The 57,671-nt window shown below is 53.4% G+C and carries 47 protein-coding genes, 5 tRNA genes, 3 rRNA genes and 1 riboswitch (1 of these 56 cut by a window edge); of the genes, 36 read left to right on the top strand and 19 right to left on the bottom strand.

Annotated features, from left to right (window positions below; all coding sequences use genetic code 11):
- Positions 1-112: 112 nt before the first annotated feature.
- Positions 113-286 (bottom strand): hypothetical protein, encoded by a 174-nt coding sequence (locus K8W53_RS22075; protein WP_001541267.1) that lies wholly within the window; start codon positions 284-286, stop codon positions 113-115.
- A gap of 19 nt (positions 287-305) precedes the next feature.
- On the opposite strand from K8W53_RS22075, the gene K8W53_RS22070 reads away from it, so the two are divergent.
- The 14 genes from K8W53_RS22070 to K8W53_RS22005 all read left to right on the top strand — a co-directional run bounded on the left by K8W53_RS22070 (position 306) and on the right by K8W53_RS22005 (position 14,864).
- Positions 306-381: transfer RNA gene (locus K8W53_RS22070), tRNA-Thr, on the top strand.
- A gap of 8 nt (positions 382-389) precedes the next feature.
- Positions 390-474, top strand: a tRNA-Tyr gene (locus K8W53_RS22065).
- Positions 475-590: 116 nt separating this feature from the next.
- Positions 591-665: transfer RNA gene (locus K8W53_RS22060), tRNA-Gly, on the top strand.
- Positions 666-671: 6 nt separating this feature from the next.
- Positions 672-747 (top strand) — tRNA-Thr (locus tag K8W53_RS22055).
- 115 nt (positions 748-862) lie between these two features.
- Positions 863-2,047, top strand: a complete 1,185-nt coding sequence (gene tuf / locus K8W53_RS22050) for an elongation factor Tu (protein WP_000031748.1) — start codon at positions 863-865, stop codon at positions 2,045-2,047.
- A 229-nt stretch (positions 2,048-2,276) separates the two neighbouring features.
- The gene (gene secE, locus K8W53_RS22045) at positions 2,277-2,660 is read left to right on the top strand and encodes a preprotein translocase subunit SecE (protein WP_001275691.1); all 384 of its coding nucleotides are present in this window, start codon (positions 2,277-2,279) and stop codon (positions 2,658-2,660) included.
- A gap of 1 nt (position 2,661) precedes the next feature.
- Complete coding sequence (gene nusG, locus K8W53_RS22040) at positions 2,662-3,207, top strand: transcription termination/antitermination protein NusG (protein ID WP_001287521.1); 546 nt, start codon at positions 2,662-2,664, stop codon at positions 3,205-3,207.
- 157 nt (positions 3,208-3,364) lie between these two features.
- Positions 3,365-3,793, top strand: a complete 429-nt coding sequence (gene rplK, locus K8W53_RS22035) for a 50S ribosomal protein L11 (protein ID WP_001085926.1) — start codon at positions 3,365-3,367, stop codon at positions 3,791-3,793.
- A 3-nt stretch (positions 3,794-3,796) separates the two neighbouring features.
- Complete coding sequence (rplA, locus tag K8W53_RS22030; protein WP_001096676.1) at positions 3,797-4,501, top strand: 50S ribosomal protein L1; 705 nt, start codon at positions 3,797-3,799, stop codon at positions 4,499-4,501.
- A gap of 419 nt (positions 4,502-4,920) precedes the next feature.
- Positions 4,921-5,418, top strand: coding sequence for a 50S ribosomal protein L10 (gene rplJ / locus K8W53_RS22025; RefSeq protein WP_001207203.1), 498 nt, complete (start codon positions 4,921-4,923; stop codon positions 5,416-5,418).
- Positions 5,419-5,484: 66 nt separating this feature from the next.
- The gene (gene rplL / locus K8W53_RS22020; protein WP_000028882.1) at positions 5,485-5,850 is read left to right on the top strand and encodes a 50S ribosomal protein L7/L12; all 366 of its coding nucleotides are present in this window, start codon (positions 5,485-5,487) and stop codon (positions 5,848-5,850) included.
- A gap of 317 nt (positions 5,851-6,167) precedes the next feature.
- On the top strand, positions 6,168-10,196 hold the full coding sequence (rpoB, locus tag K8W53_RS22015; protein WP_000263105.1) for a DNA-directed RNA polymerase subunit beta: 4,029 nt from the start codon (positions 6,168-6,170) through the stop codon (positions 10,194-10,196).
- Between the two features lie 76 nt (positions 10,197-10,272).
- Positions 10,273-14,496, top strand: a complete 4,224-nt coding sequence (gene rpoC / locus K8W53_RS22010; protein WP_000653965.1) for a DNA-directed RNA polymerase subunit beta' — start codon at positions 10,273-10,275, stop codon at positions 14,494-14,496.
- A gap of 41 nt (positions 14,497-14,537) precedes the next feature.
- The gene (locus K8W53_RS22005) at positions 14,538-14,864 is read left to right on the top strand and encodes a hypothetical protein (protein ID WP_077910706.1); all 327 of its coding nucleotides are present in this window, start codon (positions 14,538-14,540) and stop codon (positions 14,862-14,864) included.
- 1 nt (position 14,865) lies between these two features.
- Here the strand turns inward: K8W53_RS22005 and K8W53_RS22000 are convergent, their stop codons facing one another.
- Positions 14,866-15,186: a hypothetical protein gene (locus K8W53_RS22000; RefSeq protein ID WP_052939539.1), complete on the bottom strand. Its 321-nt coding sequence runs from the start codon at positions 15,184-15,186 to the stop codon at positions 14,866-14,868.
- A gap of 405 nt (positions 15,187-15,591) precedes the next feature.
- On the opposite strand from K8W53_RS22000, the gene K8W53_RS21995 reads away from it, so the two are divergent.
- Entirely contained in the window at positions 15,592-16,620 is a 1,029-nt protein-coding gene (locus K8W53_RS21995) for a type III secretion system effector arginine glycosyltransferase SseK1 (RefSeq protein ID WP_023223915.1), read from the top strand.
- Positions 16,621-16,840: 220 nt separating this feature from the next.
- Here the strand turns inward: K8W53_RS21995 and thiH are convergent, their stop codons facing one another.
- The 7 genes from thiH to rsd all read right to left on the bottom strand — a co-directional run bounded on the left by thiH (position 16,841) and on the right by rsd (position 23,057).
- Positions 16,841-17,974, bottom strand: a complete 1,134-nt coding sequence (thiH, locus tag K8W53_RS21990) for a 2-iminoacetate synthase ThiH (RefSeq protein ID WP_052939540.1) — start codon at positions 17,972-17,974, stop codon at positions 16,841-16,843.
- On the bottom strand, positions 17,971-18,741 hold the full coding sequence (thiG, locus tag K8W53_RS21985) for a thiazole synthase (protein WP_023224366.1): 771 nt from the start codon (positions 18,739-18,741) through the stop codon (positions 17,971-17,973). Before thiG ends, thiH begins: the two co-directional genes overlap by 4 nt.
- Position 18,742: 1 nt before the next feature.
- The gene (gene thiS / locus K8W53_RS21980; protein ID WP_001583973.1) at positions 18,743-18,943 is read right to left on the bottom strand and encodes a sulfur carrier protein ThiS; all 201 of its coding nucleotides are present in this window, start codon (positions 18,941-18,943) and stop codon (positions 18,743-18,745) included.
- Entirely contained in the window at positions 18,924-19,682 is a 759-nt protein-coding gene (locus tag K8W53_RS21975; RefSeq protein ID WP_000999779.1) for a HesA/MoeB/ThiF family protein, read from the bottom strand. The genes thiS and K8W53_RS21975 overlap by 20 nt, the downstream gene beginning before the upstream one ends.
- Positions 19,675-20,310 (bottom strand): thiamine phosphate synthase, encoded by a 636-nt coding sequence (thiE, locus tag K8W53_RS21970; RefSeq protein WP_058654873.1) that lies wholly within the window; start codon positions 20,308-20,310, stop codon positions 19,675-19,677. Before thiE ends, K8W53_RS21975 begins: the two co-directional genes overlap by 8 nt.
- A complete protein-coding gene (thiC, locus tag K8W53_RS21965; RefSeq protein ID WP_023224364.1) occupies positions 20,310-22,205 on the bottom strand; it encodes a phosphomethylpyrimidine synthase ThiC in 1,896 nt (631 codons plus the stop codon). Before thiC ends, thiE begins: the two co-directional genes overlap by 1 nt.
- Positions 22,206-22,291: 86 nt before the next feature.
- Positions 22,292-22,516, bottom strand: a riboswitch (TPP riboswitch).
- A 52-nt stretch (positions 22,517-22,568) separates the two neighbouring features.
- Entirely contained in the window at positions 22,569-23,057 is a 489-nt protein-coding gene (rsd, locus tag K8W53_RS21960; protein WP_000934315.1) for a sigma D regulator, read from the bottom strand.
- Positions 23,058-23,149: 92 nt separating this feature from the next.
- Here rsd and nudC point away from each other — a divergent pair, with 92 nt between their 5' ends.
- From nudC to K8W53_RS21930, 6 genes are all read left to right on the top strand, one after another.
- The gene (nudC, locus tag K8W53_RS21955; RefSeq protein ID WP_023224363.1) at positions 23,150-23,923 is read left to right on the top strand and encodes an NAD(+) diphosphatase; all 774 of its coding nucleotides are present in this window, start codon (positions 23,150-23,152) and stop codon (positions 23,921-23,923) included.
- Between the two features lie 40 nt (positions 23,924-23,963).
- Positions 23,964-25,028: a uroporphyrinogen decarboxylase gene (gene hemE, locus K8W53_RS21950; protein ID WP_000137620.1), complete on the top strand. Its 1,065-nt coding sequence runs from the start codon at positions 23,964-23,966 to the stop codon at positions 25,026-25,028.
- 9 nt (positions 25,029-25,037) lie between these two features.
- Positions 25,038-25,709: a deoxyribonuclease V gene (gene nfi / locus K8W53_RS21945; RefSeq protein WP_000362359.1), complete on the top strand. Its 672-nt coding sequence runs from the start codon at positions 25,038-25,040 to the stop codon at positions 25,707-25,709.
- A 41-nt stretch (positions 25,710-25,750) separates the two neighbouring features.
- Entirely contained in the window at positions 25,751-26,341 is a 591-nt protein-coding gene (locus K8W53_RS21940) for a YjaG family protein (RefSeq protein WP_000940092.1), read from the top strand.
- 186 nt (positions 26,342-26,527) lie between these two features.
- Positions 26,528-26,800, top strand: a complete 273-nt coding sequence (hupA, locus tag K8W53_RS21935) for a nucleoid-associated protein HU-alpha (RefSeq protein ID WP_001044509.1) — start codon at positions 26,528-26,530, stop codon at positions 26,798-26,800.
- Between the two features lie 11 nt (positions 26,801-26,811).
- Positions 26,812-27,504 carry a DUF1481 domain-containing protein gene (locus K8W53_RS21930; protein ID WP_001083940.1) on the top strand — a complete coding sequence of 231 codons (693 nt, stop codon included), beginning with the start codon at positions 26,812-26,814 and terminating at the stop codon, positions 27,502-27,504.
- Between the two features lie 41 nt (positions 27,505-27,545).
- On the opposite strand, the gene zraP is transcribed toward K8W53_RS21930, so the two are convergent.
- Positions 27,546-28,001 carry a zinc resistance sensor/chaperone ZraP gene (gene zraP, locus K8W53_RS21925; RefSeq protein ID WP_000828129.1) on the bottom strand — a complete coding sequence of 152 codons (456 nt, stop codon included), beginning with the start codon at positions 27,999-28,001 and terminating at the stop codon, positions 27,546-27,548.
- A 253-nt stretch (positions 28,002-28,254) separates the two neighbouring features.
- Here zraP and zraS point away from each other — a divergent pair, with 253 nt between their 5' ends.
- On the top strand, positions 28,255-29,652 hold the full coding sequence (gene zraS, locus K8W53_RS21920; RefSeq protein WP_023224362.1) for a two-component system sensor histidine kinase ZraS: 1,398 nt from the start codon (positions 28,255-28,257) through the stop codon (positions 29,650-29,652).
- Between the two features lie 5 nt (positions 29,653-29,657).
- Positions 29,658-30,983 carry a sigma-54-dependent response regulator transcription factor ZraR gene (gene zraR / locus K8W53_RS21915; RefSeq protein WP_023224361.1) on the top strand — a complete coding sequence of 442 codons (1,326 nt, stop codon included), beginning with the start codon at positions 29,658-29,660 and terminating at the stop codon, positions 30,981-30,983.
- On the opposite strand, the gene purD is transcribed toward zraR, so the two are convergent.
- Together purD and purH are read right to left on the bottom strand one after the other, a co-directional pair.
- Complete coding sequence (gene purD, locus K8W53_RS21910; RefSeq protein ID WP_023181687.1) at positions 30,980-32,269, bottom strand: phosphoribosylamine--glycine ligase; 1,290 nt, start codon at positions 32,267-32,269, stop codon at positions 30,980-30,982. The two genes, zraR and purD, sit on opposite strands and share 4 nt — an antisense overlap.
- A gap of 15 nt (positions 32,270-32,284) precedes the next feature.
- Positions 32,285-33,874, bottom strand: coding sequence for a bifunctional phosphoribosylaminoimidazolecarboxamide formyltransferase/IMP cyclohydrolase (purH, locus tag K8W53_RS21905; RefSeq protein ID WP_023224360.1), 1,590 nt, complete (start codon positions 33,872-33,874; stop codon positions 32,285-32,287).
- 625 nt (positions 33,875-34,499) lie between these two features.
- Between purH and K8W53_RS21900 the strand changes: the two genes are divergently transcribed.
- From K8W53_RS21900 to rrf, 4 genes are all read left to right on the top strand, one after another.
- A 16S ribosomal RNA gene (locus K8W53_RS21900) occupies positions 34,500-36,041 on the top strand.
- 170 nt (positions 36,042-36,211) lie between these two features.
- A tRNA-Glu gene (locus K8W53_RS21895) sits at positions 36,212-36,287 on the top strand.
- Between the two features lie 193 nt (positions 36,288-36,480).
- Positions 36,481-39,467 (top strand): 23S ribosomal RNA (locus K8W53_RS21890).
- 95 nt (positions 39,468-39,562) lie between these two features.
- Positions 39,563-39,678 (top strand): 5S ribosomal RNA (gene rrf / locus K8W53_RS21885).
- The 16S, 23S and 5S rRNA genes sit together here with 1 tRNA gene alongside, the layout of an rRNA operon.
- 294 nt (positions 39,679-39,972) lie before the next feature.
- On the opposite strand, the gene K8W53_RS21880 is transcribed toward rrf, so the two are convergent.
- Positions 39,973-40,410, bottom strand: a complete 438-nt coding sequence (locus K8W53_RS21880) for an acetyltransferase (RefSeq protein ID WP_000973248.1) — start codon at positions 40,408-40,410, stop codon at positions 39,973-39,975.
- Between the two features lie 156 nt (positions 40,411-40,566).
- Between K8W53_RS21880 and metA the strand changes: the two genes are divergently transcribed.
- The 4 genes from metA to aceK all read left to right on the top strand — a co-directional run bounded on the left by metA (position 40,567) and on the right by aceK (position 46,555).
- Entirely contained in the window at positions 40,567-41,496 is a 930-nt protein-coding gene (metA, locus tag K8W53_RS21875) for a homoserine O-acetyltransferase MetA (RefSeq protein ID WP_001122767.1), read from the top strand.
- A gap of 268 nt (positions 41,497-41,764) precedes the next feature.
- Positions 41,765-43,366, top strand: a complete 1,602-nt coding sequence (aceB, locus tag K8W53_RS21870) for a malate synthase A (protein ID WP_001069371.1) — start codon at positions 41,765-41,767, stop codon at positions 43,364-43,366.
- A 31-nt stretch (positions 43,367-43,397) separates the two neighbouring features.
- Positions 43,398-44,702 carry an isocitrate lyase gene (gene aceA, locus K8W53_RS21865; RefSeq protein ID WP_000857884.1) on the top strand — a complete coding sequence of 435 codons (1,305 nt, stop codon included), beginning with the start codon at positions 43,398-43,400 and terminating at the stop codon, positions 44,700-44,702.
- Between the two features lie 101 nt (positions 44,703-44,803).
- A complete protein-coding gene (gene aceK, locus K8W53_RS21860; RefSeq protein WP_001137268.1) occupies positions 44,804-46,555 on the top strand; it encodes a bifunctional isocitrate dehydrogenase kinase/phosphatase in 1,752 nt (583 codons plus the stop codon).
- On the opposite strand, the gene K8W53_RS21855 is transcribed toward aceK, so the two are convergent.
- Together K8W53_RS21855 and iclR are read right to left on the bottom strand one after the other, a co-directional pair.
- On the bottom strand, positions 46,519-46,926 hold the full coding sequence (locus K8W53_RS21855; protein WP_077944501.1) for an ASCH domain-containing protein: 408 nt from the start codon (positions 46,924-46,926) through the stop codon (positions 46,519-46,521). The two genes, aceK and K8W53_RS21855, sit on opposite strands and share 37 nt — an antisense overlap.
- 10 nt (positions 46,927-46,936) lie before the next feature.
- On the bottom strand, positions 46,937-47,761 hold the full coding sequence (gene iclR, locus K8W53_RS21850) for a glyoxylate bypass operon transcriptional repressor IclR (RefSeq protein ID WP_000226434.1): 825 nt from the start codon (positions 47,759-47,761) through the stop codon (positions 46,937-46,939).
- Positions 47,762-48,065: 304 nt separating this feature from the next.
- On the opposite strand from iclR, the gene metH reads away from it, so the two are divergent.
- Both metH and K8W53_RS21840 read left to right on the top strand, forming a co-directional pair.
- Positions 48,066-51,749 (top strand): methionine synthase, encoded by a 3,684-nt coding sequence (gene metH / locus K8W53_RS21845; RefSeq protein ID WP_052939514.1) that lies wholly within the window; start codon positions 48,066-48,068, stop codon positions 51,747-51,749.
- A gap of 266 nt (positions 51,750-52,015) precedes the next feature.
- The gene (locus tag K8W53_RS21840; protein ID WP_000956811.1) at positions 52,016-53,647 is read left to right on the top strand and encodes a Na/Pi cotransporter family protein; all 1,632 of its coding nucleotides are present in this window, start codon (positions 52,016-52,018) and stop codon (positions 53,645-53,647) included.
- 75 nt (positions 53,648-53,722) lie between these two features.
- Here the strand turns inward: K8W53_RS21840 and pepE are convergent, their stop codons facing one another.
- Positions 53,723-54,412, bottom strand: a complete 690-nt coding sequence (pepE, locus tag K8W53_RS21835) for a dipeptidase PepE (protein ID WP_000421776.1) — start codon at positions 54,410-54,412, stop codon at positions 53,723-53,725.
- 71 nt (positions 54,413-54,483) lie between these two features.
- Between pepE and K8W53_RS21830 the strand changes: the two genes are divergently transcribed.
- The 3 genes from K8W53_RS21830 to rluF are packed head-to-tail and all read left to right on the top strand — an operon-like array spanning position 54,484 to position 56,075.
- Positions 54,484-54,585 carry a hypothetical protein gene (locus K8W53_RS21830; protein ID WP_031610567.1) on the top strand — a complete coding sequence of 34 codons (102 nt, stop codon included), beginning with the start codon at positions 54,484-54,486 and terminating at the stop codon, positions 54,583-54,585.
- Between the two features lie 34 nt (positions 54,586-54,619).
- Positions 54,620-55,159 (top strand): DUF2058 domain-containing protein, encoded by a 540-nt coding sequence (locus K8W53_RS21825; RefSeq protein WP_001096724.1) that lies wholly within the window; start codon positions 54,620-54,622, stop codon positions 55,157-55,159.
- 46 nt (positions 55,160-55,205) lie between these two features.
- Positions 55,206-56,075 carry a 23S rRNA pseudouridine(2604) synthase RluF gene (gene rluF, locus K8W53_RS21820; RefSeq protein WP_001541283.1) on the top strand — a complete coding sequence of 290 codons (870 nt, stop codon included), beginning with the start codon at positions 55,206-55,208 and terminating at the stop codon, positions 56,073-56,075.
- On the opposite strand, the gene K8W53_RS21815 is transcribed toward rluF, so the two are convergent.
- From K8W53_RS21815 to K8W53_RS21805, 3 genes are all read right to left on the bottom strand, one after another.
- The gene (locus K8W53_RS21815; protein WP_023224730.1) at positions 56,072-56,344 is read right to left on the bottom strand and encodes a DUF3811 domain-containing protein; all 273 of its coding nucleotides are present in this window, start codon (positions 56,342-56,344) and stop codon (positions 56,072-56,074) included. The two genes, rluF and K8W53_RS21815, sit on opposite strands and share 4 nt — an antisense overlap.
- A gap of 97 nt (positions 56,345-56,441) precedes the next feature.
- Positions 56,442-57,383: a ketopantoate/pantoate/pantothenate transporter PanS gene (gene panS, locus K8W53_RS21810; RefSeq protein ID WP_000881647.1), complete on the bottom strand. Its 942-nt coding sequence runs from the start codon at positions 57,381-57,383 to the stop codon at positions 56,442-56,444.
- A gap of 261 nt (positions 57,384-57,644) precedes the next feature.
- Positions 57,645-57,671, bottom strand: partial view of a hypothetical protein gene (locus K8W53_RS21805; protein ID WP_000587738.1) — the 3' end only. Its footprint extends 702 nt past the window's final position; 27 of the gene's 729 nt are visible here — the last part of the coding sequence; its start codon lies off the right edge, out of view — the gene reads right to left on this strand; its stop codon occupies positions 57,645-57,647.

The following is a 57,671-nucleotide window of genomic DNA, read 5'->3' as shown; positions in this document are numbered from 1 at the left end:
AATGGGCAGGAGGGTAACACCAGATGGGGAGGAATAATAAGAAAAAATCTCGCTGTGAAAGCTATCCCTGAGAAGCAATGTGACGAATATACCAGATACAGAAGATTGCTTTCTATCGACGGAGCGTTGAAATGCCGCGTCGTATCCTGGTCAGACGGTCGGTAAAATGCCGAAAATTTATGCTCTCTTGTTTGAAATTAGAGCATTTTTGTCTCTTATAGCGCAAAATGTGAGCGATAGAACATTTTATGCAATTTTTTAGTTGCATGAGCACGCAGGTCTCCATAGAATGCGCGCTACTTGATGCCGACTTAGCTCAGTAGGTAGAGCAACTGACTTGTAATCAGTAGGTCACCAGTTCGATTCCGGTAGTCGGCACCATCAAGTTCGGTGGGGTTCCCGAGCGGCCAAAGGGAGCAGACTGTAAATCTGCCGTCACAGACTTCGAAGGTTCGAATCCTTCCCCCACCACCATTTTCGGCCGCGCGATGGCGCAGCCCGAGACGATAAGTTCGCTTACCGGCTCGAATAAAGAGAGTTTCTCTCGATATTCAGTGCAGAATGAAAATCAGGTAGCCGAGTTCCAGGATGCGGGCATCGTATAATGGCTATTACCTCAGCCTTCCAAGCTGATGATGCGGGTTCGATTCCCGCTGCCCGCTCCAAGATGTGCTGATATAGCTCAGTTGGTAGAGCGCACCCTTGGTAAGGGTGAGGTCGGCAGTTCGAATCTGCCTATCAGCACCACTTCCTTTCTCCTTCCTGTTTTTCTCTTCTGTTTATTAGCATTCAACAAGTCGGGCGTGTTGCCTGGTTGATGTGGTGATATCACCGATTTATCCGTGTCTTAGAGGGACAATCGATGTCTAAAGAAAAGTTTGAACGTACAAAACCGCACGTTAACGTCGGTACTATCGGCCACGTTGACCATGGTAAAACAACGCTGACCGCTGCCATTACTACCGTACTGGCTAAAACCTACGGCGGTGCCGCCCGCGCATTCGACCAGATCGATAACGCGCCGGAAGAAAAAGCGCGTGGTATCACCATCAACACTTCTCACGTTGAATACGATACCCCGACCCGCCACTACGCACACGTAGACTGCCCGGGGCACGCCGACTATGTTAAAAACATGATCACCGGTGCTGCGCAGATGGACGGCGCGATCCTGGTTGTTGCTGCGACTGACGGCCCGATGCCGCAGACCCGTGAGCACATCCTGCTGGGTCGTCAGGTAGGCGTTCCGTACATCATCGTGTTCCTGAACAAATGCGACATGGTTGATGACGAAGAGCTGCTGGAACTGGTTGAAATGGAAGTTCGTGAACTTCTGTCTCAGTACGACTTCCCGGGCGACGACACGCCGATCGTTCGTGGTTCTGCTCTGAAAGCGCTGGAAGGCGACGCAGAGTGGGAAGCGAAAATCATCGAACTGGCTGGCTTCCTGGATTCTTACATTCCGGAACCAGAGCGTGCGATTGACAAGCCGTTCCTGCTGCCGATCGAAGACGTATTCTCCATCTCCGGTCGTGGTACCGTTGTTACCGGTCGTGTAGAACGCGGTATCATCAAAGTGGGCGAAGAAGTTGAAATCGTTGGTATCAAAGAGACTCAGAAGTCTACCTGTACTGGCGTTGAAATGTTCCGCAAACTGCTGGACGAAGGCCGTGCCGGTGAGAACGTAGGTGTTCTGCTGCGTGGTATCAAACGTGAAGAAATCGAACGTGGTCAGGTACTGGCTAAGCCGGGCACCATCAAGCCGCACACCAAGTTCGAATCTGAAGTGTACATTCTGTCCAAAGATGAAGGCGGCCGTCATACTCCGTTCTTCAAAGGCTACCGTCCGCAGTTCTACTTCCGTACTACTGACGTGACTGGTACCATCGAACTGCCGGAAGGCGTAGAGATGGTAATGCCGGGCGACAACATCAAAATGGTTGTTACCCTGATCCACCCGATCGCGATGGACGACGGTCTGCGTTTCGCAATCCGTGAAGGCGGCCGTACCGTTGGCGCGGGCGTTGTTGCTAAAGTTCTCGGCTAATCGCTGATAACATTTGACGCAATGCGCAATAAAAGGGCATCATTTGATGCCCTTTTTGCACGCTTTCACACCAGAACCTGGCTCATCAGTGATTTTATTTGTCATAATCATTGCTGAGACAGGCTCTGTAGAGGGCGTATAATCCGAAAGGCGAATAAGCGTTTCGATTTGGATTGCCTCGCGATTGCGGGGTGAAAATGTTTGTAGAATACTTCTGACAGGTTGGTTTATGAGTGCGAATACCGAAGCTCAAGGGAGCGGGCGCGGCCTGGAAGCGATGAAGTGGATAGTTGTTGCCATATTGCTGATCGTCGCAATCGTCGGCAACTACCTCTATCGCGACATGATGCTGCCGCTGCGTGCGCTGGCCGTAGTAATTCTGATTGCTGCAGCGGGTGGTGTCGCGCTGTTGACGACAAAAGGTAAAGCAACCGTTGCTTTTGCCCGTGAAGCGAGAACCGAAGTCCGTAAGGTCATTTGGCCGACTCGCCAGGAAACGCTGCACACCACGCTGATCGTCGCTGCGGTTACCGCAGTTATGTCACTGATCCTGTGGGGACTGGATGGTATTCTGGTTCGCCTGGTATCCTTTATCACTGGCCTGAGGTTCTGAGATGTCTGAAGCACCTAAAAAGCGCTGGTACGTCGTTCAGGCGTTTTCCGGTTTTGAAGGCCGCGTAGCCACATCGCTGCGCGAGCATATCAAATTACACAATATGGAAGAGCTGTTTGGCGAAGTCATGGTGCCGACTGAAGAAGTCGTTGAGATCCGTGGCGGCCAGCGTCGCAAAAGCGAACGCAAATTCTTCCCGGGTTACGTTCTGGTCCAGATGGTCATGAACGACGCAAGCTGGCACCTGGTGCGTAGCGTGCCGCGTGTGATGGGCTTTATCGGCGGTACCTCTGACCGTCCGGCGCCGATCAGCGACAAAGAAGTCGATGCGATCATGAACCGCCTGCAGCAGGTTGGCGATAAGCCGCGGCCGAAAACTCTGTTTGAACCGGGTGAAATGGTTCGTGTTAACGACGGTCCGTTCGCAGACTTTAACGGCGTTGTCGAAGAAGTCGATTATGAGAAGTCTCGCCTGAAAGTGTCTGTTTCTATCTTCGGTCGTGCGACCCCGGTAGAGCTGGACTTCAGCCAGGTTGAGAAAGCGTAAGGCTGCGATCAAAAAAGCAGCGATCTAATCGTTGCATAGGGCGCGAAATTGACATACAATTTCGCGCCTTTTGTTTTTATGGGCCTTATGCCCATAAAGCGATATTTATCACGGGGAGCTTCTTTGAAGCGATACTACCCAATTCGAGGAATTTAGAATGGCTAAGAAAGTACAAGCCTACGTCAAGCTGCAGGTTGCAGCTGGTATGGCGAACCCGAGTCCGCCGGTTGGTCCAGCACTGGGTCAGCAGGGTGTGAACATCATGGAATTCTGCAAAGCGTTCAACGCAAAAACGGATTCCATCGAAAAAGGTCTGCCGATTCCGGTTGTTATTACCGTTTACGCTGACCGTTCTTTCACCTTCGTTACCAAAACGCCTCCGGCAGCTGTTCTGCTGAAAAAAGCGGCTGGTATCAAGTCTGGTTCCGGCAAGCCGAACAAAGACAAAGTAGGTAAAATTTCCCGCGCTCAGCTGCAGGAAATCGCGCAGACCAAAGCTGCCGACATGACCGGTGCCGACATTGAAGCGATGACTCGCTCCATCGAAGGTACTGCACGTTCCATGGGCCTGGTAGTGGAGGACTAAGAAATGGCTAAACTGACCAAGCGTATGCGCGTGATCCGTGAAAAAGTTGATGCGACCAAACAGTACGACATCAACGAAGCTATTGCCCTGCTGAAAGAGCTGGCCACTGCTAAATTCAACGAAAGCGTTGACGTTGCCGTTAACCTTGGCATCGACGCTCGTAAATCTGACCAGAACGTTCGTGGCGCGACTGTACTGCCGCACGGTACTGGCCGTTCTGTTCGCGTTGCCGTATTTACCCAGGGCCCGAACGCTGAAGCAGCTAAAGCTGCTGGCGCTGAGCTGGTAGGTATGGAAGATCTGGCTGACCAGATCAAGAAAGGCGAAATGAACTTCGACGTTGTTATCGCATCCCCGGATGCAATGCGCGTTGTTGGCCAGCTGGGCCAGGTTCTGGGTCCGCGCGGCCTGATGCCAAACCCGAAAGTCGGTACCGTAACGCCGAACGTTGCTGAAGCGGTTAAGAACGCAAAAGCAGGTCAGGTTCGTTACCGTAACGACAAAAACGGCATCATCCACACCACCATCGGTAAAGTGGACTTTGACGCTGACAAACTGAAAGAAAACCTGGAAGCTCTGCTGGTTGCGCTGAAAAAAGCAAAACCGAGCCAGGCGAAAGGCGTGTACATCAAGAAAGTTAGCATCTCCACCACCATGGGTGCTGGCGTTGCCGTTGATCAGGCTGGTCTGAGCGCATCTGCGAACTAAGATTAGTCTTTACGTGGGCGGTGATTTTGTCTACAATCTTACCCCCACGATTCTGTTGAAATATAACAGAGCACTATGCGAGTCATTTGAATTGCAGCAAGGCAGCAAGTGAGTGAATCGCCAGGAGCATAGTTAACTATGTGACTGGTGTGAACGAGCGCAGCTAACACAGCTGCGGTTCAAAGGACGAAGTCATAGAAAGAATTTGTTCGTTGGAGCCTGGCCTATCCAGGCCTCCGTCGAAGACCGCAGGCGTCTCGCAAGAGGCTTAATCCCCTGCGTAGACGGTGACAGAACGCTAAGATTATTTTTGATACTCTGGCTTGTTTCTGCTCACCGTATTAAGACGCTCTTCTCGTTGAGATGAGTGAAGTGAGTTCCGGAACATGAGTTCCGGCAAACATCCAGGAGCAAAGCTAATGGCTTTAAATCTTCAAGACAAACAAGCGATTGTTGCTGAAGTCAGCGAAGTAGCCAAAGGCGCGCTGTCTGCAGTAGTTGCGGATTCCCGTGGCGTAACTGTAGATAAAATGACTGAACTGCGTAAAGCAGGTCGTGAAGCTGGCGTATACATGCGTGTTGTTCGTAACACCCTGCTGCGTCGCGTCGTTGAAGGTACTCAGTTCGAGTGCCTGAAAGACACGTTTGTTGGTCCGACCCTGATTGCATACTCTATGGAACACCCGGGCGCTGCTGCTCGTCTGTTCAAAGAGTTCGCGAAAGCGAATGCAAAATTTGAGGTCAAAGCTGCAGCCTTTGAAGGTGAGCTGATCCCGGCGTCTCAGATCGACCGCCTGGCAACTCTGCCGACCTACGAAGAAGCAATTGCACGCCTGATGGCAACCATGAAAGAAGCTTCGGCTGGCAAACTGGTTCGCACACTGGCTGCTGTACGCGATGCAAAAGAAGCTGCGTAATCGCAGTTGTCTTTATCAAGCATTTGCTTACGTATAAACTTATTCTGATATTCAGGAACAATTTAAATGTCTATCACTAAAGATCAAATCATTGAAGCAGTATCCGCTATGTCCGTAATGGACGTTGTAGAACTGATTTCTGCAATGGAAGAAAAATTCGGTGTTTCCGCTGCTGCTGCTGTAGCTGTAGCTGCTGGCCCGGCTGAAGCTGCTGAAGAAAAAACTGAATTCGACGTAATTCTGAAAGCTGCTGGCGCTAACAAAGTTGCTGTTATCAAAGCAGTACGTGGCGCAACTGGCCTGGGTCTGAAAGAAGCTAAAGACCTGGTAGAATCTGCTCCGGCCGCTCTGAAAGAAGGCGTGAGCAAAGATGACGCTGAAGCACTGAAAAAATCTCTGGAAGAAGCTGGCGCTGAAGTTGAAGTTAAATAAGCCAACCCTTCCGGTTGCAGCCTGAGAAATCAGGCTGATGGCTGGTGACTTTTTAGTCACCAGCCTTTTTGCGCTGTAAGGCGCCAGTAGCGTTTCACACTGTTTGACTACTGCTGTGCCTTTCAATGCTTGTTTCTATCGACGACTTAATATACTGCGACAGAGCGTACGTTCTGTGTAAATCGCAATGAAATGGTTTAAGCGTGATAGCAACAGGCATTGCGGAAAGTATCCATTTTCCGGTCAACAAAATAGTGTTGCACAAACTGTCCCCCGCAGGACAGATGGGTCGACTTGTCAGCGAGCTGAGGAACCCTATGGTTTACTCCTATACCGAGAAAAAACGTATTCGTAAGGATTTTGGTAAACGTCCACAAGTTCTGGATGTACCTTATCTCCTTTCTATCCAGCTTGACTCGTTTCAGAAGTTTATCGAGCAAGATCCTGAAGGGCAGTACGGCCTGGAAGCAGCCTTCCGTTCCGTGTTCCCGATTCAGAGCTACAGCGGTAATTCCGAGCTGCAGTACGTCAGCTACCGCCTTGGCGAACCGGTGTTTGACGTTCAGGAATGTCAGATCCGTGGCGTGACCTATTCCGCACCGCTGCGCGTAAAACTGCGTCTGGTGATCTACGAGCGCGAAGCGCCGGAAGGCACCGTTAAAGACATTAAAGAACAAGAAGTCTACATGGGCGAAATCCCGCTCATGACCGACAACGGTACCTTTGTTATCAACGGTACTGAGCGTGTTATCGTTTCTCAGCTGCACCGTAGTCCGGGCGTCTTCTTTGACTCCGACAAAGGTAAAACCCACTCTTCGGGTAAAGTGCTGTATAACGCGCGCATCATTCCTTACCGTGGTTCCTGGCTGGACTTCGAATTCGATCCGAAGGACAACCTGTTCGTGCGTATTGACCGTCGCCGTAAACTGCCTGCGACCATCATCCTGCGTGCGCTGAACTACACCACTGAGCAGATCCTTGACCTGTTCTTTGAGAAAGTCGTCTTCGAAATTCGCGACAACAAGCTGCAGATGGAGCTGATTCCAGAACGTCTGCGCGGCGAAACCGCGTCGTTCGATATCGAAGCTAACGGCAAAGTGTACGTTGAAAAAGGCCGTCGCATTACCGCGCGTCACATCCGTCAGCTGGAAAAAGACGATATCAAGCATATCGAAGTTCCGGTTGAGTACATCGCAGGTAAAGTCGTCTCTAAAGACTACGTTGACGAATCCACTGGCGAGCTGATCTGCGCGGCGAACATGGAGCTGAGCCTGGATCTGCTGGCTAAGCTGAGCCAGTCCGGCCACAAACGTATCGAAACGCTGTTTACCAACGATCTGGACCACGGCCCGTACATTTCTGAAACGGTACGCGTCGACCCAACCAACGATCGTCTGAGCGCGCTGGTAGAAATCTACCGCATGATGCGCCCTGGTGAGCCGCCGACACGCGAAGCGGCTGAAAGCCTGTTCGAGAACCTGTTCTTCTCCGAAGACCGCTATGACCTGTCTGCGGTGGGTCGTATGAAGTTCAACCGTTCTCTGCTGCGCGACGAAATCGAAGGTTCCGGTATCCTGAGCAAAGACGACATCATTGATGTCATGAAGAAGCTCATCGATATCCGTAACGGTAAAGGCGAAGTGGATGATATCGACCACCTCGGCAACCGTCGTATCCGTTCCGTCGGCGAAATGGCGGAAAACCAGTTCCGCGTTGGCCTGGTGCGTGTAGAGCGTGCGGTGAAAGAGCGTCTGTCTCTGGGCGATCTGGATACCCTGATGCCTCAGGATATGATCAACGCCAAGCCGATTTCCGCCGCAGTGAAAGAGTTCTTTGGTTCCAGCCAGCTGTCTCAGTTTATGGACCAGAACAACCCGCTGTCTGAGATTACGCACAAACGTCGTATCTCCGCACTCGGCCCAGGTGGTCTGACCCGCGAACGCGCAGGCTTCGAAGTTCGAGACGTACACCCGACGCACTACGGTCGCGTATGTCCTATCGAAACGCCGGAAGGTCCGAACATCGGTCTGATCAACTCCCTGTCCGTGTACGCACAGACTAACGAATATGGTTTCCTTGAGACGCCGTACCGTCGTGTGGTTGATGGCGTGGTCACTGACGAAATTCATTACCTGTCTGCTATCGAAGAAGGCAACTACGTTATCGCTCAGGCGAACTCCAACCTGGATGACGAAGGCCACTTTGTAGAAGATCTGGTGACCTGCCGTAGCAAAGGCGAATCCAGCTTGTTCAGCCGCGACCAGGTTGACTACATGGACGTTTCCACCCAGCAGGTGGTCTCCGTCGGTGCGTCCCTGATCCCGTTCCTGGAACACGATGACGCCAACCGTGCATTGATGGGTGCGAACATGCAACGTCAGGCGGTTCCGACTCTGCGCGCTGACAAGCCGCTGGTGGGTACCGGTATGGAACGTGCTGTCGCCGTCGACTCCGGTGTTACTGCAGTAGCTAAACGTGGCGGTACTGTTCAGTACGTGGATGCGTCCCGTATCGTTATCAAAGTTAACGAAGACGAGATGTACCCGGGCGAAGCGGGTATCGACATCTATAACCTGACCAAATACACCCGCTCTAACCAGAACACCTGTATCAACCAGATGCCATGTGTGTCTCTGGGCGAGCCGGTTGAACGCGGCGACGTGCTGGCAGACGGTCCGTCCACCGACCTCGGTGAACTGGCGCTCGGTCAGAACATGCGCGTGGCGTTCATGCCGTGGAACGGCTACAACTTCGAAGACTCCATCCTCGTTTCCGAGCGTGTTGTCCAGGAAGACCGTTTCACCACCATCCACATTCAGGAACTGGCGTGCGTGTCCCGTGACACCAAGCTGGGGCCGGAAGAGATCACCGCTGACATCCCGAACGTGGGTGAAGCTGCGCTCTCCAAACTGGATGAATCCGGTATCGTTTACATCGGCGCGGAAGTGACCGGCGGCGACATTCTGGTCGGTAAGGTGACGCCGAAAGGTGAAACCCAGCTGACGCCGGAAGAGAAACTGCTGCGTGCGATCTTCGGTGAGAAAGCGTCTGACGTTAAAGACTCTTCTCTGCGCGTACCTAACGGTGTCTCCGGTACGGTTATCGACGTTCAGGTCTTTACTCGCGATGGCGTAGAAAAAGACAAACGTGCTCTGGAAATCGAAGAGATGCAGCTCAAGCAGGCGAAAAAAGACCTGTCTGAAGAATTGCAGATCCTTGAAGCGGGCCTGTTTAGCCGTATCCGTGCGGTACTGGTGTCCGGCGGCGTTGAAGCTGAGAAGCTCGACAAACTGCCGCGCGACCGCTGGCTGGAACTCGGTCTGACCGACGAAGAGAAACAAAATCAGCTGGAACAACTGGCTGAGCAGTATGACGAGCTGAAACACGAGTTCGAGAAAAAACTTGAAGCGAAGCGCCGTAAAATCACCCAGGGCGACGATCTGGCGCCGGGCGTGCTGAAGATCGTGAAGGTCTATCTGGCCGTTAAACGCCGTATCCAGCCGGGTGATAAGATGGCAGGTCGCCACGGTAACAAGGGTGTTATCTCTAAGATCAACCCGATCGAAGACATGCCTTACGATGAAAACGGCACGCCGGTAGACATCGTACTGAACCCGCTGGGCGTACCGTCTCGTATGAACATCGGTCAGATTCTGGAAACCCACCTGGGTATGGCTGCAAAAGGTATTGGCGACAAGATTAACGCCATGCTGAAACAGCAGCAGGAAGTCGCCAAACTGCGCGAATTCATCCAGCGTGCCTACGATCTGGGCGCCGACGTTCGTCAGAAAGTCGACCTGAGCACCTTCAGCGATGATGAAGTGCTGCGTCTGGCAGAAAACCTGCGTAAAGGTATGCCGATTGCCACACCAGTGTTCGACGGTGCGAAAGAAGCGGAAATCAAAGAGCTGCTGAAACTGGGCGACCTGCCGACCTCCGGTCAGATCACCCTGTTCGATGGCCGTACGGGTGAACAGTTCGAACGTCCGGTAACCGTCGGTTACATGTACATGCTGAAACTGAACCACCTGGTTGATGACAAGATGCATGCGCGTTCTACCGGTTCTTACAGCCTGGTTACTCAGCAGCCGCTGGGTGGTAAGGCGCAGTTCGGTGGTCAGCGCTTCGGGGAGATGGAAGTGTGGGCGCTGGAAGCTTACGGCGCCGCCTACACCCTGCAGGAAATGCTCACCGTTAAGTCTGATGACGTGAATGGTCGTACCAAGATGTATAAGAACATCGTGGACGGCAACCATCAGATGGAACCGGGTATGCCGGAATCCTTCAACGTTCTGTTGAAAGAGATCCGCTCGCTGGGCATCAACATCGAACTGGAAGACGAGTAATTCTCGCTCAAACAGGTCACTGGTGTCGGGGTAAAACCCGACACCAGATTGTGCTAACTCCGACGGGAGCAAATCCGTGAAAGATTTATTAAAGTTTCTGAAAGCGCAGACTAAAACCGAAGAGTTTGATGCGATCAAAATTGCTCTGGCTTCGCCAGACATGATCCGTTCATGGTCTTTCGGTGAAGTTAAAAAGCCGGAAACCATTAACTACCGTACGTTCAAACCTGAGCGTGACGGCCTTTTCTGCGCCCGTATCTTTGGGCCGGTAAAAGACTACGAGTGCCTGTGCGGTAAGTACAAGCGCCTGAAACATCGTGGTGTTATTTGTGAGAAGTGCGGCGTTGAAGTGACCCAGACCAAAGTACGCCGTGAGCGTATGGGCCACATCGAGCTGGCGTCCCCGACTGCTCACATCTGGTTCCTGAAATCGCTGCCGTCCCGTATCGGTCTGCTGCTCGATATGCCGCTGCGCGATATCGAACGCGTACTGTACTTCGAATCTTATGTGGTTATCGAAGGCGGTATGACCAACCTGGAACGTCAACAGATCCTGACTGAAGAGCAGTATCTGGACGCGCTGGAAGAGTTCGGTGACGAATTCGACGCGAAGATGGGTGCGGAAGCTATCCAGGCCCTGCTGAAGAGCATGGATCTGGAGCAAGAGTGTGAAACTCTGCGCGAAGAGCTGAACGAAACCAACTCCGAAACCAAGCGTAAGAAGCTGACCAAGCGTATCAAACTGCTGGAAGCCTTCGTACAGTCTGGCAACAAGCCAGAGTGGATGATCCTGACCGTTCTGCCGGTTCTGCCGCCAGATCTGCGTCCGCTGGTTCCGCTGGATGGTGGTCGTTTCGCGACTTCTGACCTGAACGATCTGTATCGTCGCGTCATTAACCGTAACAACCGTCTGAAGCGTCTGCTGGATCTGGCTGCACCGGACATCATCGTACGTAACGAAAAACGTATGCTGCAGGAAGCGGTTGACGCCCTGCTGGATAACGGTCGTCGCGGTCGTGCGATCACCGGTTCTAACAAGCGTCCGCTGAAATCTTTGGCCGACATGATCAAAGGTAAACAAGGTCGTTTCCGTCAGAACCTGCTCGGTAAGCGTGTTGACTACTCCGGTCGTTCTGTAATCACCGTAGGTCCATACCTGCGTCTGCACCAGTGCGGTCTGCCGAAGAAAATGGCGCTGGAGCTGTTCAAACCGTTCATCTACGGCAAACTGGAACTGCGTGGCCTTGCCACCACCATCAAAGCCGCGAAGAAAATGGTTGAGCGCGAAGAAGCTGTCGTTTGGGATATCCTGGACGAAGTTATCCGCGAACACCCGGTACTGCTGAACCGTGCACCAACACTGCACCGTCTGGGTATCCAGGCATTTGAACCGGTACTGATCGAAGGTAAAGCTATCCAGCTGCACCCGCTGGTTTGTGCGGCCTATAACGCCGACTTCGATGGTGACCAGATGGCTGTTCACGTACCGCTGACGCTGGAAGCCCAGCTTGAAGCGCGTGCGCTGATGATGTCTACCAATAACATCCTGTCTCCGGCGAACGGCGAACCTATCATCGTTCCGTCTCAGGACGTGGTATTGGGTCTGTACTATATGACCCGTGACTGTGTTAACGCCAAAGGCGAAGGCATGGTGCTGACTGGCCCGAAAGAAGCTGAGCGTATCTATCGCGCAGGTCTGGCCTCTCTGCATGCGCGCGTTAAAGTGCGTATCACTGAATATGAAAAAGATGAAAACGGCGAATTCGTTGCGCACACCAGCCTGAAAGACACGACCGTTGGTCGCGCCATTCTGTGGATGATCGTACCGAAAGGTCTGCCTTTCTCCATCGTCAACCAGGCGCTGGGCAAGAAAGCGATCTCCAAAATGCTGAACACTTGCTACCGTATTCTGGGCCTGAAACCGACCGTTATTTTTGCGGACCAGACGATGTACACCGGCTTTGCTTATGCAGCGCGTTCAGGTGCGTCCGTTGGTATTGATGACATGGTCATCCCGGAGAAAAAACACGAGATCATCTCTGAGGCGGAAGCTGAAGTTGCTGAGATCCAGGAGCAGTTCCAGTCCGGTCTGGTAACCGCTGGCGAACGCTATAACAAAGTTATCGATATCTGGGCTGCGGCGAACGATCGTGTATCCAAAGCGATGATGGATAACCTGCAAACCGAAACCGTGATTAACCGTGACGGCCAGGAAGAGCAGCAGGTCTCCTTCAACAGCATCTACATGATGGCCGACTCCGGTGCGCGTGGTTCTGCGGCACAGATTCGTCAGCTGGCTGGTATGCGTGGTCTGATGGCGAAGCCGGATGGCTCCATCATCGAAACGCCAATCACCGCGAACTTCCGTGAAGGTCTGAACGTACTCCAGTACTTCATCTCCACGCACGGTGCGCGTAAAGGTCTGGCGGATACCGCACTGAAAACCGCGAACTCCGGTTACCTGACTCGTCGTCTGGTTGACGTCGCGCAGGATCTGGTGGTGACCGAAGATGACTGTGGTACGCACGAAGGTATCCTGATGACCCCGGTTATCGAGGGTGGCGACGTGAAAGAGCCGCTGCGTGACCGCGTTCTGGGTCGTGTGACGGCGGAAGATGTGCTGAAACCGGGTACCGCGGACATTCTGGTTCCACGCAACACGCTGCTGCACGAACAGTGGTGTGACCTGCTGGAAGCAAACTCCGTTGACGCCGTTAAAGTGCGTTCCGTTGTATCCTGCGACACCGACTTTGGTGTATGTGCGCACTGCTATGGTCGTGACCTGGCGCGTGGCCACATCATCAACAAAGGTGAAGCTATCGGCGTTATCGCGGCACAGTCCATCGGTGAACCGGGTACACAGCTGACGATGCGTACGTTCCACATCGGTGGTGCGGCATCGCGTGCGGCTGCTGAATCCAGCATCCAGGTTAAGAACAAAGGTAGCATCAAGCTCAGCAACGTGAAGTCGGTTGTGAACTCCAGCGGTAAACTGGTTATCACTTCTCGTAACACCGAACTGAAGCTGATCGACGAATTCGGTCGTACCAAAGAGAGCTATAAAGTGCCTTATGGCGCTGTCATGGCGAAAGGTGATGGCGAGCAGGTTGCCGGCGGCGAAACCGTGGCAAACTGGGACCCGCACACCATGCCGGTTATCACCGAAGTGAGTGGTTTCATCCGCTTCACTGACATGATCGACGGTCAGACCATTACGCGTCAGACCGACGAACTGACCGGTCTGTCTTCGCTGGTGGTTCTGGATTCGGCTGAACGTACTACCGGTGGTAAAGATCTGCGTCCGGCGCTGAAAATCGTTGATGCTCAGGGTAATGACGTTCTGATCCCAGGTACCGATATGCCTGCGCAGTACTTCCTGCCGGGTAAAGCGATTGTGCAGCTGGAAGATGGCGTACAGATCAGTTCTGGTGACACCCTGGCGCGTATTCCGCAGGAATCCGGCGGTACCAAGGATATCACCGGTGGTCTGCCGCGCGTTGCGGATCTGTTCGAAGCGCGTCGTCCGAAAGAGCCGGCCATTCTGGCGGAAATCGCAGGTATCGTTTCCTTCGGTAAAGAAACCAAAGGCAAACGTCGTCTGGTGATTACGCCGGTTGATGGTAGTGACCCGTACGAAGAGATGATTCCGAAATGGCGTCAGCTCAACGTGTTCGAAGGGGAACGTGTAGAACGTGGTGATGTGATTTCCGATGGTCCGGAAGCGCCGCACGACATTCTGCGTCTGCGTGGCGTTCATGCTGTGACGCGTTACATTGTTAACGAAGTTCAGGATGTATACCGTCTGCAGGGCGTTAAGATTAACGATAAACACATCGAAGTTATCGTTCGTCAGATGCTGCGTAAAGCGACCATCGAAAGCGCCGGTAGTTCCGACTTCCTGGAAGGCGAACAGGTTGAATACTCTCGCGTCAAGATCGCTAACCGCGAGCTGGAAGCGAATGGCAAAGTGGGGGCTACCTTCTCCCGCGATCTGCTGGGTATCACCAAAGCGTCTCTGGCAACCGAATCGTTCATCTCTGCCGCATCGTTCCAGGAGACCACGCGTGTCCTGACCGAAGCAGCCGTTGCGGGCAAACGCGACGAACTGCGCGGCCTGAAAGAGAACGTTATCGTGGGTCGTCTGATCCCGGCCGGTACCGGTTATGCGTACCACCAGGATCGTATGCGCCGTCGTGCCGCGGGCGAGCAGCCAGCAACACCGCAGGTCACTGCGGAAGATGCATCTGCCAGCCTGGCAGAACTGCTGAACGCAGGTCTGGGCGGTTCTGATAACGAGTAATCGTTAAATGGTGGAGGGGTATTTATCCCTCCACCAGCTTCATGCTGGATACCGAATTCCGGGTCGCTTGCCTACAAGGAAAGAAAATGCCAGCGATTATTTCATTAATCTATTTAATGTTTAGTCTTTTGGTATTTACAAAAAAGATAACCATTTCAAACGTTCTGTCCGCTTTTTTATTGTTTCTATCGTTATATATACTTCACCATAAATCATTACTTATATTTATTTATTGTCTTATTATTATTGTCGCCACCGTTATTCTTCTTCGAGTCAAAATCAGCGCGGATAAAAAAGCCGTATTTTATTTTTCAATGCCATGCTGGCTCTTGATTTTATCTGTAATTATAAATTTAATGAATAAATGAATTATTTTTTCATGACTCTTGTTTCTCGTATTATTGGTGAAAAATCATTATCACTGGTTATATGAATAAATTGTCCAGTTTTTGCATTATATTTTGCCATCGCGCAGGGAATACTATTACCGCCGTTAGCCATAACAAATTTTGCTTTTGTATTACAATAAAGATTGACGCCAGTAATGGGGGCCTGACCGAATGTATAAGGCGTTGGGACAATTACATTATGTTTGTTTGAGAGCCACTTTGCTAAAATCCCGCCAACGCCATCAACCGGCGTAATAAAAGTAGAGAATCCACAATACTCAAAATTGAATTTTTTTACCATTGGGTTTGTTTTTTTTCTGTAACATTGAGTCCAAATGTGACTTTAAATTTATCCCATAAATCTAAGTTATTAAAGTCTATTGGCTCGCCATTATAAAATGCCTGCTGTTCATACATTAAATGATAAACCTGTTTTATTGATTGTTTACGCGGGACATTTTAAATCATTAAATGAAGGATTTAATTCCATTAAGGTCTTTGTTTGCTCTTATTACAGGAATTATAAATATGATGCCATTTCTGGAATAAAAGTAAAGTTAATACATTATTTATTTAATTGCTCACTGGTAGGGTATTTATGTATCCTCCGGTTAATGCTTAGTTTAGCAGCTTTTAGCTGACAGCGATTGCAACGCTAAAAAACATGTGCTAATAATCATCATGTAAAATATGTAATGAAGTAAGTATGGAGCATTTAATTGTTATGATCCCACCATTAAATAGATATGTTCCCGCGCTTTCAAAAAATGAATTGGTTAAAACTGTTACCAACAGGGACATTCAGTTTACAAGTTTTAATGGAAAAGATTATCCCTTGTGCTTTTTAGATGAGAAAACCCCTCTTCTTTTCCAGTGGTTTGAGCGGAATCCTGCTCGCTTTGGGAAAAATGATATACCTATAATTAACACAGAGAAAAACCCCTACCTTAACAATATCATTAAAGCAGCAACAATTGAAAAAGAACGTCTTATAGGTATTTTTGTAGATGGTGATTTTTTTCCGGGACAAAAGGATGCTTTTTCAAAACTTGAGTATGACTATGAAAACATAAAAGTCATATATAGAAATGATATTGACTTTAGCATGTACGATAAAAAATTATCAGAAATTTATATGGAAAATATTTCTAAGCAAGAATCCATGCCAGAAGAAAAAAGGGATTGTCATTTACTGCAGCTATTGAAAAAAGAATTGAGTGATATTCAAGAGGATAATGATTCATTAATTAAATCTTACTTACTGGATAAAGGCCATGTATGGTTTGATTTTTACAGGAATATGGCTATGTTAAAGGCTGGTCAGTTATTCCTGGAGGCGGATAAGGTTGGGTGTTATGATTTATCAACAAATAGTGGGTGTATATATCTCGATGCTGATATGATTATCACGGAAAAACTGGGGGGGATATATATTCCGGATGGAATCGCTGTTCATGTAGAAAGGATAGATGGCCGTGCTTCTATGGAGAACGGGATAATAGCTGTTGATCGCAATAACCACCCGGCTTTACTTGCTGGATTGGAAATAATGCATACTAAATTTGATGCTGATCCCTATTCTGATGGTGTATGTAATGGAATTAGAAAACATTTTAATTATTCTTTAAATGAAGATTATAATTCTTTTTGCGATTTTATTGAGTTTAAGCATGATAACATTATAATGAATACCAGTCAGTTTACGCAAAGTTCATGGGCGAGGCATGTGCAGTAGTGGAAATGGCAATAATCATGCTATTGAATACATAAAATATTGGCATAAACTATCAAGTTTCGGCGAAAAAATATTTGATGCTCAGTTTTCTCTACTACCGCCAACTTTAAAATCGCAGTGCTGTTCAGAACGGACATAAAAAAACGGGAGGTCGATAACAATCTCCCGTTTTTCGCATTACGTACTCGTTCGTGAAATATTAATGCGTTTACATACGGGTTCACCGCGTTTGCGAAGCGCGCCCCAGCCAACTGTCCCAGTCTTTCCACACGGGCTGTAACCCTTGCGCGCTTAACGCGCTTGCTACGGTTTCAGGCCGACGGGCATCGTGGGGAGAAAACTGCTCAAGTTCCGGATGATCGTCAGCGTAGCCGCCGGGCTGGGTTTTTGAGAAGGCGCTGACGTTGTTGATTGCCAGCGGGATCACGTTATCGCGAAACCACGGCGATTCGCGGGTGGAAAGCGAAAGCTCAATTTCTGGCGCCAGTAAACGAAATGCACAAATGGTTTGTACCAACTGTCGCTCGTCCATGATCGATGCGGGTTCAACGCCTCCGGCGCAGGGCCGCAGGCGAGGAAACGAGATGGAGTAACGGCTCTGCCAGTACTGTTTTTGCATCCACAACAGATGCTCCGCCACCATATAGCAATCCACCCGCCAGCTGTCGGAAAGCCCGATTAGCGCGCCTAAACCAATTTTGTCGATTCCCGCGCGTCCCAGTCTGTCTGGCGTCTCCAGCCGCCAGAAGAAGTCTTGCTTTTTGCCCCGTAGATGGTGCTGAGCGTATACCGGTTCGTGATAGGTCTCCTGATACACCATTACGCCATCCAGCCCCAGCGTTTTCAGCTCGGCATACTCCTCGGTCGCCAGCGGCTGCACTTCCATATGCAGCGAGGAAAACTGGCGACGAATGGCCGGGAGATGACGGCGAAAATAGTCCATGCCGACTTTGGCCTGATGTTCGCCGGTGACTAACAGCAGATGCTCAAAGCCCAGTTTACGGATAGCATCGCACTCCCTTTGAATATCCACCTCATCCAGCGTCTTACGCTTGATGCGGTTGCTCATCGAGAAGCCGCAGTAGGTGCAGTCGTTGGCACAGAGGTTTGAGAGATAAAGCGGTACGTAGAAACTGACGGTGTTGCCAAAGCGTTGTCGGGTCAGCCTTTGTGCCCGCTGCGCCAGCGGTTCAAGGTAATCGGCGGCGGCGGGGGAGAGCAACGCCATCATATCCTCGCGGTCGAGGCGTGAAGCATTCAGCGCCCGCTCCACGTCGGCGGCGGTTTTACCGTTGATGCGCAGGCGAATATCGTCCCACTCCAGTTGCCGCCAGCGGTCGGTGAAGGTTTTCATGCCAGGGCCTCCAGAAATCCGGTGAGCGGGCTGGTGGCGCTGGCGTAGGTGCTACGATTACCCGGCACCGCCTGACGCGCCAGTACTCCCGCTTCTACAGCCAGGCGGAAAGCGGTTGCCATCATCACCGGATCGTCCGCCACGGCAATAGCGGTGTTAACCAGCACCGCATCAGCGCCCATTTCCAGCGCCTGTGTCGCGTGGCTGGGGACGCCGATCCCGGCGTCGACCACCACCGGCACGGTGGACTGCTGAATAATAATCTCCAGCATCGCTTTGGTTTCCAGCCCCTGATTCGAACCGATGGGCGCGCCAAGCGGCATCACCGCCGCGCAGCCGACCTCTTCCAGCCGCTTGCACAACACCGGATCCGCGCCGCAGTAGGGCAGCACCACAAAACCCTGCTTCACCAGCGCCTCGGCAGCTTTTAGCGTTTCGATCGGGTCCGGCAATAGCCAGCGGGCATCCGGATGGATTTCTAATTTCAACCAGTTTGTGCCCAGCGCTTCACGCGCCAGTTGGGCGGCAAAAATCGCCTCTTCAGCGGTTTTCGCCCCGGAGGTATTGGGCAGCAGCGTGACGCCCGCTTCAATCAGCGGTGCCAGAATCGCATCATTGTGCTGGCGCAGGTCCACGCGCTTCATCGCCAGCGTCACCAACTGGCTGCCGGAGGCGCTAATCGCCTCGACCATCAGTTGCGATGAGGCAAACTTCCCGGTACCGGTGAACAGATGTGAATCAAACGTTTTGTCGGCAATACGTAACATCTCAACCCCCTGCAATAACCTGAAAAAGCAGGATCTGGTCGCCTTCCTGCACGATTTGCTGTTCCCACTGCTCGCGCGGCAGGATCTGCTGATTGAGCGCCAGCGCCGCGCCCGGTTTAAGCTGATTAAGCGTAGCGAGCAGGCTGCTGACGGTTTGCCCTTCGGCGCACTGCATCGGCTCGTCATTGAATTGAATTTGCATGTCGCCCTCCGCATACCGGGCAGCCGCTGGCACGACGCAGCGCCAGGCTGCGCCACTGGCTGGTTTTACCGTCAAACAGGCGTAGCTCTCCGCTGGGCGTCTCAATACCGCTGAGTAATTTAATCGCCTCCAGCGCCTGCAAGGTGCCCATCACGCCAACAACCGGTCCGACGATACCGGCGGTACGGCAGTTGCGTTCAGGCTCGACATCGTCCGGCCACAGGCAGCGGTAACAGCCTTGTTCCCACGGTGGCGTGAGGACCATCAGTTGGCCGCCAAAGCCGACGGCGCTGGCGGAAATTAACGGAGTGTTGAGCGCCACGCAGGCGGCGTTAATCTCCTGGCGCGTCGCCATGTTATCGGTACAGTCGAGCACCACATCGGCGCGTGCTACCGCATGCCGCAGTGCCTCGCCTTTTAGTCGCTGCTGGAGTGATACCAGTTCGATATCCGGGTTGAGCTGTGTCAGGCGCTGCTGGGCAACCTGAGATTTTGAACGCGCGATATCATCGGTGGTAAATAGAATCTGGCGCTGCAAATTGCTCAGATGAATGTCGTCATCGTCTACCAGCGTTAGTTTGCCGATGCCTGCTCCCGCCAGATACAGCGCGGCGGGTGAACCCAACCCACCTAAACCCACGATCAGGACATGACTCGCGAGCAGCTGTTGCTGGCCTTCAATGGCGATATCGCCGAGCAGGATTTGCCGGCTGTAGCGCATAAAGTCACGGTCATTCATCGCCGACTCCCGCGATTGCCAGCAGTTGCGCGGTGGCTTCACGCCAGTCGGCGGCCTGAGTAATGGCGCTAACCACCGCCACGCTCCCGACGCCGGTCGCCATTACCGCTGGGGCGCGTTCAAGGCTGATGCCGCCGATCGCGACGGTCGGGTAATCCGCCAGTCGTTCAATATGACTTGCCAGCTGCGCCAGCCCCTGCGGGGCGGAAGGCATCTGCTTGGTTTGCGTGGGGAAGACATGACCCAGCGCGATATAAGAAGGTTTAGCGGCGAGCGCGATGTCTATCTCCATATCATCGTGAGTGGATACCCCCAGGCGTAACCCCGCCGCCTGAATCGCCTTCAGGTCGGTGGTTTCGAGATCTTCCTGGCCCAGATGCACGCCGTAGGCGTTGTGCTTAATTGCCAGCCGCCAGTAATCGTTGATAAACAGCCGGGCGTCATAACGACGTCCCAGCGAGATGGCGGCAATAACATCCGCTTCCACCTCTTCATCGCGTTTATCTTTGATACGCAGCTGGATGGTGCGCACGCCCGCCTCCAGTAGACGCTCAATCCATGCAACGCTATCCACCACCGGGTAAAGCCCGAGGCGGAACGGCACGGTCGGGAAATCAGGCTGATACATCAGACTTCCTCCCGCTTGAGATAAATTTCGCCGCCTTTGGCGCGGAAGTTTTCCGACATATCCGCCATGCCGACTTCGATGGTTTGCGCGGCGGCATAGTCGCGGACTTCCTGGCTGATTTTCATCGAGCAGAACTTCGGCCCGCACATGGAACAGAAGTGAGCGACCTTACCGGACTCCTGCGGTAGGGTTTCATCGTGGTAGGCGCGGGCGGTGAACGGGTCGAGCGCGAGGTTAAACTGGTCTTCCCAGCGGAATTCGAAGCGCGCTTTCGACATGGCGTTATCGCGGATCTGCGCGCCCGGATGGCCTTTCGCTAAGTCAGCGGCGTGGGCGGCAATCTTGTAGGTAATCAGCCCTTGCTTCACATCTTCTTTGTTCGGCAGGCCGAGATGTTCTTTCGGCGTCACGTAACACAGCATCGCGCAGCCAAACCAGCCGATCATCGCCGCACCGATCCCGGAGGTGAAGTGGTCATAGCCCGGCGCGATGTCAGTGGTCAACGGCCCCAAAGTGTAGAACGGCGCTTCGTGGCAGCTCTCCAGCTCTTCGGTCATGTTGCGCTGAATCATATGCATCGGCACGTGTCCCGGGCCTTCAATCATCACCTGCACGTCGTATTCCCAGGCGATTTTGGTCAACTCGCCCAGCGTATGCAGCTCGGAGAACTGCGCTTCGTCGTTGGCGTCCTGAATGGAGCCGGGGCGCAGGCCGTCGCCCAGCGACAGGGAAACGTCGTAGGCGGCGCAGATTTCACAAATCTCGCGGAAATGTTCGAACAGGAAGTTCTCTTTGTGATGGGAGAGACACCACTTCGCCATAATTGAACCGCCGCGTGAGACAATACCGGTCAGGCGTTTGGCGGTCATCGGCACGTAGCGCAGCAGTACGCCCGCGTGAATGGTGAAGTAGTCGACGCCCTGTTCTGCCTGCTCCAGCAGCGTGTCGCGGAACGCTTCCCAGGTAAGATCTTCGGCGATCCCGTTGACCTTCTCCAGCGCCTGGTAGATCGGGACGGTGCCGATCGGTACCGGGCTGTTACGCAGGATCCATTCGCGGGTTTCGTGGATATAGCGGCCGGTGGAGAGGTCCATCACCGTGTCCGCGCCCCAGCGGGTTGACCACACCAGTTTTTCCACCTCTTCTTCGATGGAGGAGGTGACCGCCGAGTTGCCGATATTGGCATTCACTTTGACCAGGAAGTTACGACCGATGATCATCGGCTCCGATTCCGGGTGGTTGATGTTGGCGGGAATAATCGCGCGGCCCGCGGCGACTTCATCACGCACGAATTCCGGCGTAATGTTTTCCGGCAGGCGCGCGCCAAAGTTCATGCCCGGATGCTGGTGGCGCAGCACTTCACTGCGAATGCGCTCGCGGCCCATGTTTTCACGGATGGCGATGAACTCCATTTCGGGAGTGACGATCCCCTGGCGGGCGTAGTGTAACTGGGTGACGCGCTTGCCCACTTTGGCGCGTTTCGGCGTCAGCAGGCCGGTAAAACGCAGATCGTCCAGGCCATCGTCGGCCAGACGTTCTCTGGTGTAAGCCGAGCTACGGTCGTCTAATTCTTCGCTATCGTTGCGTGCATCAATCCACGACTGGCGCAGTTTCGCCAGACCCTGCTGGACGTTAATCGCCACCTCAGGATCGCCATAGGGGCCGGAGGTGTCGTACACCGGCACGGCTTCGTTCTCTTCAAACTGCGGGTTGTCTTTGCTGCCGCCGATAAGCGTCGGGCTAAGTTGAATTTCGCGCATCGGTACGCGAATATCATGCTGCGAACCGGTCACGTAGATGCGTTTCGAGTTGGGAAAGGCAGTCCCTTCCAGCGTATCGATAAAATGCTGGGCTTTAGCGCGCTGCTCGCGGCGGGTTAACGTTGTTGTAGACATAGCTCATTCCAAAAAATTAAGGACGTGGCTTGTCAGACGACGGATGGAGTAATGGATGTGCGCCGCCCGTAAAGGCAGCAGCATAAAGCAGAATTACTCTTGTTCCCTTCGCAGGTATTAACCTGATCAGGTTCCGCGGATCCCGAATTAACGGTCTCAGCCTTTTCCACTTCATCCTTCGCGCTGCCTCTTCGTTGGCTTCGTCCGCTCACTCCAGTCACTTACTTATGTAAGCTCCTGGAGATTCACCGACTTGCCGCCTTGACGCATCACGAACGCTTTTGTGGAAAATTAGCACTCCGACAAGATAACCGCCCCTCCGAAGAGGGGGCTGAAGTAAACTACCCGTTACTCGCGCAGAACTCAAGCGGGACGTTTGACTCTGGCGCCGTCGTGCATCGCGTCAAACACCAGCATAATCAGCTTGTCTTCCAGCACAAAGCGGGCTTCCAGCGCTTCGCCGATATCTGACAGAGCTTGTTGAAATTCGAGACAATTATCGTGATCGATGGCAGTTTCCAGGCTGGTGTCGTAATAATCCATAATGCGCTGCGTATTATCTTCCAGCAGCGGCCAGATTTTTGCCGCATGTAAAAGCTGACCGTTTCCTTCCAATTTATGGAGAATACGTTCATAAATACTGAAGTGCCCGGCGGAAAGGTAATCGACCAGGCTCTGACAAAAATCATCCAGCGCTTTTTCATTCAGCCGCATGTACGATTCTTTGCCAGGCTTAATGCCAACCAGATTGTAGTAAGCCACGAGCAGGTGCTTACGTACATCCAGCCAGCGATCGACCAGTTTGTTGCTTCCGCCAACGCGCTCCGTCAGGTTTTCCAGCTGGTTTAGCATGATTGTCTCCGCAAGTTAGATAAAGGCTGCTCGCCATGAATGTAAAAATAATGTTAACAACATGCCAGTGAAGCAAAGGTAGTGCAAGAGCTATGGATCGTATAATTGAAAAATTAGAGAGTGGCTGGTGGATCGTCAGCCATGAACAAAAATTATGGTTGCCGTATGGGGAATTACCACACGGGCTGGCGGCAAATTTCGATCTTGTGGGGCAGCGCGCACTCCGGATAGGTGAATGGCAAGGCGAGCCCGTCTGGCTGGTGTTACAGCATCGACGCCATGATATGGGATCGGTTCGCCAGATTATCGATCAGGATGCCGGGTTGTTCCAACTGGCGGGACGTGGCGTACAGTTGGCGGAGTTTTATCGGTCGCATAAATTTTGCGGCTATTGCGGGCACCCTATGCACCCGAGTAAAACCGAATGGGCGATGCTGTGCAGCCATTGCCGCGAGCGTTACTACCCGCAAATCGCCCCCTGCATTATTGTTGCCATTCGCCGTGAGGATTCGATCCTCCTTGCCCGGCACGTTCGCCACCGCAACGGCGTGCATACGGTACTGGCCGGGTTTGTTGAAGTCGGCGAAACCTTAGAACAGGCGGTCGCGCGAGAGGTAATGGAGGAGAGCGGGATTAAGGTGAAAAATCTGCGCTATGTGACTTCCCAGCCGTGGCCTTTCCCGCAGTCGTTGATGACCGCTTTTATGGCGGAGTATGACAGCGGCGAGATTGTCATCGACCCGAAAGAACTGTTGGAAGCAAATTGGTACCGTTATGACGATCTGCCGCTACTACCGCCACCGGGCACCGTCGCGCGCCGTTTGATCGAAGATACGGTGGCAATGTGTCGGGCTGAATATGATTGACATGTTACACTGGGCGCATCAACGCTAAAGGAATGTAAAAATGACCGAACTCAAAAACGATCGTTATCTACGTGCGCTGCTGCGCCAGCCCGTTGATGTTACGCCAGTGTGGATGATGCGCCAGGCGGGCCGTTATCTACCGGAGTACAAAGCCACTCGCGCTCAGGCGGGCGATTTTATGTCGCTGTGCAAAAATGCCGAACTGGCCTGCGAGGTCACTTTACAGCCGCTGCGCCGTTATCCGCTTGATGCGGCGATCCTTTTCTCGGATATCCTGACGATTCCGGACGCGATGGGCCTGGGGCTCTATTTTGAAGCCGGGGAAGGCCCGCGCTTTACGGCTCCTGTCACCTGCAAAGCCGATGTCGATAAGCTGCCCATTCCCGATCCGGAAGATGAACTGGGTTATGTGATGAATGCGGTGCGTACGATTCGCCGCGAACTAAAAGGCGAGGTTCCGCTGATTGGCTTTTCCGGCAGTCCGTGGACGCTGGCGACTTACATGGTGGAAGGCGGCAGTAGCAAAGCCTTCACGGTGATTAAAAAGATGATGTACGCCGACCCGCAGGCGTTGCATCTGCTGCTGGATAAGTTGGCGAAAAGCGTCACGCTGTACCTCAACGCGCAAATCAAAGCGGGCGCGCAGTCGGTGATGATTTTCGACACCTGGGGCGGCGTGCTGACTGGCCGCGATTACCAGCAGTTCTCCCTCTACTACATGCATAAAATCGTCGATGGCCTGCTGCGTGAAAACGACGGTCGCCGCGTGCCGGTAACGCTGTTCACTAAAGGTGGCGGTCAGTGGCTGGAGGCGATGGCGGAAACCGGCTGCGACGCGCTGGGTCTCGACTGGACGACAGATATCGCCGATGCGCGCCGTCGCGTTGGCCATAAAGTGGCGCTGCAGGGCAATATGGACCCCTCGATGCTGTATGCGCCGCCGGCACGGATCGAAGACGAAGTAGCGACTATACTTGCTGGTTTCGGTCAGGGAGAAGGGCACGTCTTTAACCTTGGACATGGCATCCATCAGGATGTGCCGCCAGAACATGCTGGCGCATTTGTGGAGGCAGTGCACCGACTTTCTGCGCAGTATCACAGCTAAGGAGTTAGTATGGATCTCGCGTCGCTACGCGCTCAACAGATAGAACTTGCTTCATCGGTTTGCCGCGAAGATCGCCTGGACAAAGATCCGCCAGCGTTTATCGGCGGGGCGGACGTCGGTTTTGAGCAGGGCGGCGAGGTGACGCGGGCGGCGATGGTGTTGCTGAAATATCCGTCGCTTGAGCTGGTAGAGTACAAGGTGGCGCGTATTGCCACCACTATGCCGTATATCCCCGGCTTTCTCTCTTTTCGTGAATATCCTGCGCTGCTGGCGGCGTGGGAACAGCTCTCGCAAAAGCCCGATTTGCTGTTTGTGGACGGTCACGGTATTTCGCATCCGCGTCGGCTTGGCGTCGCCAGTCATTTTGGACTGTTGGTGGACGTGCCGACCATCGGCGTAGCGAAAAAACGGCTATGCGGTAAATTTGAACCACTTTCCGCCGAACCTGGCGCACTTAGCCCCTTAATGGATAAAGGCGAGCAACTGGCGTGGGTATGGCGCAGCAAGGCGCGCTGTAATCCGCTGTTTATCGCGACAGGGCACCGGGTCAGTACTGACAGCGCGCTGGCGTGGGTACAGCGCTGTATGAAAGGGTATCGCCTGCCGGAGCCGACGCGCTGGGCGGATGCCGTCGCTTCCGGGCGTCCGGCGTTTGTTCGTTGGCAAGAAATTCAGCGCTGATTCAGGTAAACTGCCGCTAATTTCCGATTCGAGATTCCATCATGTTACAAAACCCGATTCATTTGCGTCTGGAGCGGCTGGAAAGCTGGCAGCACGTTACCTTTATGGCCTGCTTGTGCGAGCGCATGTACCCGAACTACGCCATGTTTTGCAAGCAGACGGAATTCGGCGACGGACAGATCTACCGTCGCATTCTGGATCTGATCTGGGAAACCCTGACGGTGAAAGATGCAAAGGTCAATTTCGATAGCCAACTGGAGAAGTTTGAAGAGGCAATTCCGGCAGCCGACGACTATGATCTGTACGGCGTTTACCCGGCGATTGATGCCTGCGTCGCATTAAGCGAATTAATGCATTCTCGTCTTAGCGGCGAAACGCTGGAACACGCTATTGAGGTTAGTAAGACTTCCATTACTACGGTGGCGATGTTGGAAATGACTCAGGCTGGTCGGGAAATGACCGATGAGGAGCTCAAAACGAACCCTGCCGTTGAACAGGAATGGGATATTCAGTGGGAAATATTCCGACTTTTAGCCGACTGCGAAGAACGCGATATTGAACTGATAAAAGGGCTCAGGGCAGACCTGCGCGAGGCTGGTGAGAGCAATATCGGTATAAATTTTCAGCAATGACACCAGAAAACGTGATTTAACGTCTGATTTGTCGTGCCATAAGGCTTCCCTTATGCCCCCCGTCTGGTCTACATTTGGGAGGCGAAAAAAAGTGGCTATCGGTGCGTGTATGCAGGAGAGTGCTTTTCTGGCATTTCCGTCGCACTCGATGCTTAGCAAGCGATAAACACATTGTAAGGATAACTTATGAACAAGACTCAACTGATTGATGTAATTGCAGACAAAGCAGAACTGTCCAAAACCCAGGCTAAAGCTGCTCTGGAATCCACTCTGGCTGCTATTACTGAGTCTCTGAAAGAAGGCGATGCTGTACAACTGGTTGGTTTCGGTACCTTCAAAGTGAACCACCGTGCTGAGCGCACTGGCCGTAACCCACAGACCGGTAAAGAAATCAAAATCGCCGCCGCTAACGTACCGGCGTTTGTTTCTGGTAAAGCTCTGAAAGACGCAGTTAAGTAAGACGCGTAACTGTGAACAGTTTTATCGAAGGGGCTTATCAGCCCCTTTTGTCCGTCTGGCGTCGCGCGTTTCTGTTTTCTGGCGCGCTGTTGCTGACTGCCTGCAGTCATAACGCTTCACCGCCTCCGTTTACTGCCAGCGGCTTTGCCGGCGATCACGGCGCGGTGCGTATCTGGCGTAAAGATACGAACGATGAAGTCCATCTGCTTTCTGTTTTTAGCCCGTGGCATAGCGGCAGCACGACGACCAGCGAATATCGTTGGCAGGGTGATACGCTTTCGCTTATTGAACTCAATATTTACAGCAAACCGCCAGAACATATTCGCGCGCGTTTCGACGCTCATGGCGAACTCAGTTTTATGCAGCGTGAAGTCGGGGGGCAGAAGCAGCAGCTTTCCAACGATCAGATTGCCTTGTATCGCTATCGCGCCGAACAAATCCGTCAGACCAGCGACGCCTTGCGCCTGGGGCGGGTCATACTACGCCAGGGACGCTGGCACGCCGACCATACGGTAACCACCTGTGAAGGTGAAACGCTGAAACCGGATCTGGATTCCTGGGCAATAAGCCACATTGAGCGCCGCCAGAACCACTCATCGGTAGAGGTGAGCGTAGCATGGCTGGAGGCGCCGGAAGGATCGCAACTTTTGCTGGTGGCGAATTCAGATTTCTGTCACTGGCAGCCGCAAGCGAAAACCTTTTGATGGAATACCGAATGGCGAAGCCGCCATTCGGCAAACATGCTTTACCAGTTTCCCATACCCATATGACCGCCGCCGCGATGATAACCGCCGCCATAGCCGCCGCAACCGCCATAGCCCATTCCTGCGCCGCGTGGTATGCCAGCCTGCGCCATCGCGACATCCCGTTTCACGCGTTGCTCATCTAACTTCTGGCCTAATGACTCCATCTCTTTGGCAACCGCGTTAATTTTCGCAGTATCCGGCGAACTGGCGGTCAGTAGCGCGTTGTATTCATAACGTTTGGATATCAGTTGCTGGCGCAGCGCGCTGGTCTGCGTATAGTAATCATCATAAATCTTCTGCGCCGTCGCCTGCTGTTCCGTGGTTAACGGGCTACCTCCCTGTTGCCACATACCGTCATTGTTGCCCCAGTGATGCCCGGCGAAGGCGGCGCCGGAGCTCAGGGCCAAAAGAGAGAGGGCGATTAGCGCGATAGCTGATTTATTGTTCCGTTTCATTTTGCGTTCTCCTGTTGCTCATCTTATCCTCTCTCTTGCATCTTCCGTGCCAGATAACTATTCCTTGTCGGGCAGCGAGTTAACCTGCTTCAGGCGGCAAAAAGCGAGTAAAAATGACTCGCATGACCCGCCTGGCGAGTCATTTTTACCCATCCGTATCCGAAAGGGTGTGCGGCAACGCGCGGTTATGCGGAGCGAAGAATGGCATGATCTCTGCTTAAGTAAGGAAAATAAAAACGAGCCGGGGAAGCCTGTGAGTTTTATACGATTACATAAAGATGCCGCTGCAACGTGGTTGAGTCGGCTGTTACCTGCGGCGATCTTCATTCTGGTGGGGCTATTTTCCATTATGGTCATTCGCGACTATGGCCGTGAGAGCGTTGCCGCCAGGCAGACGCTGCTGGAAAAGGGAAATGTACTCATTCGCGCTCTGGAGTCCGGCACGCGAGTAGGTATGGGAATGCGGATGCATCACGCGCAGCAGCAGACATTGCTGGAAGAGATGGCGGGTCAGCCAGGCGTGTTGTGGTTCGCTGTAACGGATGCGCAGGGGGTAATCATCACTCATAGCAACCCTGGCATGGTGGGCAAATCGCTCTATTCCACATCTGAAATGCATCAACTAAACCCCGGGCCGCAGGAGCGTTGGCGGCGTGTCGACGTTGCTGCTAACGGCGAGACGGTGCCTGCGCTGGAAATTTACCGTCAGTTCCAGCCGCTTTTCGGTATGAGAGGTCACGGTATGAGGGGGCACGGCATGGCGCGTAGCGCCAATGACGACGAACCAGCGAAACAAACTATTTTTATTGCCTTTGACGCCAGCGAGCTGGCCGCGACACAGGCAAGGGAGTGGCGTAATACGCTGATTGTTTTGTCTGCGTTAGCGACGGTGCTGTTGGCAACGTTACTGGCGTTTTTTTGGCATCAGCGTTATCAGCGCTCGCACAGAGAACTGCTTGATACAATGAAGCGTAAAGAAAAGCTGGTGGCGATGGGGCATCTGGCGGCGGGCGTCGCGCACGAAATTCGTAACCCGCTCTCGTCCATCAAAGGGCTGGCGAAATACTTTGCCGAGCGCACGCCTGCCGGCGGCGAGTCGCATGAACTGGCGCAGGTGATGGCCAAAGAGGCCGACCGTTTGAACCGGGTGGTAAGCGAATTGCTCGAACTGGTAAAGCCCGCGCATCTGACGCTCCAGGCGGTTAACCTCAATGATATTATTACTCACTCCCTGAATCTGGTCAGTCAGGATGCCCAAAGCAGAGAGATTCAGATGAGATTCACGGCGAATGAGACGCTTAAGCGTATTCAGGCTGACCCGGACAGGCTGACTCAGGTGCTGTTGAATCTGTACCTGAACGCTATACATGCGATTGGCCGCCAGGGAACGATTACCGTAGAGGCAAAAGAAAGTGGGACCGACCGCGTTATCATCACTGTTACCGATAGCGGGAAAGGGATCGCCCCGGATCAGCTGGAGGCGATTTTTACGCCTTATTTTACGACCAAAGCTGACGGGACAGGCCTGGGGCTGGCGGTGGTGCAAAATATCATCGAACAGCATGGCGGTGCGATTAAGGTGAAAAGTATTGAGGGTAAAGGCGCGGTCTTTACTATCTGGTTGCCAGTGATAGCGAGACAACAGGATTAACAAGGGTGATACGCGGAAAAATCGATATTCTGGTTGTGGATGATGATGTAAGCCACTGCACGATTTTACAGGCGCTGCTTCGGGGCTGGGGCTATAACGTCGCTCTGGCCTACAGTGGGCATGATGCGTTGGCTCAGGTGCGTGAGAAAGTCTTTGATCTGGTACTGTGCGATGTGCGTATGGCGGAGATGGACGGTATCGCCACGCTGAAGGAGATTAAAGCGCTCAACCCCGCCATTCCGATTTTGATTATGACGGCATTCTCCAGCGTGGAAACGGCGGTAGAGGCGTTGAAAGCCGGCGCGCTCGACTATTTAATTAAACCGCTGGATTTTGACCGTCTGCAGGAGACGCTGGAAAAGGCGTTGGCGCATACGCGGGAAACGGGCGCTGAATTGCCATCGGCGTCGGCTGCGCAGTTTGGCATGATTGGCCGCAGTCCGGCGATGCAACATTTACTGAATGAAATCGCGATGGTCGCACCATCAGACGCCACGGTATTGATTCACGGAGACTCCGGCACGGGTAAAGAGCTGGTGGCGCGGGCGCTACACGCCTGTAGCGCCAGGAGCGATAAACCGCTGGTCACGCTCAACTGCGCGGCGCTTAATGAATCGCTGCTGGAGTCTGAGCTGTTCGGCCACGAAAAAGGCGCGTTTACCGGCGCGGATAAACGTCGGGAAGGGCGTTTTGTCGAAGCGGATGGCGGCACCTTATTCCTCGATGAAATTGGCGATATTTCACCGCTGATGCAGGTACGCCTGCTGCGGGCGATTCAGGAACGTGAGGTGCAGCGTGTGGGCAGCAATCAGACCGTGTCGGTTGATGTGCGGCTGATTGCCGCTACCCACCGCGATCTGGCGGAAGAGGTGAGTGCTGGTCGTTTTCGCCAGGATCTCTATTACCGCCTGAATGTGGTGGCGATTGAAATGCCTTCTTTGCGCCAGCGTCGGGAAGATATTCCGCTACTGGCAGACCATTTTCTGCGGCGTTTTGCCGAACGTAACCGCAAAGCGGTGAAGGGGTTTACGCCGCAGGCGATGGATCTGCTGATCCACTACGACTGGCCGGGTAATATCCGTGAGCTGGAAAACGCTATCGAACGAGCGGTGGTGTTACTGACGGGAGAATACATTTCTGAACGCGAATTGCCTCTCGCTATTGCCGCGACGCCGATAAAAACGGAATACAGTGGTGAGATCCAACCGCTGGTGGACGTCGAAAAAGAGGTGATTCTGGCGGCGCTGGAAAAAACGGGCGGCAACAAAACCGAAGCCGCCCGTCAATTGGGCATTACGCGCAAAACGCTGCTGGCTAAACTCAGCCGTTAGTTCTGTTCACGCTCGATGGCGCGCCAGCCGATGTCGTTACGGCTGAAGCTGCCGTCCCAGCGGATGTCGGTCATCAGGGCGTAAGCGCGTTTCTGCGCTTCGGCCACGGTGTGGCCCAGCGCGGTGGCGCACAGGACGCGTCCGCCGCTGGTCAACACGCGGTTGCCATCAGCGAGTTTAGTTCCGGCGTGGAAAACCTTACCGTCAGCCGCGTCTTCCAGCGGCAGGCCGTGGATCTCATCGCCAGTATTGTAATTGCCCGGATAACCGCCCGCGGCGATCACCACGCCTAATGAAGCGCGCTCGTCCCACTCGGAGGTTTTCTCATCCAGATTGCCGTCGCAGGCGGCCAGGCAAAGATCCACCAGATCCGACTTCATGCGCAGCATGATCGGCTGGGTTTCCGGATCGCCGAAGCGGCAGTTGAACTCGATAACTTTCGGGTTGCCCTGCTTGTCGATCATCAGACCCGCATACAGGAAGCCGGTGTACGTGTTACCTTCCGCCGCCATGCCTTTCACGGTTGGCCAGATGATGCGTTCCATGGTGCGGTGGTGCACTTCATCAGTCACCACCGGCGCCGGTGAGTAGGCCCCCATACCGCCGGTATTCGGGCCGGTATCGCCATTGCCTACGCGTTTGTGATCCTGGCTGGTGGCCATCGGCAGCACGTGCTCGCCGTCGACCATCACGATAAAGCTCGCTTCTTCGCCGTCGAGGAACTCTTCAATCACGATGCGGTGGCCCGCGTCGCCAAAGGCGTTGCCTGCCAGCATGTCATGAACGGCGGCTTCGGCTTCTTCCAGCGTCATCGCCACGATAACGCCTTTGCCTGCAGCCAGACCATCGGCCTTGATGACGATCGGCGCGCCTTTCTCACGCAGATAAGCCAGGGCTGGCTCAATCTCGGTGAAATTCTGGTATTCCGCCGTCGGAATCTGGTGACGAGCGAGGAAATCTTTGGTGAACGCTTTGGAGCCTTCCAGTTGCGCGGCCCCTTCGGTTGGGCCGAAAATTTTCAGGCCTGCGGCGCGGAAGGCATCGACCACGCCAATCACCAGCGGCGCTTCCGGGCCGACGATGGTCAGATCAATCTTCTCGTTCTGGGCAAAGCTCAGCAGCGCCGGAATATCGGTGACGCCGATAGCCACGTTCTGCAACGCGGGCTCCAGCGCGGTACCGGCATTACCCGGTGCGACAAAAACGGTATCAACCAGCGGCGACTGTGCGGCTTTCCAGGCCAGCGCGTGTTCGCGCCCGCCGTTACCAATGACTAAAACTTTCATCGTCTGCTCCCTGAATTAATGGCGGAAGTGGCGCATGTCGGTGAAGATCATCGCAATGCCGTGTTCATCGGCAGCGGCAATGACTTCATCATCACGGATAGAACCGCCAGGCTGGATAACGCAGCTCACGCCGACAGCGGCAGCGGCATCAATACCGTCACGGAACGGGAAGAAGGCATCAGAGGCCATCGCGGAGCCTTTCACTTCCAGACCTTCGTCAGCCGCTTTAATCCCGGCGATTTTGGCGGAGTACACGCGGCTCATCTGGCCTGCGCCTATGCCGATAGTCATGTTCTCTTTGGCATACACAATGGCGTTGGATTTCACGAACTTCGCCACTTTCCAGCAGAACAGCGCGTCACGCAGCTCCTGCTCGGTCGGCTGGCGTTTAGAGACCACGCGCAGTTCAGCTTCACTCACCATACCCAGATCCCTGTCCTGAACCAGCAGGCCACCGTTAACGCGTTTGAAATCCAGGCCCGGAACACGCTCGCCCCATTGGCCGCAGGTCAGAACACGGACGTTCTGCTTAGCTGCGGTGATCTTCAGTGCTTCTTCGCTTGCGGATGGGGCGATGATCACTTCCACGAACTGACGGGAGATGATGGCCTGCGCGGTTTCGGCATCCAGCTCGCGGTTGAATGCGATAATGCCGCCGAACGCGGAGGTCGGGTCGGTTTTATAGGCGCGATCGTAAGCGTCGAGAATAGAGGTACTTACCGCCACGCCGCACGGGTTAGCGTGCTTGACAATTACGCAGGCTGGCTCGTTGAACGCTTTCACACACTCCAGCGCCGCGTCGGTATCGGCGATATTGTTGTAGGAAAGCGCTTTGCCCTGCACCTGTTGTGCAGTGGCAACGGACGCTTCTTTCACATTCTCTTCTATATAGAAGGCAGCCTGCTGGTGGCTGTTCTCGCCATAGCGCATATCCTGCTTCTTAATGAAGTTCAGATTCAGCGTACGCGGGAAGCGACCGGCGGCTTCTTTGCCTTCACCGTGGTAAGCCGGAACCATGCTGCCGAAGTAGTTGGCGATCATGCTGTCGTAGGCGGCGGTGTGTTCGAAGGCTTTAATCGCGAGATCGAAACGGGTGTTGAGGGTCAGAGAGCCTTCGTTGGCATCCATCTCTTTAATAATGGCGTCGTAGTCGCTGCTCTTCACCACGATGGCCACGTCTTTATGGTTCTTCGCGGCGGAGCGCACCATGGTCGGGCCGCCGATATCGATGTTTTCTACCGCATCTTCCAGCGAGCAGCCTTCACGGGCAACGGTCTCGGCGAATGGATACAGGTTAACGACAACCATATCGATAGGGGCGATGTGGTGCTGTTCCATAATGGCATCGTCCTGGCCGCGGCGACCGAGGATGCCGCCGTGGACTTTTGGATGCAGGGTCTTTACGCGTCCATCCATCATTTCCGGGAAACCGGTGTAATCGGAAACTTCGGTCACCGGCAGGCCTTTTTCTGCTAACAGGCGGGCGGTGCCCCCCGTAGACAGCAGCTCCACACCGCGTGCGGAAAGTGCCTGGGCGAATTCGATGATACCGGCTTTGTCAGAAACACTGAGCAGAGCGCGGCGGACTGGACGACGTTGTTGCATGGTAAATCCCCTGGATTTGACGATTACAGAGAGCGTTAGCTGAATTTTTCGTGAAAAACTCAGCTAACGCCCCTTATGGGGCATTCTCATTTTGCGGCGACATTGTAACGAAAACGTTTGCGCAACGCTCGCGAATTTTTCTTTTTAAATTCTGGCCCGGCTTTTATCCCTGAAAGATCGTTTGCAGAGTGAGAAGATCCAGGAAATGAACGCATATTTTGTGGATAAGTCTGTGCGTAAATTGGTATAACCAGGGGTTTTGCTGGGGAATGCAGCAAACAGTCATTTTTCTGCAATTTTTCTATTGCGGTCAGCAGAGAACTCCCTATAATGCGCCTCCATCGACACGGCGGATGTGAATCACTTCACACAAACAGCCGGTCGGTTGAAGAGAAAAATCCTGAAATTCAGGGTTGACTCTGAAAGAGGAAAGCGTAATATACGCCACCTCGCGACGGTGAGCTGAAAGCCGCGTCGCACCTGCTCTTTAACAATTTATCAGACAATCTGTGTGGGCACTCGAAGATACGGATTCTTAACGTCCTCGGACGAAAAATGAATACCAAGTCTCAAGAGTGAACACGTAATTCATTACGAAGTTTAATTGATTGAGCATCAAACTTTTAAATTGAAGAGTTTGATCATGGCTCAGATTGAACGCTGGCGGCAGGCCTAACACATGCAAGTCGAACGGTAACAGGAAGCAGCTTGCTGCTTTGCTGACGAGTGGCGGACGGGTGAGTAATGTCTGGGAAACTGCCTGATGGAGGGGGATAACTACTGGAAACGGTGGCTAATACCGCATAACGTCGCAAGACCAAAGAGGGGGACCTTCGGGCCTCTTGCCATCAGATGTGCCCAGATGGGATTAGCTTGTTGGTGAGGTAACGGCTCACCAAGGCGACGATCCCTAGCTGGTCTGAGAGGATGACCAGCCACACTGGAACTGAGACACGGTCCAGACTCCTACGGGAGGCAGCAGTGGGGAATATTGCACAATGGGCGCAAGCCTGATGCAGCCATGCCGCGTGTATGAAGAAGGCCTTCGGGTTGTAAAGTACTTTCAGCGGGGAGGAAGGTGTTGTGGTTAATAACCGCAGCAATTGACGTTACCCGCAGAAGAAGCACCGGCTAACTCCGTGCCAGCAGCCGCGGTAATACGGAGGGTGCAAGCGTTAATCGGAATTACTGGGCGTAAAGCGCACGCAGGCGGTCTGTCAAGTCGGATGTGAAATCCCCGGGCTCAACCTGGGAACTGCATTCGAAACTGGCAGGCTTGAGTCTTGTAGAGGGGGGTAGAATTCCAGGTGTAGCGGTGAAATGCGTAGAGATCTGGAGGAATACCGGTGGCGAAGGCGGCCCCCTGGACAAAGACTGACGCTCAGGTGCGAAAGCGTGGGGAGCAAACAGGATTAGATACCCTGGTAGTCCACGCCGTAAACGATGTCTACTTGGAGGTTGTGCCCTTGAGGCGTGGCTTCCGGAGCTAACGCGTTAAGTAGACCGCCTGGGGAGTACGGCCGCAAGGTTAAAACTCAAATGAATTGACGGGGGCCCGCACAAGCGGTGGAGCATGTGGTTTAATTCGATGCAACGCGAAGAACCTTACCTGGTCTTGACATCCACAGAACTTTCCAGAGATGGACTGGTGCCTTCGGGAACTGTGAGACAGGTGCTGCATGGCTGTCGTCAGCTCGTGTTGTGAAATGTTGGGTTAAGTCCCGCAACGAGCGCAACCCTTATCCTTTGTTGCCAGCGGTCCGGCCGGGAACTCAAAGGAGACTGCCAGTGATAAACTGGAGGAAGGTGGGGATGACGTCAAGTCATCATGGCCCTTACGACCAGGGCTACACACGTGCTACAATGGCGCATACAAAGAGAAGCGACCTCGCGAGAGCAAGCGGACCTCATAAAGTGCGTCGTAGTCCGGATTGGAGTCTGCAACTCGACTCCATGAAGTCGGAATCGCTAGTAATCGTGGATCAGAATGCCACGGTGAATACGTTCCCGGGCCTTGTACACACCGCCCGTCACACCATGGGAGTGGGTTGCAAAAGAAGTAGGTAGCTTAACCTTCGGGAGGGCGCTTACCACTTTGTGATTCATGACTGGGGTGAAGTCGTAACAAGGTAACCGTAGGGGAACCTGCGGTTGGATCACCTCCTTACCTTAAAGAAGCGTACTTTGCAGTGCTCACACAGATTGTCTGATGAAAAGTAAATAGCAAGGCGTTTACGCGTTGGGAGTGAGGCTGAAGAAATAAGGCCGTTCGCTTTCTATTAATGAAAGCTCACCCTACACGAAAATATCACGCAGCGCGTGATAAGCAATTTTCGTGTCCCCTTCGTCTAGAGGCCCAGGACACCGCCCTTTCACGGCGGTAACAGGGGTTCGAATCCCCTAGGGGACGCCACTTGCGCGGTAATGTGTGAAAGGCGTTGCCATCAGTATCTCAAAACTGACTTACGAGTCACGTTTGAGATATTTGCTCTTTAAAAATCTGGATCAAGCTGAAAATTGAAACACAGAACAACGAAAGTTGTTCGTGAGTCTCTCAAATTTTCGCAACACGATGATGAATCGAAAGAAACATCTTCGGGTTGTGAGGTTAAGCGACTAAGCGTACACGGTGGATGCCCTGGCAGTCAGAGGCGATGAAGGGCGTGCTAATCTGCGATAAGCGCCGGTAAGGTGATATGAACCGTTATAACCGGCGATACCCGAATGGGGAAACCCAGTGTGACTCGTCACACTATCATTAACTGAATCCATAGGTTAATGAGGCGAACCGGGGGAACTGAAACATCTAAGTACCCCGAGGAAAAGAAATCAACCGAGATTCCCCCAGTAGCGGCGAGCGAACGGGGAGGAGCCCAGAGCCTGAATCAGCATGTGTGTTAGTGGAAGCGTCTGGAAAGGCGCGCGATACAGGGTGACAGCCCCGTACACAAAAGCGCATGTGCTGTGAGCTCGATGAGTAGGGCGGGACACGTGGTATCCTGTCTGAATATGGGGGGACCATCCTCCAAGGCTAAATACTCCTGACTGACCGATAGTGAACCAGTACCGTGAGGGAAAGGCGAAAAGAACCCCGGCGAGGGGAGTGAAAAAGAACCTGAAACCGTGTACGTACAAGCAGTGGGAGCACAGGTTTACCTGTGTGACTGCGTACCTTTTGTATAATGGGTCAGCGACTTATATTCTGTAGCAAGGTTAACCGAATAGGGGAGCCGGAGGGAAACCGAGTCTTAATTGGGCGTTAAGTTGCAGGGTATAGACCCGAAACCCGGTGATCTAGCCATGGGCAGGTTGAAGGTTGGGTAACACTAACTGGAGGACCGAACCGACTAATGTTGAAAAATTAGCGGATGACCTGTGGCTGGGGGTGAAAGGCCAATCAAACCGGGAGATAGCTGGTTCTCCCCGAAAGCTATTTAGGTAGCGCCTCGTGAATTCATCTCCGGGGGTAGAGCACTGTTTCGGCTAGGGGGCCATCCCGGCTTACCAACCCGATGCAAACTGCGAATACCGGAGAATGTTATCACGGGAGACACACGGCGGGTGCTAACGTCCGTCGTGAAGAGGGAAACAACCCAGACCGCCAGCTAAGGTCCCAAAGTCATGGTTAAGTGGGAAACGATGTGGGAAGGCCCAGACAGCCAGGATGTTGGCTTAGAAGCAGCCATCATTTAAAGAAAGCGTAATAGCTCACTGGTCGAGTCGGCCTGCGCGGAAGATGTAACGGGGCTAAACCATGCACCGAAGCTGCGGCAGCGAACGTATCACTTAAAGCGATTCAGCGGATTACGATTGACGGAGCGAAGCGACGTCAAAGCGTATACAAAGTCGAGTCGGTTTAAGGATACGTTCGTTGGGTAGGGGAGCGTTCTGTAAGCCTGTGAAGGTGGCCTGTGAGGGTTGCTGGAGGTATCAGAAGTGCGAATGCTGACATAAGTAACGATAAAGCGGGTGAAAAGCCCGCTCGCCGGAAGACCAAGGGTTCCTGTCCAACGTTAATCGGGGCAGGGTGAGTCGACCCCTAAGGCGAGGCCGAAAGGCGTAGTCGATGGGAAACGGGTTAATATTCCCGTACTTGGTGTTACTGCGAAGGGGGGACGGAGAAGGCTATGTTGGCCGGGCGACGGTTGTCCCGGTTTAAGCGTGTAGGCTGGTTTTCCAGGCAAATCCGGAAAATCAAGGCTGAGGCGTGATGACGAGGCACTACGGTGCTGAAGCAACAAATGCCCTGCTTCCAGGAAAAGCCTCTAAGCATCAGGTAACATCAAATCGTACCCCAAACCGACACAGGTGGTCAGGTAGAGAATACCAAGGCGCTTGAGAGAACTCGGGTGAAGGAACTAGGCAAAATGGTGCCGTAACTTCGGGAGAAGGCACGCTGACACGTAGGTGAAGTGATTTACTCATGGAGCTGAAGTCAGTCGAAGATACCAGCTGGCTGCAACTGTTTATTAAAAACACAGCACTGTGCAAACACGAAAGTGGACGTATACGGTGTGACGCCTGCCCGGTGCCGGAAGGTTAATTGATGGGGTCAGCGCAAGCGAAGCTCCTGATCGAAGCCCCGGTAAACGGCGGCCGTAACTATAACGGTCCTAAGGTAGCGAAATTCCTTGTCGGGTAAGTTCCGACCTGCACGAATGGCGTAATGATGGCCAGGCTGTCTCCACCCGAGACTCAGTGAAATTGAACTCGCTGTGAAGATGCAGTGTACCCGCGGCAAGACGGAAAGACCCCGTGAACCTTTACTATAGCTTGACACTGAACATTGAGCCTTGATGTGTAGGATAGGTGGGAGGCTTTGAAGTGTGGACGCCAGTCTGCATGGAGCCGACCTTGAAATACCACCCTTTAATGTTTGATGTTCTAACGTGGACCCGTAATCCGGGTTGCGGACAGTGTCTGGTGGGTAGTTTGACTGGGGCGGTCTCCTCCTAAAGAGTAACGGAGGAGCACGAAGGTTGGCTAATCCTGGTCGGACATCAGGAGGTTAGTGCAATGGCATAAGCCAGCTTGACTGCGAGCGTGACGGCGCGAGCAGGTGCGAAAGCAGGTCATAGTGATCCGGTGGTTCTGAATGGAAGGGCCATCGCTCAACGGATAAAAGGTACTCCGGGGATAACAGGCTGATACCGCCCAAGAGTTCATATCGACGGCGGTGTTTGGCACCTCGATGTCGGCTCATCACATCCTGGGGCTGAAGTAGGTCCCAAGGGTATGGCTGTTCGCCATTTAAAGTGGTACGCGAGCTGGGTTTAGAACGTCGTGAGACAGTTCGGTCCCTATCTGCCGTGGGCGCTGGAGAACTGAGGGGGGCTGCTCCTAGTACGAGAGGACCGGAGTGGACGCATCACTGGTGTTCGGGTTGTCATGCCAATGGCACTGCCCGGTAGCTAAATGCGGAAGAGATAAGTGCTGAAAGCATCTAAGCACGAAACTTGCCCCGAGATGAGTTCTCCCTGAGACTTAGAGTCTCCTGAAGGAACGTTGAAGACGACGACGTTGATAGGCCGGGTGTGTAAGCGCAGCGATGCGTTGAGCTAACCGGTACTAATGAACCGTGAGGCTTAACCTTACAACGCCGAAGGTGTTTTGGCGGATTGAGAGACGATTTTCAGCCTGATACAGATGACATCGACATGCTAAAGGCGTGTTGATAAACAGAATTTGCCTGGCGGCAGTAGCGCGGTGGTCCCACCTGACCCCATGCCGAACTCAGAAGTGAAACGCCGTAGCGCCGATGGTAGTGTGGGGTCTCCCCATGCGAGAGTAGGGAACTGCCAGGCATCAAATAAAACGAAGGGCCCTGTCGGAAGACAGGGCCTTTTGTTTTATCTGTAGTCTGCCGGTGAGCACTCGTTGCGCAGCAACGGCCCGTAGGGTGGCGGGCAGGACGCCCGCCATAAACTGCCAGGCATCAGACAAGTGAAGAAGCCCGTCCGTCTGGACGGGCTTTTTTGCGTGTGCGGTAACTGTAAAACCGTAGGCCTGATAAGCGCAGCGCCATCAGGCAACCGGCACCGCCGGATGGCGGCTTCGCCTTATCCGGCCTGCATGCACTTATCAGGCAGCGCCACTACTCACGGATAAATTAAATTCAACAATGGATACGGTTTCCCAAGATCGTCAACCTCCGAACGTCCCGTCACCTTAAATCCCATTTTCTTATAAAATCCAACAGCTTGTGTATTTTGCTCGTTAACATTGGTTGTCAACCCCGGCGCCAGTGTTAACGCATGTTCAACTAATCTCTTACCGATACCCTGACCACGCACGTCCGGATCGACAAACAGCGCATCCATATGTTCGCCGGTAAGCAGCATAAATCCTACCGGCTCATCCTGATCGGTCACGGCAACCCATAGTGGCGCTTCTGGCAGAAAATCGCTCACCAGCTCTTCCAGTTCGGCCCGATAAGCGTTTGACAGAAAATCGTGCGTGGCATCGACTGAGCGACGCCAGATCGCAATCAGTTTTTCCCCTTCCTCATGCCTTGAACGGCGAATGTTAATCATCATCTTCACTCCTTTTTTGCTTACTTCTATTCTAATGCAAATGCTGTCGTGAAACTTTCTCACCTTGAACTTGCAGACTCGACATTCGCCTGATTTCTGAGTATCTTCAGCTGTCTGGATGTCTAAACGTTTAAACGTATGTCGTGAGGTTATCAGGTTATGCCGATTCGCGTGCTGGACGAGCTACCCGCCGTCAATTTTTTACGTGAGGAGAATGTCTTCGTCATGACGACTTCTCGCGCATCAGGTCAGGAAATTCGCCCGCTAAAGGTACTTATCCTTAACCTGATGCCGAAGAAGATTGAAACGGAAAATCAGTTTCTGCGTTTGCTATCGAACTCGCCATTGCAGGTCGATATTCAACTACTGCGGATAGATGCCCGCGAGTCGAGGAACACGCCAGCCGAGCATCTGAACAACTTTTACTGTAACTTCGACGATATCTGCGATCAGAACTTTGATGGGCTTATCGTGACCGGAGCGCCGCTGGGTCTGGTGGAATTTAATGACGTGGCTTACTGGCCGCAGATTAGGCAGGTGCTGGAATGGGCGAAAGATCACGTTACTTCGACGCTATTTGTCTGTTGGGCCGTTCAGGCCGCACTCAATATTCTGTATGGTATCCCTAAGCAGACCCGTACAGATAAACTTTCCGGCGTCTATGAACATCACATCCTTCATCCACATGCTCTGTTAACGCGTGGTTTTGATGATTCGTTTCTGGCGCCACACTCACGCTATGCCGATTTCCCGGCGGCGCTAATACGGGATTATACGGATCTTGAAATTCTGGCCGAAACAGAAGAAGGGGATGCGTACCTGTTTGCCAGCAAAGATAAACGTATTGCGTTTGTCACCGGTCATCCTGAATATGACGCTCATACGTTAGCGGGTGAATATTTTCGTGACGTTGAGGCCGGGTTAAATCCGGAGGTTCCGTACAACTATTTCCCAAAAAACGATCCGCAAAACATACCGCGCGCAACCTGGCGCAGCCACGGTAATTTACTGTTTACTAACTGGCTCAACTATTATGTCTACCAGATTACGCCATATGATCTGCGTCACATGAATCCAACCCTGGATTAATCTTCTGCTTCTGACGATCCTAAAGCGTTTCAGCATGTTGAATCAGGCACCTTCGGGTGCCTTTTTTATTTCCGAAACGCACCTCATCATGTAATTAAATTTAATTAATATTGTTATCAATAGGTTAATGCATAATTAAATTAAAAATGGAAATTGTTTTTGATTTTGAAATTTAATTGAGTAGTCTTAGTTGTGTTGAACGAAAAGCGCACAGTGATCCTTCGTTCGCATTGGGGATGTATCTGGATCAACAACGAGGAGCTGCATGATGAATCCACAGGCAACCACAACTGATGAATTAACCTTTACCAGGCCGCAAGGCGAGCTGGAAAAGCAAGTCCTGACCGCTGAGGCAGTCGAGTTTTTGACGGAGTTAGTCACCCGTTTTACGCCAAAACGCAATAAACTCCTGGCTGCACGTATCCAGCAACAGCAGGATATTGATAACGGTAAGTTGCCTGATTTTATTTCGGAAACCACTTCCATTAGAGAAAGTAATTGGCAGATTCGTGGTATTCCGGCGGATTTACAGGATCGCCGAGTAGAAATTACCGGGCCGGTTGAACGTAAAATGGTGATTAATGCCCTGAACGCAAATGTGAAAGTGTTTATGGCGGATTTTGAAGACTCGCTGGCGCCGGACTGGAATAAAGTTATTGATGGTCAAATCAACCTGCGTGATGCGGTGAACGGCACCATTAGCTATACCAACGAAGCCGGAAAAATCTATCAGCTCAAGCCCGATCCGGCCGTATTGATTTGTCGTGTACGTGGTCTACATCTGCCAGAAAAACATGTTACCTGGCGGGGGGAAGCCATTCCCGGCAGCCTGTTTGATTTTGCTCTGTACTTTTTCCACAACTATAAAGCGCTGCTCGCTAAAGGTAGCGGCCCGTATTTTTACCTGCCGAAAACGCAAGCCTGGCAGGAAGCAGCCTGGTGGAGTGAAGTTTTCAGCTACGCCGAAGACCGCTTTAACCTGCCGCGCGGTACGATCAAAGCGACCCTGTTGATTGAAACGCTGCCGGCTGTTTTCCAGATGGATGAGATTCTTCATGCGCTGCGTGATCATATCGTCGGTCTCAACTGTGGTCGTTGGGATTATATTTTCAGCTATATCAAAACGTTGAAAAATCACCCGGATCGCGTCTTGCCGGACAGGCAGGTGGTAACGATGGACAAACCGTTTCTGAGCGCCTACTCGCGCCTGCTGATCAAAACCTGTCACAAGCGCGGCGCGTTCGCGATGGGCGGTATGGCGGCGTTTATCCCGAGCAAAGACGTTGAACGCAACAATCAGGTCCTTGCCAAAGTGAAAGCGGATAAAGCGCTGGAAGCGAACAACGGCCACGACGGCACGTGGATTGCGCATCCCGGGTTGGCGGATACCGCAATGGCCGTCTTTAACGAGGTACTGGGCGAGCACAAAAATCAGCTGTTCATTACCCGTGATGAAGATGCGCCGATTACCGCTGAACAGTTACTGGAGCCATGTGAAGGCGAACGCACAGAAGCGGGAATGCGCGCCAATATTCGCGTGGCAGTGCAGTACATTGAAGCGTGGATCTCCGGCAATGGCTGTGTACCGATTTACGGTCTGATGGAGGATGCCGCGACGGCGGAAATCTCACGAACCTCTATCTGGCAGTGGATTCACCATGAGAAAACACTGAGCAATGGAAAACCCGTAACGAAAGCGCTTTTCCGCGAAATGTTGGCGGAAGAGATGCGGGTAATCCAGGACGAACTGGGCGAGCACCGCTACAGCAGCGGGCGCTTCGACGATGCCGCACGTCTGATGGAGCAAATCACCACCTCAGATGACTTAATCGACTTCCTCACCCTGCCGGGCTATCGCTTACTGGCTTAATTCACCACATAACAATATGGAGCATCTGCACATGAAAACCCGTACTCAACAAATCGAAGAATTACAGAAAGAGTGGACACAACCGCGCTGGGAAGGCATCACCCGCCCGTACAGCGCGGAGGAGGTGGTGAAATTACGCGGCTCGGTTAACCCGGAGTGCACGCTGGCGCAGCTCGGCGCCGCGAAAATGTGGCGGCTGTTGCACGGTGAAGCGAAAAAAGGCTATATCAACAGCCTTGGCGCGCTGACTGGCGGTCAGGCGTTGCAGCAGGCGAAAGCCGGTATTGAGGCGATTTATCTTTCAGGCTGGCAGGTGGCGGCAGATGCCAACCTGGCATCCAGCATGTATCCGGATCAATCGTTGTACCCGGCAAACTCTGTTCCGGCGGTAGTGGATCGGATCAACAACACTTTCCGTCGTGCAGATCAGATCCAGTGGGCATCCGGTATTGAACCCAACGATCCGCGCTATGTGGATTACTTCCTGCCGATCGTTGCTGATGCGGAAGCCGGTTTTGGCGGCGTTCTGAATGCCTTCGAACTGATGAAATCGATGATTGAAGCCGGTGCAGCGGCCGTTCACTTCGAAGATCAGCTGGCGTCGGTGAAGAAATGCGGCCATATGGGCGGCAAGGTGCTGGTCCCCACGCAGGAGGCGATTCAGAAACTGGTTGCTGCGCGTCTGGCCGCTGATGTGATGGGCGTCCCGACGCTGGTGATTGCGCGTACCGATGCGGATGCGGCAGATCTGATCACCTCCGACTGCGATCCCTATGACAGCAGTTTTATTACCGGCGAACGCACCAGCGAAGGTTTCTACCGCACCCATGCGGGCATTGAGCAGGCGATCAGCCGCGGTCTGGCGTATGCCCCGTATGCCGATCTGGTATGGTGCGAAACCTCTACGCCGGATCTCGAACTGGCGCGTCGTTTTGCCGATGCTATCCACGCGAAGTATCCGGGCAAACTGCTGGCCTATAACTGTTCACCATCCTTCAACTGGCAGAAGAATCTGGACGACAAGACCATTGCCAGCTTCCAGCAGCAGTTGTCGGACATGGGTTACAAATACCAGTTTATTACCCTGGCGGGTATTCACAGCATGTGGTTCAACATGTTTGACCTGGCGCATGCATACGCTCAGGGCGAGGGCATGAAACACTATGTTGAGAAGGTTCAACAACCCGAGTTCGCCGCGGCGAAAGACGGCTACACCTTTGTTTCCCACCAGCAGGAAGTGGGCACTGGTTACTTCGACAAAGTCACCACCATTATTCAGGGTGGCGCGTCATCCGTTACCGCGTTAACGGGTTCCACCGAAGAATCGCAGTTTTGATTGATGCCCGGTGGCGCTGCGCTTACCGGGCCTACAGATAGCGTAGGCCGGATAAGCGAACGCGCCATCCGGCAGGACGTGGTGCCGGATGAGGGGAAAAAATGCCGCGTGGCCTGGAATTACTGATTGCTCAAACCATCCTGCAAGGCTTTGACGCGCAGTATGGTCGATTTCTGGAAGTGACTTCCGGCGCGCAGCAGCGTTTTGAACAGGCCGACTGGCACGCCGTCCAGCAGGCGATGAAAAGCCGTATCCACCTCTATGATCATCATGTGGGTCTGGTGGTGGAGCAACTGCGCTGTATTACCGATGGCAAAAGTACCGACGCGGATTTCCTTTTACGCGTTAAAGAGCATTACACCCGGCTGTTGCCGGATTACCCGCGCTTCGAGATTGCGGAGAGCTTTTTCAACTCCGTTTATTGCCGGTTATTTGACCACCGCTCGTTAACACCCGAGCGGTTGTTTATTTTCAGTTCGCAACCGGAGCGTCGCTTCCGTACTATCCCGCGCCCGCTGGCCAAAGACTTCTTTCCCGATCACGGTTGGGAGCCGCTGTTGATGCGCATACTCAGTGACTTACCGCTGCGTCTGCCCTGGCAGAATAAAAGCCGGGATATCCGCTATATTATCGCGCACCTGACTGAAACACTGGGCGAGGACGCGCTACCTCGCTGCCATGTCCAGGTGGCGAATGAGTTGTTTTACCGTAATAAAGCGGCCTGGCTGGTAGGTAAATTAACCACACCTGACGGTACGCTGCCGTTTTTATTGCCGATTCATCGTACTGATGAGGGGGAACTGTTTGTCGATACCTGCCTGACCACCACGGCAGAAGCGAGCATTGTGTTTGGTTTTGCCCGCTCTTATTTTATGGTGTATGCGCCGCTGCCTGCCGCGCTGGTTGAGTGGTTGCGTGAAATCCTGCCGGGTAAAACCACTGCCGAACTGTATATGGCTATTGGCTGCCAGAAACATGCGAAAACCGAAAGCTACCGCGAATATTTATGTTATCTGGCTGAAAGCGATGAGAAATTCATTGAGGCGCCTGGTATCCGCGGCATGGTGATGCTGGTGTTTACCCTGCCAGGTTTCGACCGGGTATTTAAAATCATTAAAGACAAATTCGCCCCGCAGAAAGAGATGTCTGCCGCCCATGTGCGTGCCTGTTATCAACTGGTAAAAGAGCATGATCGCGTCGGTCGTATGGCGGATACCCAGGAGTTTGAGAATTTCGTACTGGATAAACGGCAAATTGATCCGGCGCTGATGGCGCTGTTACGGCAAGAAGTGCCAGAGAAGATTACCGATCTTGGGGAACATATCGTCATTCGCCATCTCTATATTGAACGGCGCATGGTGCCGCTCAATATCTGGCTGGAACAGGTAGAAGGCCAGCAGTTGCGCGATGCGATAGAAGAATATGGTAATGCGATTCGCCAGCTTGCCGCCGCTAATATTTTCCCCGGCGATATGTTGTTTAAAAACTTTGGCGTTACCCGTCATGGTCGCGTGGTGTTCTATGACTACGATGAAATTTGCTACATGACGGAAGTGAATTTCCGCGATATTCCGCCAGCGCGTTATCCGGAAGACGAACTGGCCAGCGAACCCTGGTATAGCGTCTCGCCAGGTGATGTTTTCCCGGAGGAGTTTCGCCACTGGCTGTGTGCCGATCCGCGTATCGGGCCATTGTTTGAAGAGATGCATGCCGACCTGTTTCGCGCCGATTACTGGCGCGCGCTACAGACGCGTATTAAAGAAGGGCATGTAGAAGATGTATATGCCTATCGACGTAGACAGCGCTTTAGCGTGCGTTACGGCGCGATCTCAAGTACGGCGAACTCTTCGTAAACAAGTTCCATCTCCGGCGACCAATTACCCTCGCGCTCAAAAAAGGCCCGGTGTGCCGCTTGCCAGTACGCCAGGCTAAGATCGCCTTCGCCTTCCAGTGCGGCGAGATCGGCGCTCATCTCGTTAAAACGGATCAGCCTGAGCGCCAGCGTGCGTATGACGCACACGGCGTCGCCTGTGCCGTTGAGCACAATGTGATATGACCCGGGCGTGACAGGGGGCTGCTCTTTCTGATAGCTAACCAGCGAGCTACAGGTGCCACGCTTTTTACCGGCGACCACTAGCGCCGCCAGCTCGTCGGCCAGCGCCGGCGAATCACCGAAAAACCAACAGAAGGCCTGTGGGTACTTCTCCTGCCAGTATAATTTCAGGCTGCTCATTTCAGCGAGTTCCACCATAGGCCAGCGTCACCTCTTTCGCCGCTTTAATCACCATGGCGCCAAGTTCGGTGACGCGATCGTCGGTAATGCGTGAGCAGGGGCCGGAAATAGAGAGGGCCGCAAACGGTTCGCGGTGTTCGTCATAAATACACGAGGCCACGCAGCGCAGACCGAGCGCATGTTCTTCGTCGTCAAAGGAATAGCCGCGCTTGCGTGTTTGGGCGAGGTCATCTTTCAGATGCAGCGGCGACACCAGCGTCGCATGGGTATAAGCGTGCAACCCCTTGCGGTGCAGCAGACTGGTAACCTGTTCCTCACTGAGCTGTGATAAAAACGCCTTGCCCGCGCCAGAGGCGTGCATGGGCAGCTTGCCGCCAATAGGGGCGGACATGCGCATCAATTGTGTGCACTGCACCTGGTCGATAATAATGGCCTGATGGTCGCTCTGGTCGAGTACGGCAAGGTTTACCGTTTCGCCGGAGTCCTCCATCAGCTTGCGCAAAATCGGATGGACAATCGCCAGCAGATTACGGCTCTGTAAGAAGCTGCTACCGACGATAAACGCGTGTGCGCCTACGGCCCAGTGGCCCAGCTCACCAACCTGGCGGACAAAACCCTGTTGCTGCATGGTGGTGAGTAGACGGTGAGTCGTGGAATTAGGCAAACCCGCCTGTTGCGCCAGTTCGGTCAGCGCGACGCTGCCGTTGGACTCGGCAATCCACTCCAGTAGCTTCAGACCGCGAGTTAAAGACTGAACCTGCCCGGTTACGGGTGCAGTGGTAGCGGCAGGTTTTCTCCCGCGTTTCGCGGGAACAGGGGCAACCATGGCAGACTCCTTTTTCTGTATCGTGGAAATCATTTTCGTTTTATTCAATTATAATGCAAGAGTTCCTGAACTGATCGGATGAGTGACATCACAGGATGCCCGATGGCGCTTCGCTTATCAGGCCTACGCTTTGGGAGCTGCCAAAGTAATTTGTAGGCTGGATAAGGCGCTTGCGCCGCCATCCGGCAAAGCGACAGAAGTGGGTGGCAAGCTGAACATGTCTCATGTTGCCCGTTGTTCTCTTTTCCGCCAGCACGCTTTGTGCCAGTATGGCTCGTTACGTGGAGCGTTGTCGGGAGCGAGTGTGAGCAGCAAAGTTGAACAACTGCGTGCGCAGTTAAATGAACGTATTCTGGTGCTGGACGGCGGTATGGGCACTATGATCCAGAGCTATCGTCTACATGAAGAAGATTTCCGCGGGGAGCGCTTTGCCGACTGGCCCTGCGACCTGAAAGGCAACAATGACCTGCTGGTCCTCAGCAAGCCGGAGGTGATCGCCGCTATCCACAACGCCTACTTTGAGGCTGGCGCGGATATCATCGAAACCAACACCTTTAACTCGACAACCATTGCGATGGCGGATTACCGGATGGAATCCCTGTCGGCGGAAATTAACTATGCGGCGGCCAAACTGGCACGCGCCTGCGCCGATGAATGGACGGCGCGAACACCAGAAAAACCACGCTTTGTTGCGGGCGTGCTTGGTCCAACTAACCGCACGGCCTCCATTTCGCCGGACGTCAACGACCCGGCGTTTCGTAATATCACCTTCGATCAGCTGGTGGCGGCCTACCGTGAATCCACTAAAGCGCTGGTGGAAGGTGGCGTAGATCTGATTCTGATTGAGACCGTCTTTGACACCCTGAATGCGAAAGCGGCGGTGTTTGCGGTGAAAGAAGAGTTTGAAGCGCTGGGCGTTGATCTGCCGATCATGATTTCCGGCACCATCACCGACGCGTCTGGCCGTACGCTTTCCGGCCAGACGACCGAAGCCTTTTATAACTCGCTGCGCCACGCCGAGGCGCTCACTTTTGGCCTTAACTGCGCGCTGGGGCCAGATGAACTGCGCCAGTACGTCCAGGAACTGTCGCGGATTGCCGAATGCTACGTCACCGCGCACCCGAACGCCGGCCTGCCGAACGCTTTCGGCGAGTACGACCTCGACGCCGACACCATGGCGAAACAGATTCGCGAATGGGCGGAAGCGGGCTTCCTGAATATCGTTGGCGGCTGCTGTGGCACTACGCCGGAGCATATCGCCGCCATGAGCCGCGCCGTTGCCGGTTTGCCGCCGCGCCAGCTGCCGGATATCCCGGTCGCCTGCCGCCTTTCCGGCCTGGAGCCGCTGAACATTGGCGACGATAGCCTGTTTGTCAACGTCGGCGAACGTACTAACGTCACCGGCTCGGCCAAATTTAAACGGCTGATCAAAGAAGAGAAATACAGCGAAGCGCTGGATGTCGCCCGTCAGCAGGTCGAAAGCGGCGCGCAGATTATTGATATCAACATGGATGAGGGGATGCTCGACGCCGAAGCGGCGATGGTGCGTTTCCTCAGCCTGATTGCCGGTGAGCCGGATATTGCCCGTGTACCAATCATGATCGACTCCTCCAAATGGGAGGTTATCGAAAAAGGGCTGAAGTGCATTCAGGGTAAAGGCATCGTCAACTCTATTTCGATGAAAGAGGGCGTGGAAGCCTTTATTCATCATGCGAAGCTTCTGCGTCGCTACGGCGCGGCAGTGGTGGTGATGGCCTTTGATGAGCAGGGCCAGGCCGATACCCGCGAGCGTAAAATCGAGATTTGTCGTCGGGCGTACAGGATTCTGACTGAAGAGGTGGGCTTCCCGCCGGAAGACATCATCTTCGACCCGAATATCTTCGCCGTGGCGACCGGTATTGAAGAGCACAACAACTACGCGCAGGACTTTATCGGCGCTTGCGAAGATATTAAACGCGAGCTGCCGCACGCGCTGATCTCCGGCGGTGTGTCTAACGTGTCGTTCTCGTTCCGCGGCAATGACCCGGTACGTGAGGCTATCCACGCGGTATTCCTCTACTACGCCATCCGCAACGGCATGGACATGGGCATCGTCAACGCCGGACAGCTGGCTATTTACGACGACCTGCCCGCCGAACTGCGCGATGCGGTTGAAGATGTCATTCTTAACCGTCGCGATGACGGCACCGAGCGTTTGCTGGATTTGGCGGAGAAATACCGCGGCAGCAAAACCGACGAAGCTGCCAACGCCCAGCAGGCGGAATGGCGTAGCTGGGACGTGAAAAAACGCCTTGAATACTCGCTGGTGAAAGGCATTACCGAGTTTATCGAGCAGGATACCGAAGAAGCCCGTCAGCAGGCCGCCCGCCCGATTGAGGTGATTGAAGGGCCGCTGATGGACGGTATGAATGTGGTCGGCGACCTGTTCGGCGAAGGGAAAATGTTCCTGCCGCAGGTGGTGAAATCCGCTCGTGTGATGAAACAAGCGGTGGCCTACCTGGAGCCGTTTATTGAAGCCAGCAAAGAAAAAGGCTCCAGCAACGGCAAGATGGTGATTGCCACCGTGAAGGGCGATGTGCACGACATTGGCAAGAACATTGTTGGCGTGGTGCTGCAATGTAACAACTACGAAATCGTCGATCTTGGCGTGATGGTGCCTGCGGAGAAAATCCTCAGAACGGCGCGTGAAGTGAATGCCGATCTGATTGGCCTTTCCGGGCTTATCACCCCGTCGCTGGACGAAATGGTCAACGTGGCGAAAGAGATGGAGCGTCAGGGCTTTACTATCCCGCTACTGATCGGCGGCGCAACCACTTCGAAAGCGCACACCGCGGTGAAAATCGAGCAGAACTACAGCGGTCCGACGGTCTACGTGCAGAATGCTTCGCGTACCGTGGGCGTGGTGGCGGCGCTACTCTCCGACAACCAGCGCGATGACTTTGTCGCCCGTACCCGCAAAGAGTACGAAACCGTGCGTATTCAGCACGCCCGCAAAAAACCGCGCACGCCGCCGGTCACGCTGGAAGCGGCGCGCGATAACGATCTGGCGTTCGATTGGGAACGCTACACCCCGCCGGTAGCCCACCGTCTGGGCGTGCAGGAGGTGGAAGCCAGTATCGAAACTCTGCGCAACTACATCGACTGGACGCCGTTCTTTATGACCTGGTCGCTGGCCGGCAAATACCCGCGCATTCTGGAAGATGAGGTGGTGGGCGTTGAGGCGCAGCGTCTGTTTAAAGACGCCAATGATATGCTGGATAAACTAAGCGCCGAGAAACTGTTGAATCCGCGTGGCGTGGTGGGCCTGTTCCCGGCGAACCGCATCGGCGATGACATCGAAATCTATCGCGATGAAACCCGTACTCATGTTCTGACGGTCAGCCACCACCTGCGCCAGCAGACCGAGAAAGTTGGTTTTGCTAACTACTGTCTGGCGGATTTTGTCGCGCCGAAACTGAGCGGCAAAGCGGATTACATCGGTGCTTTCGCGGTGACCGGCGGTCTGGAGGAGGATGCGCTGGCGGACGCCTTCGAAGCGCAACACGACGACTATAACAAGATCATGGTGAAAGCGATTGCCGACCGTCTGGCGGAAGCGTTTGCCGAGTACCTGCATGAGCGTGTACGTAAGGTTTACTGGGGATATGCGCCGAACGAGAGCCTGAGTAACGACGAATTAATCCGCGAAAACTACCAGGGGATTCGCCCGGCGCCGGGTTATCCTGCCTGCCCGGAACATACCGAAAAAGGCACTATCTGGCAGCTACTGGATGTCGAAAAACACACCGGGATGAAGCTCACCGAATCTTTCGCCATGTGGCCTGGCGCGTCGGTCTCCGGCTGGTACTTCAGCCATCCTGAGAGCAAATACTTCGCGGTAGCGCAGATTCAACGCGATCAGGTGACAGATTATGCTTTCCGTAAAGGAATGAGCGTTGAGAACGTTGAGCGGTGGCTGGCGCCGAACCTGGGTTACGATGCGGACTGATTCATAAAATCGTCACTTTTCCTTACAACATACAAGGCACTCATTGGGTGCCTTGTCTCTTTCTTACAATTAAACCCTTATACTGAAGGAAGGCTCTACGCTGAATTTGCCGGATGGCGGCGTAAACGCCTTATCCAGCATACCGTATTACGTATGGTAAGCCCGGTGGCGTGCAACGCCAGCAGGCCTTAACGCTGTGCGCCATCAGGCAATTTATCGCAAGTGAGCTTCAGGAAAACGTATAACGATAAGGAGAACCTGACGCCGTGTTAACTTTGCTCCATCTACTTTCTGCCGTTGCGCTGTTGGTATGGGGAACACATATCGTTCGTACTGGCGTAATGCGCGTGTTTGGCGCGCGTCTACGCACTGTCCTCAGCCGCAGCGTGGAAAAGAAACCGCTCGCCTTTTGTGCGGGTATCGGTGTTACCGCGCTGGTACAAAGCAGTAACGCCACCACTTTATTGGTAACGTCGTTTGTCGCCCAGGATCTTGTCGCCCTGACGCCAGCTCTGGTGATTGTGCTGGGCGCTGATGTGGGTACTGCGCTAATGGCGCGTATTCTCACCTTTGATTTGTCGTGGCTATCGCCGCTGCTGATTTTTATTGGCGTGATTTTCTTTTTGGGACGTAAGCAGTCCCGCGCCGGGCAGCTGGGTCGCGTCGGTATCGGGCTTGGCCTGATTCTACTGGCGCTGGAGCTGATTGTGCAGGCGGTGACGCCGATCACTCAAGCTAATGGCGTGCAGGTCATTTTCGCGTCGCTGACGGGCGACATTATGCTGGATGCGCTGATTGGCGCGATGTTCGCTATTATCAGTTATTCCAGCCTGGCGGCGGTGTTGCTGACGGCGACCCTGACGGCGGCGGGGATTATATCGTTCCCGGTGGCGTTGTGCCTGGTCATCGGCGCCAATCTGGGATCGGGGCTGCTGGCGATGCTCAATAACAGCGCCGCCAATGCTGCCGCGCGTCGCGTAGCGCTCGGCAGCCTATTGTTCAAATTGATCGGCAGCCTGGTCATCCTGCCGTTTGTCCATCCGCTGGCGAATCTGATGGATGAGCTATCGCTACCGAAGTCAGAGCTGGTGATCTATTTCCACGTTTTCTATAACCTGGTGCGTTGCCTGGCGATGGTGCCATTTGCCGAGCTGATGGCGCGTTTTTGTAAACGAATTATTCGTGATGAGCCTGAACTGGATACCCATCTGAAGCCGAAACATCTGGATGTCAGCGCGCTGGATACGCCAACGCTGGCGCTGGCTAATGCTGCCCGCGAGGTGTTGCGCATTGGCGATGCGATGGAACAGATGATGGAAGGGCTAAAAAAGGTCATGCACGGCGAGCCGCGTGAAGAGAAAGCGCTGCGCAAGCTGGCGGATGACGTTAACGTGCTCTACACCGCGATTAAGCTTTATCTGGCGCGAATGCCAAAAGACGAGCTGGCGGCGGAGGAGTCCCGCCGGTGGGCGGAGATTATTGAGATGGCCCTGAACCTCGAACAGGCGTCGGATATTATCGAGCGAATGGGCAGTGAGATTGCCGACAAGTCACTGGCGGCGCGTCGGGCATTTTCAGAAGAAGGATTGAAAGAGCTGGATGCGCTTTACGATCAACTGCTCAGTAATCTGCAACTGGCGATGTCGGTCTTTTTCTCCGGCGATGTCACCAGCGCCCGTCGGTTGCGCCGCAGTAAACATCGCTTCCGTATACTTAATCGCCGATACTCACATGCGCATGTCGACCGCCTGCACCAGCAGAACGTGCAAAGCATTGAAACCAGCTCGCTCCATTTAGGGCTGCTGGGCGATATGAAGCGTCTTAACTCACTGTTCTGTTCGGTCGCCTATAGCGTACTGGAACAGCCGGATCAGGACGAGGAACGGGGCGAGTATTAAGTGAAATGCCGGATGGCGGGGCCTACGGAGAACATGCGCGTAGGCCCGCCATTCGGCATTCAATGTGGCCTGGGATTAAAAGCGATGACCCGCTTCCAGCGCCACGGCCTCTTCGCCCGCTTTAAACACCCAGGTGGTATTCGGGCCACCGAGAACCGCCTGGCCGTTGCTCACCTGAATCCAGTTACCTTCCGGCAAACCAATCACTGTCAGTTCCGGCGCGACCACCAGCAGTTCGCGAATACGCTGCTCGCGGGTCTCGCCCTTATGACCTTCCGGCAAGGCGTTAGTGAAGTGAGGATTAATTTGCAGCGGGAACAGATCCAGCGCGTCGAAACCGTTTGGATCGACGATCGGCATATCGTTGGTCGTGCGGATAGTCGGGCAGGCAAGGTTGGCGCCTGCGCTCCAGCCGATATACAGCGCGCCGCGTTTTACCCTGTCCGCCATCGGCGCCAGCAGCCCGCGTTCACGCGATTCTTTCAGTAGCTGAAAGGTATTTCCGCCGCCGACAATAATGATTTCCGCTTTCTCAATCGCCGCAAGCGGATCGGCGACACGATGAATCCCTGTGACGTTTATCCCTAATGGCGCAAGTACCTCTGCGGTTTTATCCGTGTACTCGTCCCATGTTTGCGTGACGCCGGCAAACGGAATAAACACGGCTGAGCGTCGACCGTTCAATTGATTCGCTATCAGCGGCAGAGCGTGTTCCAGCCAGGCTTTACCCGGCAGCGTCGAGTTACTTAATAAAAGCAGTTCCATTACTTCTCCACCTCATCAGGAAATGTCAAAACGTAATAATGCTACCATTATCCATTTAATGTCTTACTGATATGGCTCATGATGTTACGCGTGTCACAGGCAAAGCGCGGTCGCTAAAAGTGACACCAGGCCAGATCTGCCATCTGGTATCGCCTGAAAAATTACAGGTATAATCCGCAAAATTATTTAACACGTTTAGAGACGAAAATGGCAAAACTGACCTTACAAGAGCAACTGCTACAAGCGGGATTAGTGACCAGCAAAAAAATGGCCAAAGTCCAGCGCACGGCTAAAAAATCACGCGTTCAGGCTCGTGAGGCCAGAGAGGCGGTGGAAGAAAATAAAAAGGCGCAACTTGAGCGTGATAAACAACTCAGTGAACAGCAAAAACAAGCGGTTTTAGCGAAAGAGTTTAAAGCTCAGGTTAAGCAACTTATTGAAATGAATAGAATCAATGTATCTAAAGGCGATATTGGTTTTAACTTCACCGATAATAACGTCATCAAAAAAATAGACGTGGATAAGCTCACTCAGACGCAACTGATTAATGGGCGTCTCGCGATTGCGCGTTTGGTTATCAATAACAGCGGTGAATGTGAATATGCGATTATTCCCGCGAGCGTCGCCGATAAAATCGCACAACGAGATGCGGACAGTATTGTCGTAAACAGTGCGCTGAGTCAGGAAGAGCAGGACGAAGATGATCCGTATGCCGATTTTAAAGTTCCCGACGATTTGATGTGGTAAGTCACATTCCCGACGTTTATGTAGAAAAATTTCTCAGAGAGTAAATATGCTGACCGACACATCTATCCGGCTTAATAAATATATCAGTGAAAGCGGCATCTGTTCGCGTCGCGAGGCGGACCGTTTTATCGAACAGGGCAATGTTTTTATCAACGGCAAACGCGCCGCCATTGGCGATCAGGTGGTCGCCGGGGATGTTGTTAAAGTAAATGGTCGGTTGATTGAGCCGCGAGAAGCGGATGATTTAGTGCTGATTGCGCTGAATAAACCGGTTGGCATTGTCAGTACCACTGAAGACGGCGAACGCGACAATATTGTCGATTTTGTGAACCACAGCAAACGTATCTTCCCGATTGGGCGTCTGGATAAAGACTCGCAGGGGCTGATATTTCTGACTAACCACGGCGATCTGGTCAATAAGATTCTGCGTGCCGGTAACGATCACGAAAAAGAGTATCTGGTGACGGTGGATAAACCGATTACCGACGAGTTTATACGCGGTATGGGCGCTGGCGTGCCGATTCTGGGTACCGTCACCAAAAAATGTAAGGTGAAAAAAGAGGCGCCGTTTGTCTTTCGCATTACCCTGGTGCAGGGATTAAACCGTCAGATCCGTCGTATGTGTGAATACTTTGGTTATGAAGTGACGAAACTGGAGCGTACGCGCATTATGAACGTCAGCCTGAGCGGGATTCCGCTGGGCGAGTGGCGCGATCTGACGGACGATGAGCTGATCGATCTGTTTAAGTTGATTGAGCGTTCCTCTTCCGAAGCCAAACCAAAGGCCAAAGCGAAGCCGAAGACCACGGGTATTAAGCGACCGGTCGTGGCGATCGAAAAAAGCAATGAGAAAGCGCGCCCGACATCAAGCGGTAAGCGCTTTACCTCGCCGGGACGAAAGAAAAAAGGACGTTAACGTCTGCCGCGCGTCGGCGTATTCGCCGACCAGGAGAATGACGCTTCCGTATCGGGTTTATACGCCTGCTTTTTCTTCAACTTGCGGGCTTTTTTTGCTTCAGCCTCACGCAGCGCCATCAGCTTATCGATGTACTCCTTTTTTACGCTGTTGGTCTCAGAATTGGTCAGCGGACGCCCGTGCGCAATACGGGCGCGGTCCAGCAACGTTTTCAGTTCGCGCTGTTCGCGCTCGGTCATCTCTTTTTGGGTAATGCGGGGGAGTGCCATACGGGTGCCCTCAGTTAGCCGATGCATTTAGTCTACGGCAATACGCAACGGGCGGATAGCGTGTAAGCCGGGTAAGCTTGCGCCACCCGGCAATATTTTAATTTACCTTTGCCGTTTCGCCCGATTTTTCAACAATCGGTTTCCCGGACCAGTAACCAGCCAGTAGTGACCCTGAAAGGTTGTGCCACACTGAGAACAGCGCGCCAGGCAGCGCTGCGAGCGGGCCAAAGTAGATTTTACCCAATGCAGCAGCAAGACCAGAGTTCTGCATCCCGACTTCGATCGCCAGCGTTCGACAGGTTGACTCATCAAAACCGAACAGACGTCCACCCCAGTAGCCGCCAAGCAGGCCAAGGGTGTTATGCAGGATCACCGCGATGATCACCATAAAGCCGACGGAGGCGATATGTGAAGCTGAACCCGCGACCACCGCGCTGATGATTGCCAAAATGCACACCATCGAGAATGCTGGCAGATAAGGTTTTACCACTTTCACTACGCGCGGAAACAGATGGTGAATCACCAGCCCCAGCGTGATTGGAATGACTACAATCTGTAGAATGCTCAGCAGCATACCCATCACGTCGACTTGAATATGGGCATCGACGTACAGGCGCGTGAGTAGTGGTGTGGCGACCACGCCGACCAGCGTGGAGACCGATGAAATGGTGACTGAGAGCGCGACGTCTCCCTTCGCCAGATAGATCATTACGTTAGAGGCGGTGCCGCTGGCTACGCTACCGACCAGTACCATCCCGGCGGACAGATCTGGCGGCATCTTAAACAGCAACGCCAGCAGCCATGCCGCGAGCGGCATTACCAGATAGTGCAGGAATATCCCTGCGGCGACAGGGGCTGGTCGGGAGAGCACGCGTTTAAAGTCGTCAACGTTAAGATGGACCCCCATACCGAACATAATCAACATCAGTAGTGTCGCGACCCACGGCCCAACAGGAGTAAAGGTGGATGGTGTGTAATACGCAATGAGAGAGAGCAGCAGCGCCCATAACGGGAACAGCCGGGTAATGACGGCGAGCATGTTGTTTTCCTTGCAAGTATGTTGTGTTTGTTATCAACGGGTCAGGATCGAGCCAGACCATAGTTATTGTTTATCGCGTGAAGGAAGATTATTCAAACAAATTACGCTCATGATCCAGTGTGGGCTCGTGGCAGGCTGGATGACGCGCCTGCGTCGCCATCCGGCAACGCATCGCCCGATGGCGCTTACGCTACCGTATTAGAAATATATAGAGGTTCTGGTGGCGTAAAGAAAAGCGCCGGCATTGAAGAGAAGGAAGCTTTAACGCAGTGATAACTTATATTGTTT

Source organism: Salmonella sp. A29-2, from assembly GCF_020150755.1.
Classification (GTDB): domain Bacteria; phylum Pseudomonadota; class Gammaproteobacteria; order Enterobacterales; family Enterobacteriaceae; genus Salmonella; species Salmonella enterica.
Note: the sequence above shows the minus strand (reverse complement) of the source record. Positions and strands in the feature narration are given on the sequence as shown.

What these genes read in the sequence shown, in the direction of transcription:
- aceA (WP_000857884.1), top strand. Translation starts at nt 43,398, where the DNA reads ATGAAAACCCGTACTCAACAAATCGAAGAATTACAGAAAGAGTGGACA.
- iclR (WP_000226434.1), bottom strand. Translation starts at nt 47,761, where the DNA reads ATGGTTGCCCCTGTTCCCGCGAAACGCGGGAGAAAACCTGCCGCTACC.
- K8W53_RS21975 (WP_000999779.1), bottom strand. Translation starts at nt 19,682, where the DNA reads ATGAATGACCGTGACTTTATGCGCTACAGCCGGCAAATCCTGCTCGGC.
- aceB (WP_001069371.1), top strand. Translation starts at nt 41,765, where the DNA reads ATGAATCCACAGGCAACCACAACTGATGAATTAACCTTTACCAGGCCG.
- thiH (WP_052939540.1), bottom strand. Translation starts at nt 17,974, where the DNA reads ATGAAAACCTTCACCGACCGCTGGCGGCAACTGGAGTGGGACGATATT.
- K8W53_RS22075 (WP_001541267.1), bottom strand. Translation starts at nt 286, where the DNA reads ATGGAGACCTGCGTGCTCATGCAACTAAAAAATTGCATAAAATGTTCT.
- rplL (WP_000028882.1), top strand. Translation starts at nt 5,485, where the DNA reads ATGTCTATCACTAAAGATCAAATCATTGAAGCAGTATCCGCTATGTCC.
- aceK (WP_001137268.1), top strand. Translation starts at nt 44,804, where the DNA reads ATGCCGCGTGGCCTGGAATTACTGATTGCTCAAACCATCCTGCAAGGC.
- thiE (WP_058654873.1), bottom strand. Translation starts at nt 20,310, where the DNA reads ATGTATCAGCCTGATTTCCCGACCGTGCCGTTCCGCCTCGGGCTTTAC.
- rluF (WP_001541283.1), top strand. Translation starts at nt 55,206, where the DNA reads ATGCTGACCGACACATCTATCCGGCTTAATAAATATATCAGTGAAAGC.
- metA (WP_001122767.1), top strand. Translation starts at nt 40,567, where the DNA reads ATGCCGATTCGCGTGCTGGACGAGCTACCCGCCGTCAATTTTTTACGT.
- K8W53_RS22000 (WP_052939539.1), bottom strand. Translation starts at nt 15,186, where the DNA reads ATGGTAAAAAAATTCAATTTTGAGTATTGTGGATTCTCTACTTTTATT.
- K8W53_RS21940 (WP_000940092.1), top strand. Translation starts at nt 25,751, where the DNA reads ATGTTACAAAACCCGATTCATTTGCGTCTGGAGCGGCTGGAAAGCTGG.
- hemE (WP_000137620.1), top strand. Translation starts at nt 23,964, where the DNA reads ATGACCGAACTCAAAAACGATCGTTATCTACGTGCGCTGCTGCGCCAG.
- secE (WP_001275691.1), top strand. Translation starts at nt 2,277, where the DNA reads ATGAGTGCGAATACCGAAGCTCAAGGGAGCGGGCGCGGCCTGGAAGCG.
- rplA (WP_001096676.1), top strand. Translation starts at nt 3,797, where the DNA reads ATGGCTAAACTGACCAAGCGTATGCGCGTGATCCGTGAAAAAGTTGAT.
- K8W53_RS21830 (WP_031610567.1), top strand. Translation starts at nt 54,484, where the DNA reads ATGGCTCATGATGTTACGCGTGTCACAGGCAAAGCGCGGTCGCTAAAA.
- nfi (WP_000362359.1), top strand. Translation starts at nt 25,038, where the DNA reads ATGGATCTCGCGTCGCTACGCGCTCAACAGATAGAACTTGCTTCATCG.
- K8W53_RS21825 (WP_001096724.1), top strand. Translation starts at nt 54,620, where the DNA reads ATGGCAAAACTGACCTTACAAGAGCAACTGCTACAAGCGGGATTAGTG.
- nusG (WP_001287521.1), top strand. Translation starts at nt 2,662, where the DNA reads ATGTCTGAAGCACCTAAAAAGCGCTGGTACGTCGTTCAGGCGTTTTCC.
- rpoB (WP_000263105.1), top strand. Translation starts at nt 6,168, where the DNA reads ATGGTTTACTCCTATACCGAGAAAAAACGTATTCGTAAGGATTTTGGT.
- K8W53_RS21880 (WP_000973248.1), bottom strand. Translation starts at nt 40,410, where the DNA reads ATGATGATTAACATTCGCCGTTCAAGGCATGAGGAAGGGGAAAAACTG.
- K8W53_RS21815 (WP_023224730.1), bottom strand. Translation starts at nt 56,344, where the DNA reads ATGGCACTCCCCCGCATTACCCAAAAAGAGATGACCGAGCGCGAACAG.
- thiG (WP_023224366.1), bottom strand. Translation starts at nt 18,741, where the DNA reads ATGTTACGTATTGCCGACAAAACGTTTGATTCACATCTGTTCACCGGT.
- rplK (WP_001085926.1), top strand. Translation starts at nt 3,365, where the DNA reads ATGGCTAAGAAAGTACAAGCCTACGTCAAGCTGCAGGTTGCAGCTGGT.
- thiC (WP_023224364.1), bottom strand. Translation starts at nt 22,205, where the DNA reads ATGTCTACAACAACGTTAACCCGCCGCGAGCAGCGCGCTAAAGCCCAG.
- K8W53_RS21995 (WP_023223915.1), top strand. Translation starts at nt 15,592, where the DNA reads ATGGAGCATTTAATTGTTATGATCCCACCATTAAATAGATATGTTCCC.
- purD (WP_023181687.1), bottom strand. Translation starts at nt 32,269, where the DNA reads ATGAAAGTTTTAGTCATTGGTAACGGCGGGCGCGAACACGCGCTGGCC.
- hupA (WP_001044509.1), top strand. Translation starts at nt 26,528, where the DNA reads ATGAACAAGACTCAACTGATTGATGTAATTGCAGACAAAGCAGAACTG.
- K8W53_RS22005 (WP_077910706.1), top strand. Translation starts at nt 14,538, where the DNA reads ATGCTGGATACCGAATTCCGGGTCGCTTGCCTACAAGGAAAGAAAATG.
- zraP (WP_000828129.1), bottom strand. Translation starts at nt 28,001, where the DNA reads ATGAAACGGAACAATAAATCAGCTATCGCGCTAATCGCCCTCTCTCTT.
- nudC (WP_023224363.1), top strand. Translation starts at nt 23,150, where the DNA reads ATGGATCGTATAATTGAAAAATTAGAGAGTGGCTGGTGGATCGTCAGC.
- rsd (WP_000934315.1), bottom strand. Translation starts at nt 23,057, where the DNA reads ATGCTAAACCAGCTGGAAAACCTGACGGAGCGCGTTGGCGGAAGCAAC.
- rplJ (WP_001207203.1), top strand. Translation starts at nt 4,921, where the DNA reads ATGGCTTTAAATCTTCAAGACAAACAAGCGATTGTTGCTGAAGTCAGC.
- tuf (WP_000031748.1), top strand. Translation starts at nt 863, where the DNA reads ATGTCTAAAGAAAAGTTTGAACGTACAAAACCGCACGTTAACGTCGGT.
- pepE (WP_000421776.1), bottom strand. Translation starts at nt 54,412, where the DNA reads ATGGAACTGCTTTTATTAAGTAACTCGACGCTGCCGGGTAAAGCCTGG.
- purH (WP_023224360.1), bottom strand. Translation starts at nt 33,874, where the DNA reads ATGCAACAACGTCGTCCAGTCCGCCGCGCTCTGCTCAGTGTTTCTGAC.
- panS (WP_000881647.1), bottom strand. Translation starts at nt 57,383, where the DNA reads ATGCTCGCCGTCATTACCCGGCTGTTCCCGTTATGGGCGCTGCTGCTC.
- thiS (WP_001583973.1), bottom strand. Translation starts at nt 18,943, where the DNA reads ATGCAAATTCAATTCAATGACGAGCCGATGCAGTGCGCCGAAGGGCAA.